Origin of the sequence: Natronosalvus amylolyticus, from assembly GCF_024298845.1 — an archaeon.
GTDB classification, from domain to species: domain Archaea; phylum Halobacteriota; class Halobacteria; order Halobacteriales; family Natrialbaceae; genus Natronosalvus; species Natronosalvus amylolyticus.
This window is the reverse complement of record NZ_CP101156.1, coordinates 57,027-113,842: the sequence shown is the minus strand read 5'-3', so window position 1 is coordinate 113,842 and position 56,816 is coordinate 57,027. Positions and strand designations below refer to the sequence as shown.

Below are 56,816 nucleotides of genomic sequence, written 5' to 3'. Positions count from 1 at the left end.
CGAGGTAATCGTGGGCCTGTTCGAGGATTTCGCGTGGCCCATCCTGTGTGACGGTGTTGACCGCCTGTTCGTAATCGCGCCACTGCAGGTCGCGATGTTCCTTCGAGAGCTCCGCACTCGCTTCGTAGGATTTCGCGACGAACAGGTGGACGGTTTTGTGGATCGTCGTGCCGTTCGCTTCGAAGACGTAACTGTAGTCCTCGCGAAAGCCGTCGAGTAGTCTAAACTGGTCGATACCTGCCTCTTCCTTGATTTCGCGGATAGCCGTCTGCTGTAGTTCTTCATCTCCTTCGACACCGCCCTTCGGAAACTCCCAGTCGCCCGGGCGGCTCTTGAGTAGAAGATACTCGCGCCGGCCCCGCGTGTCGCGAAAGAGGATTGCGCCTGCGCTCGTAGCTTCGACTGCCATTACCGCAAATAGCAGACCGGACGTTAAGAGAATATCGGACCGTCTCGACGACAGCCATCTCAGCAGCTTTTTCTGTCGCGGTCGCACACAGATAGACCAACAATGACCTTCGTCACCCGCCTCACACTCCAGAGTGGCGACCGAAAAGCCCTCGATAGCATCGTGAACGACATCAAAGAGACTGCAGAAAAGAAGGGCGCAGCGCTGAAAGGCCCACATTCGCATCCACCAGAGGACCACACCGTCCCACAGCACCGACGGTTGCACGCCGACGACGACCGGAAGTTCGGTTCCTGGACCTACACCGTGTTCACCCGAGAACTCGAGATTCACGGCCACGACAACCTCGCACGGAACATCGCCTCCCAGAACTTCCCCGATTCCGTCCACATCGAGGCCGAGGTCGAACAGATACACAACATGGGGCGCGGACGGAACTGAGCCGGTTTGGTGTAGCTTGGGGGAGTCGTCAGCCCGATCCAGCTATCACCCCAACGAGTAGTCCAGTTCCTTTCTCTGCGCACACTCCCGAATCTGCTCTGCGTACTCTCACGAAATTCGACCCACTCGAGACGGAGAAAGCCGGACGAAACGGAGACAATGGGATTCTTTTAGGTCCACGGTAGTCGTTGTGATATGTACACGTTGCTGTGGCTTGCCGTTCTCGTCGGAGCAGCAACGGCGATTATCTGGTGGGGGAGTATTGCCCTCGAGACCGCCACGGACCGACTGGCACTGCACTATGGGCTTCCGGCTATCGTCCAGGGATCGATTCTCACTGCCGTTGGCTCGAGTTTTCCGGAAATTGCGAGCGTCGTCATCGCGACGCTTCGCTACGGCGAGTTCGAACTCGGCGTCGCCGCGATCGTCGGGTCAGCGCTGTTCAACGTGTTGGTAATCCCGGCAGTGGCCGCACTCGTCAATCGGGAGACGCTGGAATCGAATCGTGCGCTGGTCTATCGAGAGGCGCAGTTTTACATTATCTCCGTCGCGACCCTCCTCCTGACGTTCAGTCTGGCGGTCATTTATTTCCCCAGCGACGATGGGGCGCTGTTCGGTGAAATCACGCGGTTGCTCGCACTGTTTCCGTTAGCGTTGTACGGACTGTATATTTTTATTCAGTACCAGGAGGCGGCCGACTACCGGGCGGATCTATCCCCACCCGAGATCAACGTGGGCAAACAGTGGGCGGCGCTGGCGCTGTCTCTCCTTGCCATCCTCGTCGGGGTCGAGATACTCGTCGGTGCGGCCGTCGATCTCGGCATTTACTTCGACACACCGTCGTTTCTGTGGGGGATAACCATCATCGCGGCCGCGACCAGCCTCCCCGACGCAATCATTAGCATTCGTGCCTCGAGGTCAGGCGATTCCACGATCAGTCTGGCCAACGTCTTCGGAAGTAACATCTTCGACTTGCTCGTTGCCATCCCGGTCGGCGTCCTTCTGGCTGGTGCGACGCCGATCGATTTCGGCGTCGCGGCACCCCTCATGGGCTTTCTCGTGGTTGCCACGATAATCGTATTCGCGGCGGCCCGAACTGACTTTGAACTCACCAATCGGGAAGCGTGGCTGCTGATCAGCGTCTACGTGCTGTTTGTCGGCTGGATGCTCCTCGAAAGCACGGGCGTCACGAACATCCTTCTGTGAACGCGCAGTGGGTTTACCAGGTCGCTCGAGCGGACCCGATCACTGTACCATACCGAATCGTTCAGAGAATCACCACACAACTTTGCAGTCGGTTCCGTCTCCACTACTGCTTTGAGCCCTGCCACCAACACCCCCGTATGGACGACGACCAACTCGTTTCGTTACGCCGAGACCTGCACCGCAAACCCGAACCGGCCTGGCGGGAGTTCTACACGACCGCGCGCATCGTGGACGCCCTGAAGTCTCTCGAGGCCGATATCGACGAACTGTACGTCGGGCCGGATGCCATCGCCGGCGAGCACCGCCTGGCCGTTCCTGACGAGACCGAACTCGAGGCCTGGTACGAGCAGGCGAGCGAGTACGACATCGACGCCGACGTGCTCGAGTCCCTCGAGGGAGGGTACACCGGTGCGGTTGCCGTCCTCCGTCGGGGCGAAGGACCCACAGTCGGGCTTCGTGTGGACATCGATGGCCTCCCTCGAGCGGAAGCCGAGGAGACGAGTCACGAACCCGCAAAAATGGGCTTTCGTTCAGAACACGACGGAGCGATGCACGCCTGCGGGCACGACGCCCACGCGACCATCGGAATCGGCGTTATCGACGCGATCGCAGACAGCGACTTTTCGGGGACGCTGAAAGTCTTTTTCCAGCCAGCCGAGGAGGTTATCGGGGGCGCCAAGTCGATGGCCGAAAGCGAACACATCGAGGACGTCGAGTACTTGCTCGCGATGCACATCGGCCTCGACCACCCCACGGGCGAGATCGTCGCCGGTATCGACGGCTTCCTCGCTGTTTCCCACCTCGAGGCAACGTTTTCGGGCGAGCCTGCTCACGCGGGCGCTCGACCGGAGGAGGGACGTAACGCAAATCAGGCGCTCGCTACCGCGGTCCAGAACCTGTACGCGATTCCGCGCCACTCCGCGGGGGAGACGCGGGTCAACGCCGGCGTCATCGAGGGGGGCTCTGCAGCGAACATCATCGCGGAGGAAGCCCGTCTCGTCGCGGAAGTTCGAGGCGAGACGACCGAACTGATGGAGTACATGCGCGAGAAGAGTCAGCGTGTAATGGACTCGGCCGCCGAAATGCACGACTGTGAACTCGAGGTCGAACTCGGTGCCGAAGCTCCCAGCGCGACGAGCGACCAGGGACTCGTCTCGATAGTGGCCGATGTCGCCGGGGCGACGACAGGGGTCGAACGCGTGCTCGAGCGCGACAAACTGGGCGGCAGCGAAGATGCGACGTTCCTGATGCAACGGGTGCAGGAGAACGGCGGCCTGGCGTGTTACATTGGCGTCGGCACGGACCATCCCGGCGGCCATCACACCTCGACGTTCGACGTCGACGAGGCCAGTCTCCGCCACGGTATCGACGTCCTTGCCGGTGCAATCGAGCGCGTAAGTCTCGAGCAGTCGGGCCGGTAACTGTCTGCGCATCCGTGTCGATAACCGTTTCGCAGACGCCTCGTTTCGTTGGCCAAGCGTGCGTCTCGAGCGACAGCGAGAGAGGCACGCTTCGGGGGAGGGCAGGGACCCAAAGAGACGCTCACCGCGCGCGAACAGGGTGAGCCAGCGGCCTTTTTGATCGCTTGTCGAGCAAAGCGAGACAACGGTCAGCGAGCGCTTGCGCTCGTCGGACAGATTTTTGTCGCGAGCGGTCGGCAGGGCCGACTCGAGCGAGAAAAAGGTGCTTAGTACTTCGGATCGGCACCCGTCGTCTCGTAGACGGTCTCCATCAGTTCATCGCGCCGCGTTTGCCACCCTTCGAACTCCGCCGGACTCGAGGGATAGTTCTCGTAGTGGGCCATGATCTCGTCGGCGCGACGTTTGGTCTGATAGAGGTTCCAGATAGTCCCCCAGTGGCCGCGACTTTTGAGCAAGGCCTCGATTTTGAGTTTCATACCGATGTCCGTGCTGCCCGAGTAGAGCGCTTCGGCGAGTTTGTCGCCGGGCATAGCCGCGAGCAGGCCCATGAGGTCGTCGACGTCGACGGCCGTCGAGAGGATGTTGTAGACGTCGAGTGCGGCGTAGCGCGCGCCGTAGTGGTCCATGACGCGTTCGTTGTACCGCCAGAGAGTTGCCTCGTCGAGGGAGCCGTTCTCGAGACCTTCGATAGCCTGTTCGGCGGCGTACTTGCCGGCGTAAGCAGCTCCGGCAATGCCGCCGCCGGTGGTTGGGTTGACGTGGCCGGCGGCATCACCGACGGCAACGAAGCCGGGGTGAACGGCGGAGTCGTAGGGGCGACGCGTCGGCAGAGCCGCACCGAGTTTGTCTTCGACGCGCGCGCCAGCAAACTCCGGTCGATTTCGCAGGTCGCGTTTGAGGTCCTCGACGAGTTGCATCGGCTGTTCGGTCATCTGAAAGCCCAGCCCGGCGTTGATCTCGGTCTCGGTCCGGGGGAAATACCAGAGATAGCCTGCGGCACGCTCGGTGGGCTTGAAAACCAGCGCGTCGGACCACTCGACCGGTTCGTCGACGTGGACGATTTCCCGGTAGGCCGAACAGAACTGCGAGTAGTTGACGTTGGTGTCGAAAGTGGAGTTCGAGAAGTCGACTTTGTCCTGGAGCACGGACAGCGAGCCGGCACCGTCGATAACGAGGTCGGCTTCGTAGGATAGCGGTGTCCCACGGGACATGGCTTTGACACCCGTCACGCGGCCGTCGTCGGCTTGGACGACGTCCTGGACGACCGTGTTGTAATGAAAGTCCGCCCCAGCGTCGTCGGCACCCTCGATGATCTTGCGCCCGTACTCCCACCGGTCGATGACGGCGAGCTCGCCGGGAACCGGAATCTCGAGGACGGTATCCTCCTGTGGAATTTCGAAGCGTCCGTGGTCGACGTCGGTGTTCGTGAACGCCGACTGGATCCGTGATTTCGGGATGGCTTCGGGGAACGCATCAGCCCCCTTCAAGGCGTCTCCGCAGGCGATGTGTCCCGCTTCTTCCTCCGTTTTCCGCTCGAGTACGACCACGTCGTAGCCGGCATTGGCGACGGTGGCGGCCGCATAGCATCCTGCCGTACCGGCACCGACGACGACGACGTCAGGCGACAGATTTCGATTCGCCGTCGTCGACGCCGACTGCTCCATGCTGCTCATAACTCGTCTCTGGTCACCCCGTCAAGAAAACGTTTTTCCTGCGCGCCCGCCGACCCGTCCGTCGCGCCCGGAATGTGTCCTTTCGATCCGGACAGATAGGGAATAAAGAGTTTTACACCCCTCTGACGTAGCCGCGAGCATGACCGAGTACACCGTCGAATTCGTGGGGACCGGCGAGACGATCACCTGTTCGGACAAAGAGACGATTCTCAGCCGCTGTCTCGAGGAAGGAATCGCCCAGGAGTACTCCTGCCGTGTAGGAATGTGTCTGGCCTGTTCGGCGGAAATTCTCGAGGGAGAGGTCACCCAGCCCGCAGCCCGCGGATTGACCGAAGCCGAGGCAGAACAGTACGCACTGACGTGTATGGCTCGCCCCACGAGCGACCTGAAGCTCGAACGCGGTAAGTATCCCCCCAGTATCGAAGGCGATCTCGAGGCCGATTCGGGCTCTGGGACGGCAGCAGCCGACGACTGAATTGGTCTCCGACCCTGCACCGGCGAAATCGTCTGTTACCGTTTGTTTTCACCCATCAGTCGACGCGCGACGGAGTACTGCCTGACTCCCCGAACCTGAACCGGTGAGTGAAACCGGATGGCGTTGTTCGGTTTCACCGTTCGATCGACGGTTGGAAGGGTTCCGAGTGGCTCTGTTTCCAGTGACGACTCGGGGATGCCCAAAAGATCGCTGTCGATTGCCCTAACCGATCAGCAGGGAAACGGACACGGTCGTGCATCCCAGACCCATATCCGCGTCATCATCTCGTACAACAAAGACCTATCCCGTCGTATGTCACGCCCCTCGAGGCGGCACATCCTTGCGCTAGCCAGCGGAACGGTCCTCGGCGGGCTGGCGGGCTGTTTCGGTGACAGCGACGATGGGCTGTACGATAGCGACGAAACGACCGGCGATGCCGACACCGGAGGCGACGGGGCGTCGGCTACCCGGGAGACGGCGGTGGACGGTCCCGACGAATCGGCCCTCGAAGAAACCGACATTCCCCTCGCAGACGAGCAACTGCCGCTCGAGTACCCGCCAGAAACCCTTCGCGAGGAGACCATCAGCGGGGGCGTTCCCAAAGACGGCATTCCCTCGATAGACGACCCGACGTTCGAAGGCGTCGATGACGTCGGAAACCGGCTCGACGACGGCGACCCCGTCTTCGGCCTGGTTATCGATGGGGACGTTCGAGCGTATCCACAATCGGTGCTCGTCTACCACGAAATCGTCAACGACGACGTTGGTGATGAGTCAGTCGCCATCACCTACTGCCCGCTGACCGGAACCGCGATGGGGTTCGCCAGAAACGGCGTTGAGTTCGGCGTTTCCGGCACCCTCGTCAACAGCAATCTAGTCATGTACGATCGGGAAGGCGACAGCCGATGGCCACAGATACTCGCCACGGCTATCGACGGCCCGCTCGAGGGCGCGTCGCTCGAGGAAATTCCCGTCCACTGGTCGACCTGGGGGCGGTGGAAAGCGGCGTATCCGGAGACGCGGGTGTTGACGACCGATACGGGCTACGCGAGAGACTACAACAGTGACCCCTACGGCTCGTACAACCCGGCCGACGGCTACTACTGGGAGGACTCGCCGACGATGTTCACCCCGCTTTCGACCGACGAGCGCCTGCCGAACAAACGAATGGTTCTCGGTGCCCGCCCCGTGGATGGGCCGCTCGCGTTCGACCTCGAGAGGCTGGCAGACGAGGGGGTGCTCTCGTCAGCATCGGTCACCGACCGTGAGGAGACGTACCTCGCCATCTACGACGACCGAATCGGCGCTGGCCACCTGTATCGAAGCGATGGCGACACCTACGAGTACGATGGCGACACGGGTACCGTCGTCACTGCAGATGGAACGACGTACGAACCGGACGAGCTACCACTCGAGTCCGTCTACGCGTTCGACGCCATGTGGTTCGCCTGGGCCGGCTTCTATCCGAGTACGGCGCTGATAGACTAACGCGATGTCACCGCAACACCCTCATCGAAAACGGCTCCGACGCCGGGTCGTCCACCCGCTGCGACGAACGATGCGTGCCATCGGCTTTACCCTCCGTCGCTGGGACGGGTTTGTGGTCACGACGTTCGCCGCCGGGATTTACTTGCTCTCGTATCTGTGGGCCACCGACCACCTGCAGTTTCGAGCGACGGCTGGCTTCGACTGGCTGGTCGTGAACGACCCGGCCGCACGGATGCTCGAGCGACGTGGTCCCCTCTCGTTCGAACCGGTCGCGTTCCTCGAGTTCGGCATCGGAAGCCTGCTGTTCTCGCCGATCGACGCCGCAATTGGCACGTTGCTGGCCACCCTGGTCGGACTGAATCTCGCGCTGGCGTATCTGGCACTGGTCCAACCGAAAGCCTGCGGCATCGGAGCCGGTGCTGGGGTTGCCGCCTCCGTACCCGCCTTGCTTTCGGGCTCGGTCTGTTGTGCGCCGATGATTCTGCTCGTCCTCGGCATCCAGGCCAGTGGCACACTGTTGACCGTCATCCCCTGGCTGCTTCCCGTCGGGGTTGCGTTGCTCGCCGGAAGCTTGCTTTACGTGTCGGGACTCGTGGACCTCTCGAGTGGGAAGTCGGACCTGGTGACGTGAATAGCCGGTGCACAGCCGGACGTGACGACGTAACGAGTCGAGAGCGCTCTACGAGGAACTGCTCGGCGAAAAGTCAAACGAGGTCGAAACGATATGAGGCGGCTCTGGGTCGTTCAGGCCCGATTTTGGAATCATCGAGACCGAATTCCCGGGATAACGATCTTCTACCGACGACTGTACCCCGTCTCAGTCGATGAAGTCGATATCCTGGCCCTGTGGCTGGACGGCTTCACCCTCGGGTCGGCCGTAAATCTGTGGGGATTCGACGCCCGTGACGACGATCATCGTGCGCATGCGACCCTCGAGCGACTCGTCGATCGAAGTTCCCCAGATGATGCGGGCATCGGGGTCGATGCGGTCGTAGATCTCTTCGACGACGCCTTCGGCCTCCTCGATGGACATGTCGTTGCCACCGGTGACGTTGACCAGCGCGGAGCTGGCACCCGAGATGTCGACGTCGAGCAGCGGGCTTCGAAGGGCCGTCTTGACCGAGTCTTCGGCTTTGGCCTCCGAGTCGGACTCCCCGAGGCCGATCATCGCGACGCCACCGCGTTCCATAACGGTTCGAACGTCGGCGAAGTCCAGATTGACGAGGCCGGGTTTCGTGATGAGTTCGGTGATTCCTTTGACCGAGCGCATCAGCACTTCGTCGCTGACTTTGAACGCCTGGCGGACGGGCAGTTTCCCGACCGAATCGAGCAGTCGATCGTTGGGGACGACGATGACGGTATCCGAAACGTCACGAAGCCGCTCGAGACCGGCTTCGGCGTTCGTCCGGCGAACCTCGCCCTCGGCCGTAAACGGCGTCGTGACGATAGAGATCGTCAGTGCGCCGGATTCTCTGGCGGCTTTCGCGACGACGGGTGCCGAACCGGTTCCAGTTCCACCACCCAGACCTGCCGTGACGAACACCATATCCGAACCATCGATGGCGTCGTAGATGTCCTGTTGGCTCTCGAGGGCAGCCTCCTCACCGACCTGTGGCAGCGAGCCAGCGCCACGGCCGGAGGTCTTCTGTTCACCCATCAGGATTTTGGTGTCGGCCTCGATTTCGACCAGATGCTGGACGTCCGTGTTTGCGGCGACCAGTTTCGCCCCATGAATTCCCTCCTCGTTCATTCGGTCGACGGTGTTGCCGCCGGCACCACCACAGCCGACGACGGTAATATCGGTTTGGAGGTCATCGAGTACCTCGAGCAGTTCCTCGTCTGTCATCGTGCCAGTCCCGCCGCCTTGCTCGGCCGGGTTCGACTCGGCCGGCTCCTGGAACGACCCAGAATCACCCGATTCGGCCTCGTCGATGGCATCTTCGACAATGGAGTCCATTCTTGCCCGTTTCTTACAGATGGAGTATTATTATCTTTCCCCCACGAGTCTGACGGGCGTCAGACACAAGTTGGATGAGGAACATATACATCACCAGTACTACTAGAAGCAATATGCAGCATCGAGGTAACAACCGATTACCTCGGGATAAGAATGTGTTACCACAGTATCCGTTCGGCCCGTCCCGCGTCACCACGAAACGATTGTGGTTTCGGTTCGGTGCACGTCGCTCGCTTCGACCCGCGTCCCGTCAACGGTGACGGTTTCGCCGTTGGAAAGTCGGCCGAATGCCGGACCTTCGGGCACGCCGGCAGCTCGAGCCAGTTCCGGATCGAACACCCGTTGCTCGAGAGTGACGGTGTCCTCGGTCATCGTTACCCGTTCGTACTCGCGCTCGAGGACCGAACAGATGGTTCGAACGAGTCGCTCGAGGTGTGACCTGGGCGTCCCGCCGTCGGCAGTCGTCTCCGCTACCGGCAGTGCCACACGCTCGCCGATTCGGCTGCTCCCATTTCGGGTTTCGAAGGCGACGGCGTGTTCCCCAACAGCGTCCCACACTGCTTGCGAGTCGACGAGTTCGGCCGCCGAGAACAGTTCACTCGGCAGCGAGGCGACCGAAAACGCGTCCGCTTCGATTTCGCCGAATCGGACACCGTCGTCGATCGGTCCGAGTCGGGTTTCGATTGATTCGACGAGATCCAGCGGTCTGTCACCGACCGTTCGGAGCCAGGTTTCGCTCACGACCGAATAGCCCGTCTCCTCGAGGAGTGTCTCGAGTTTCGGCCACTCGTCGTCGATGACGGCGTAGTTCGTGTCGCTGGCCTCGAACAGTGCCTCGAGCACACCCGGATGGTCGGCCGGGTCGCCCATCGCCTCGAGTGCCCAGTCTGCTGCGACGTGACCGACGGCCCACGGCGTCTCCCGAACGATGCGCTCGAAACGAGGCACGTAGTGATTGCCCCCGAAACCGACGACCTGCCGGGGGCCGTGGGCCGGAACTCCACGCAATTCGAGGATTGCCTTCGCGACCGCTCGGGCACCCGCCGGGTCGTCCCACTGTTCGTCGTCGCTACCGAGTTCGGCGAACAGCGACGGACACCCGACAGCGGTGGGGCCGTGGTGCGTACACTCGAGTCCGGTGTCGTATCCCTCGGGCACATACCTGTCGAAGGCCTCGAGGAGGGCGCTGAGCGCGTTCGGTGCGGCCTCGGCCACGGCGTAATCTGCCCCGCCGAACTCGGCCGGGCCGACGTTGCCGGTGGAGTGGGCGGTCAACAGCGGCCCGGTGTTGCCCGAGTGCCGGGAGGCAAACACCAGCAGTTCGGGATCGGCCTCGAAGGCGTCAGCGGGCGACTCGAGGTGAAGATGGAGGTCGTCGAACGACCGGAGTTCGGCACCCGTCGTCACGTAGTAGGTACCGCCTCCATCCGCATCAGGGCGGGTATCGTCGACGCGTCGCTCCCACTCGGTCAGTTCGCGCAAGTGCCGACAGATGTGACTCGAGGCACGGTCTGCTCGACTCTCGACGATGGCTATCACGGTGGGTACTGTGCGGTGGGTCACTGAATAGGCACCGTTTTCGAGCAAAGGGGCCCTCGGACGTGACGTACCACTCAGGTGAACAGGAACCACATGAACACGCCGTAGGCGACCAGTAAAACCGCGCCATCGAGACGCGTGAGCCGGCGACCATAGCCCATCATCCCAACCAGCAGTACCGTGAATCCGACGACCAGGGGTAATTCGAAGCGGAGTACGGCCGGCGAGACCGAAATCGGCACGACGAGCGCAAGCAGACCGAGCACCGCCAGAATGTTGTAAATGTTCGAGCCGATCACGTTGCCGATGACGAACCCGGTTTCCCCACGGGCGGCGCCCACAGCCGAGGCAGCCAGTTCGGGCAGCGACGTCCCGATCGCCAGGATGGTTAGCCCGACGATGAACTCGGGGACGTCGAACGCGAGCAACACCGATGAGCCACCCGAAACCAGCCACCGGGAGCCGATCACGAGAGCAATCAGGCCACCGATAACGAGGCCGGCATCTCGCCACTCGAGGTCGCGGGGTGTTTGGACATCCGTTTCGAACGTTGCCGGGTCGGCGTTTACGGAGTAGAGAATGTACCCCGTGAATCCGGCGAGGACGACGAGCAAAAACGCCCCCTCGAGGCGACCGATCACCCCATCGATAGCGACGAGTGGCAACAAAACAGCAGCGAGTACCATGAACGGGACGTGTCGTCGCATGACTCGCTCGCTAATCGTCAGGGGATGAATCACTGCGGCAACGCCGAGCACCAGGCCGATGTTTGCGATGTTCGACCCAACGATGGTGCCGAGACCGACGTCGGCCGACACGTCCAGTGCACCGAGCATCGCAACGAACAGTTCCGGCGAAGTGGTGGCGAACGCCACGACTGTCACACCGACGGTCGCCGAACGTAATCCAAGCCCGAGCGCCAGTCGGCCAGCACCCTTGACCAGCAACTCCGCACCGATGAACAGGGCGACGATGCCCGCTGCCAAAAACAGTAGGTGCAGTGCGACGCCCTCGAGCATAGGATAGCCAGTCCTTGTTCTGTCTGGCGTATAAGAAAAGCGATTAACCGATTCATCCGTGCTGCTTGTCGATTCGCTCGAGTGTGGTGAGAGACGACAGCGCGAGCTGGCCCTCGTCGTTGCTGGTGACATGGTGGCCGTCGTTGCCGGCGACAAGGTGGCCGTCGTTGCCGGCGACAAGGTGGCCGTCGTTGCCGGCGACAAGGTGGCCGTCGTTGCCGGCGACAAGGTGGCCGTAGTCGCTGCTGGTGACATGGTGGCCGTAGTCGCTGCCGGAGACACATCCGTTATACGTTGGGACTGACTGGTTGCGAGTACTATGTACGTCTTCGGCCTCCTCGGCAATCCCGTCGGCCACTCGCTCTCACCACCGATGCACGAAGCGGCCTACGACGCCCTCGACCTCGAGGCTCGCTACGTCACGTTCGAACCCGAGAACGACCGGGCCACCCTCGAGCGAGCGCTCGACGGTGCCAACGCGCTCGGCATCGCCGGGCTCAACGTCACGATTCCGTTCAAACAGGACGTCTGTGCCATCGTCGACGCCGACCCCCTCGCAACCCGGATCGGGGCGGTAAACACCGTCGACTTTTCGGGCGAGCAGCCGACCGGACACAACACGGACGCTATCGGAGCAATTCGTGCCTTGTGCGACCACGACGTGACACTCGAGGGAGCCACGGCCGTGGTCGTCGGTGCAGGCGGTGCCGGCCGAGCCATCGCGTTCGGACTCGCCGACGAAGGCGCACGGGTCAGAATCCGTAACCGAACTGCCTCGAAGGCGACAGCCCTCGCCGACGCCATCCCCGGTGCGACCGGCGGCGGTCTCGAGTCTCTCCCCGAGGTTCTCGAGGAAGCGGACGTCCTCGTCAACGCGACGAGCGTCGGGATGGAATCGGACGAGACGCCCGTTCCCGCCGAGGCGTTACACGGCGACCTCGCGGTGATGGACGCCGTCTATCGTCCACTCGAGACCCGATTGCTTCGAGATGCCGCCGCCGCTGGTGCCACGACCGTCGACGGCGCCTGGATGTTGCTGTATCAAGGTATCGAAGCCCTCGAGCGATGGACGGGACGGGACGCTCCGGTCGACGTGATGAACGACGCCTTACGCTCTCGACTGTAGCGCCCCAGCCACGCTCTTTTGTTGCACCTCGAGTGTGTAATATATCACGCAGGATGGTGACTCCGGACCACTGATTGTATCAGACGGCTTTAAGTATTGCTGGCAACTACGACCGACCAATGGGACTCCTGCAGAAACTCAAATCACTGCTCGGGTTGGGCAGTCGCGACGCTGATTCTCGCCAACGCGATGGCCGCGACATCGGCGTGACTGTCGAACGTGAACGGGACGAAACTGACGTCGATCTCGATGACGCCGCTGCGGCCGGGACGGACGCCTCGAGTTCGACCGGCGCGATGACCGACATCCCGGACGAACCGGAGCAGGCTGCCGAACCCGCGGAGGCGGCGGGTCCGACCGATCCTGACGTTGACGAATCATCGACTGACTCGGCAGAAGCACAAACAGTCGGCGAAACCGCAGACGGAGGCGATGCGGATGACGGGGCTGACGATGCGGGAGGTCCAGTCGACGACGAAGATGTCGATGCAGATGCCGACGGCGACGACGAAGATACCGATGCAGATGCCGAAAGTGACGACGAGGAGGACGCGGACACAGAAACAACCTCGAGTGACGACGAATCGAACGAGCCTTCGGAGGCCTCGAGCGAGGAGCAAAGCGAACCCGTAAACGTCATCAAAGGAATTGGACCGGCCTACGCCGACCGCCTCGAGGGAGCGGGCGTAAAGACTGTCGCGGATCTGGCCGCCGCAGACGCAGACAGTCTCTCAGCAGAGACGGATATCTCTGCCAAACGGTTACAGGGCTGGATCGACCGCGCAAGCGTTCGCTGAAAACGTGGTGTCTGCGGCGTATCGTTATCGCCGATTCTGGGGAGCCTTATTGCCGACTTTGGCACTCCTCAGCCGTCAGTTTCGCTGTCTGATGCGCTATCGCTCGCCCAGCTATAGCCGTGTTCTTCGCCCCAGCCGTCGATGACTCGGTACGACCCCTGGTTGGGCCGTTCGCCATCGAAGACCACGCGGACGAGCAAGCCAAGGTTCGGGATATGGTCGGTGCAGGCCTCGTCATCGCTCGAAGTGTCGGTCGCTCGAGCAACCATATCGACGCCGCCCTCGTCGTCCGTTTCGATTGACTCGACCAGGAGTTTATAGCAGCCGTTGGTCCCTTCGGTCTCGAGGGCGACGAGCAGGTCGGCGTCGAAGTCGGTGTCTTCAACGAGTGCATCGACCTGCTCGTTCTCGACGCCTTCGAAGTACTCCGTTGCCCCGTCGCGTCGTCGGAACTGTTCTATCGAGGTCCCGCCGTTCGTCGCGTTGTATGAGGCTGTGTGGTGATCAACAACGGAGCCAGCGGTCTGGGTCTCGGCCTCTTGATCCTCGGAGTCTGCTTCTTCGTCACTCTCGTCATCTGTAGATTCCTCAACAGTGTCATCGCCGTCGTCAGACTGGTCGTCGCCAGTATCGTCCCCCGATTCGTTGGTGTCATCGGAATCGTCATCGTCGTCAGAACCTGCTGCAGGGTCCGGACTATCACCGAGACAGCCCGCGAGTACTGCTGCAGTGCCGGTTCCAACGCCGAGCAACACACGCCGTCGTGTTTGCTTCATACACCCTCTTTGTGATGCCGAACGGGTATAAATCACGGTAGCTAAAAGAAGTATTTTAGTGAATCAGGTGGGGCGGGGGTCCCACCTGATCGAGAGACATGAGCGTACTCGAAACGGGGGCGAGTCCGATCCGAGACATCCGGGCACGAACGCACAGCACTCGACAGGGTCGTGGAACCGAGCGCACACCCGACGGGGGTTCAACGCCCCGCACGTCAACCGATGGTCGCCGTGAGTTTTGTTATGGACTCCCTCGTGGAAGGATAACCAATACCAAACGTTGGCAGGGTGGAAATACGCACGAGGTAGCACCCACCTACCCAGGGGTTCGAGCGCTTGGTTGGTCGGGAGACGATGACTCTGTCACTCCTCGGGGAAACGAAGACCCTGCCACTGACCGGACGCCCGGGTCGAGTTAGGCCAGCGTGCGTTGGACGTACTCGAGGATGTTGTCCGATTCTGCCATCGTGACGCCACGCTCGTTGTCGACGAGGACGGGGACCCCACGCTGTCCGGAGACGCGTTTGACTTCGTCACGGTCGGAATGCAGGGCGTCCGTCCAAACCGATTCGTACTCCACATCGGCTTCCTGAAGCGCCTCGGCGACTTTGATACAAAACGGACAGTCCTCGAGTTCGTACAACGTGATGGACATAGAACGCCGTTAGCACGCCAGTACAAAAGTAACAGCGGTGTCGGCGGACCCCGCTGGTTTTCTCCGTCCGTGGTCGACGCATCCAGACAGCGGCAGGTACGACTGGCGTACGGGCCGGATAACGGGCCAAACGGGTTATACAGGGTCATCGTAATCGAGGGTATGGCAAAACAGACACACGAATCCACTCGAGTCGGCATCGTTGGCCTCGGCTACATCGGCACCGTCGTCGGCGAGGGATTCGTCCAGCACCCGGATGGCGACGTCGTCGCGGTCTGTGACGTCGATGGAGGTCGGCTCGAACTCGTTGGTGATCGGTTTTCGATACCGCCCACTCAGCGCTATCGCGAGTACGAATCAATGCTCGAGGACGCCCCACTCGACGCCGTTCTCGTCGGGACGCCCCACACCGTTCACTACGAACAGGTGGTGGCTGCCATGGACCACGGGTTGGCTGTATACTGCGACAAGCCACTGGCCGTCGACCCTGAGCACGCGAAAGCCCTCGCCGCTCGGACTGCACACGAGGAGGAACCGACGCTGATGGTGGGCTACCAGCGTCACCTGCAGACGGCGTTTCGACACGCCAGGAAACGCTATCGCGACCGGGAGCCGACGTGGGTGACTGCCTCGATCACCCAGGACTGGATCGCTGACTCCGCAGGGACCTGGCGACTCGAGCCCTCGCTATCTGGCGGCGGCTTTCTCGCCGATACGGGCAGTCACGTCCTCGATGGCGTCTGCTGGACGACCGGCCTGGAGCCAGAATCCGTCCGCGCCACGATGGATTTTCACGACGACGAACAACGAATCGACAGACGGGCCCATCTCGACGTTCGCTTTTCCAACGGTGCGACCGGGACGTTTTCATTTCTCGGCGACGCGCCAGCCGTCAGAGAACACGTTCACATCTGGGACGACGAAGGTGCGGTCTACCTCGAGGGCAAAGAGTGGGGTTCGAGACGGGTGTTCGAAATCGAACGCGACAGCAGCGAACACCATCCTTACATCGACCCACGACACGAGCAAACGCGAGCCGATGCGTTCCTCGAGAGCGTTCGAGAGGGGACCGAGCCACCGGCGACTGCCCGGGATGCCCTCACCGTAACGGCGCTCACCCAGGCGGCCTACGAGTCCGCTCGAACGGGTGAACGGATCGATGTCGACCTCGAAGTGTAACCACCCGGGAACAAAGCGTTTCCAACAAAAGACGCTGCTGATCGTTTCGTCGAACCCACCGGGAAATGGGACCTTTCACTCGAGTTATTGCCGTCTGACCGACCCCTCGAGGCCGCTGTCGAATGCTGGAGTTTTGAACACACGACCGCTGACAGTCACTCACTACTCGCGATACCGAGACATTGTCTCGAGAGTACCCGCTGGATAACTACTTGGGGGAGCGGTGTGTCGGCCGATATGATCGAGTGTGCCAACTGTGAAACGGCGCAGTTCCTGCAGATCACCCAGAGCCGTGTGTACTTCGCCGACGGCGAACTGATCAACGAGATTATGGAAACCTACCAGTGTACCCTATGTGATAGCACCGGGAAGTACATCTACTCGAACGGATCCGAAAAACCCCGGGTCGACGGAGACGTCGAAGTGACCACCGAACGACCGAAATTCGCGTGACAGGCGACACAAACCAGCCACACAACCACCGAAGAACCGCTACCGTCACAGCTACCAGCGAACCGCTACCGTCACAGATACTACCGAACCGGCACCCAAACACTCACCACACCTCCGGGCTATCACTCGAGCGTGCCCCCCAGTTCGAACGTCACGGTTCGTGGCCTCGAAGTCGACGACGAAACCCGCTGTGCCCACTATGCGAGCGAACGGGACGTCGTAGCACTTCGATTTGGCTGTTGTGAAGCCTTCTATCCCTGTTTTCAGTGTCACGACGCCGTTGCCGATCACGATCCGGAGCCGTGGCCACTCGAGCGATTCGACGAACCGGCCGTCTATTGCGGGGCCTGTGACTCGACGGTGACGGCCAGCGCATATCTCGAGGCCGAGAACGTCTGTCCGGAGTGTGACGCCGAATTCAATCCCGGCTGTCGTGACCACTACGACCGATACTTCGAGCGGCCGCCGGGTGGCTTCGACGCCCTGACTGGGCCGGATGCCGACATCGACTGCTAGTTCTTTGTCGTCTCGCACGTCAGCGACGGACCGAGCTGATCGCTGACCGGATACAGTGACACCAATCCCGCTGAGTCGGTCAGCCAGTGCTCGAGTCGGTGGGGCAATCAGCAGGTATTTTTGCGTGCAGGCGTCGGTATGGTGTATGGATGCGGCGCTCGGTCCACCACCGGCGATGGCTGAGAAACGGGACGAACTCACGCCGATGATGGCCCAGTATCACGACCTCTGTGCGACCTACGACGACGCCATCGTGCTCTTTCAGGTGGGTGATTTCTACGAGACCTTCTGTGGCGCAGCCGAAACGACCGCCCGATTACTCGAGTTGACGCTCACCAGCCGCGAGGATTCTACCGGCGAGTACCCGATGACGGGAATTCCTGTCGACAGCGCCGCCTCCTACATCGAATCGTTGCTCGAGGCCGGCTTCCGCGTGGCGATCGCCGACCAGATAGAAGAGCCGGGGGAATCGGCCGGCGTCGTCGAACGCGCGGTTACTCGCGTGATTACCCCTGGGACCATCACCGAGGACGAACTGCTTTCGGCCGACGACAACAATTTCGTGGCCGCGCTCACGGCGGGAGATGGCCAAATCGGACTCGCATTGCTCGACGTTTCGACGGGCGATTTTTTCGTGACGAGTGCGTCCAACCGCGACCGAATCGCCGACGAAATCAGCCGGTTTCGACCGACCGAAGCCATCCTCGGCCCCGACGCACCGTCGTCACTGCCGCCGGATTCCTGCATGGTGACGCCGTTCGATGAGAGTGCCTTCGCTCTCGAGACAGCGACTGATGTGCTCACGTCGTACTTTGGGTCACCGGAATCGCTGGTCAGCAGCGACGTAGAAATTCGAGCCTGCGGCGCGTTGTTGACCTATGCCGAGTACGTTCGGGGCGGCGTCGACGTGACAGAGAGCGACTCCGACACCGAAACCGAGAACGACACCGGTAGCGAGCGAACGCGCCTCGAGTACCTGACCCGATTGCGTCGCTACGACCCGCGGGAGTATCTGCTGCTCGACGCCGTCGCGGTTCGAAGCCTCGAGTTGTTCGAATCGCGAACCGTCCGCGGGCAGGGCGGAGCAACACTGATTGGCGTTCTCGACGAAACCGCGAGCGCACTCGGTGGCCGTCGCCTTCGAGACTGGCTCCGCAGACCGTTGCTCGACGCCGACCGTATCGAGGCACGACTCGACGCCGTCGACGAACTCACCCACGATCCGCGCCGCCGCGATAGCATACAGGAGTCGATGCGTGCCGTCTACGACCTCGAGCGGCTAATCGGGCGTATCTCGCGAGAGCGAGCGAACGCCCGTGATCTGCGTTCGCTACACGACACCCTCGCGGTCGTTCCCGACGTTCGAGACGCACTCGAGGGTGTCGAAGCCGAGGCACTCCAGACGATTCTCGAGGCACTGGACCCGCTGGAAGACGTTCGGGAGTGCATCGAGCGATCGATCGTGGCCGACCCGTCCCACGAGATCACCGAAGGTGGTATCATCGCCGACGGCTACGACGACAGACTCGACGAACTGCGAGCGACCAAACGGGACGGCAAACAGTGGATCGACGCCCTCGAGGCCCGAGAGCGGGAGCGAACCGGGGTTAGCTCGCTCAAAGTCGGCCACAACTCGGTACATGGCTACTACATCGAGGTGACGAACCCGAACCTCGATGCCGTGCCCGAGGAGTACCAGCGCCGACAGACGCTCAAACGAGCCGAGCGCTTCGTCACACCGGAACTCAAATCGCGAGAGGACGAAATCGTCGGTGCGACTCACCGGGCGGACGAACGGGAGTACGATCTGTTCTGTACCGTGCGCAAAACCGTCGCAGGCGAGGTCGAACGCGTGCAGGACCTGGCGGACGCGCTCGCCGCCCTCGACGCGCTGTGCTCGCTGGCAACCGTCGCCGCCGAGCGTGAGTACTGCAAGCCGGCGATACTCGAGCGCGATAGATCTGACGACGGAAGCCACCTCGAGATCGAGGCCGGACGCCATCCGGTCGTCGAACGAACCCAGTCGTCGTTCGTTCCCAACGATGCGGCGTTCGATTCGGAGACGCGGCTCTCGATCATCACGGGGCCTAACATGTCCGGGAAATCGACCTACATGCGCCAGGTGGCCCAGATAGCCTTGCTGGCCCAGATGGGGAGTTTCGTCCCCGCCGAACGCGTTCGGCTGACGCCGTTCGACCGAATTTTCACCCGCGTCGGTGCCAGCGACGACATCGCTGGCGGTCGCTCGACGTTCATGATCGAGATGGAAGAGCTCTCGACGGTGTTACGCGAAGCCGACGAGGGGTCACTCGTGCTCCTCGACGAAGTCGGACGTGGGACCTCGACGACGGATGGCCTCGCTATCGCCCAGGCGATCACCGAGTACATCCACGACGAGATCGGGGCGATTGCGCTCTTTGCAACCCACCATCACCCGCTGACAGAACTGGCAGGCGATCTCGAGGCTGCCGAAGCGTTCCAGTTCGAGGCGACGGACGTCGACGGCGAGATAGACTTCAACCACACCCTCAAACGAGGAACGGCTGATGGCTCTTACGGCGTCGAGGTAGCGACGGCTGCGGGCGTCCCCGAACCGGTACTCGAGCGCTCGCGGGAACTGGCTGAAATCGCGGTAGACGACGAGCAGACTGAAGGGGGAAACGATGGGGATCGAATCAACAACGCCCAGTCCGCACGGGCACGGATGAGTTCGGACGGTGGCGACGACCCGACTGACGTGGCCGCCGAACTCCGAGCGCTCGACCTGGCACACCTGACGCCCGTGGAAGCGTTGACCGAACTCGACCGACTCAAACGGTTGCTCGAGGAGTGACGACGGACAGAAAGGAAATCGTGAGCTTTGTTAAAATTTCAATCCCAGTGATGGGTTTCGGCAGTCGTGATGAACACACAGTGCGAATCGGTCACCGATTGCCTCCCGAGTAACCCGTGCAAATTCGTCGCCAGTTGCCGCTATGTAACTGAGCCATGTAGGGATACGAGTGATGTACCGATGTCACGTCACGCCACCGGTAGCCAGAGAGAACCGACCGATCACCGCAGAGAGACGGCGATCACCCCTGAGTACAAGGAACTGGTCGCGGAGGCTGAAGCCGTCGTCGAGGCGTACTCACCCGAGGAGGCGGTCGAGCTGACCGACGAAGACGGCGTCCACTTCGTCGACGTTCGTGAGAGATACGAGTTGGCCGCCGGCATGGTTCGCGGGGGGATTCACGCGCCGATAGGGAGGCTGGAGACTCATCTGGATCCCAACAGTCCCCATTACAAGGATGAATTCGACGATGCAGCGGGACTCGTGTTCTACTGTGCCAGCGGGTCACGGTCGGCGCTCGCCGCGCGGCGAGCACAGCAATTGGGCCTCGAACGCGTCGCGCACCTGGAGGGTGGCTTCTCGGCATGGGTGGTCGCAGGAGGACCAACACAGGTGTTCGACGCCCCGGAACGCACCTAAGCCATGGATCAAAAGGTACCATCGTGCTGAACCCATCCTCTTATACGTGCTCGATGGCACAAGATTCCGCGTCTTATCACGGGCTCGGACCATTCTCTAGTAACGTGCTTATCGCACCGGATGAGTTGCGGTCTCAGCCAGTCCCTAGTGCCTCGTTCACGGTCTAGACCCTTAGCTGCGAGATTTTCATGGATTCTCTATAGTCAGCAGCCAATGCTTGTCGTCTACCGAACATATCAACAGAGTCAATTGGGATTCATTTCGAGAGCTCGAGGCGAAAACGGGTGTCTCACCCTGGTTCGTTTCCCACCTGATGAGTTCGTCATGCCCCCTTGGAGGCTGGTAGGCCCGACCACCGAAGTCGAACGCAAGGTGTACTGTCGACACGAATCCGCCTTCGACTCGAGTCTCCTGCTTACGTTTCGTCGGGGGTACCGTTCTCGCCACTCGATTCGTCAGGTTCCGTGTCCGGACTCGGTGGTGGGCCGTTGATTCGATTGTATCGTTGGTTCTCTCCCCCACCGTGCGCGCCGTCGGCATCGGCGAGCGTTGGCCGGGCCTCGAGGTTGCCGTAGGCTTCACCGAAGACGTTGAGCCCGGCTTTGAATACAGCCAGGAGGACGGGCCCGAGGAACAACCCCATGATGCCGAGCAGGTAGATACCGCCGATGACGCCGATCAGGACGACAGCCGGGTGGAGGCCGGAGCTCCGGTCGACGAAAATCGCCCGCAGGTAGTTGTCGACGACCGAAAGGACGGCGATGCCGTACAACAGCAAGACGAGGGCGAGCGTTGGTTCGCCAGTCGCAGCGAGATAGCCCACTGCCGGACCCCAGACGAACCAGACGCCGATGGCCGGGAGGAACGAGACGATGATCATCACCATCGTCCAGAACGCGACGTTGGAGATGCCGACCAGCCAGAGGCCGAACCCACCAAGTATTCCTTCGACGACGGCGACCAGCACGTGGCTCTTGATGACGGCCCAGGTGACGGTGTTGACCTCGTCGAACAGTTCGTCTCTGATGGTCGGCTCGAGTGGGGCGATCTCGCCGAGCCAGGCAACGAACGTGTCGCCGTCGACCAGCAAGTAATACAGCAAGAAGACCAGAACCAGCAGGCCAATCCCCATTTCGATACCCAGATTCAACAGCCGCAAGGACTCTCCGACGATGATATCGATCACATCGGTGAGGACTTCGGTCTCGATTTCCGAGAGTATCTGTTCTTCGATGGAAGCGATCGTGTCGTCGTCGAGCCCGATTTCACGAGCGAACGCCTGCAGCTCTTCGACCGCTTCCGGCCCGTCGAACGAACCGAGATACGCGACGACGGTTTGTAACACTACGATAGAAAACACGGCGAGCGGAACGACAGCGGCTACCAGCGCAAATGCCGTCAGGCCGAGCGCGACGATTTTCGATCTGAGTCTCCCCGAGACGGGGGCCGACTCGAGGCGTCGTTCGAGGCGTTGCTGTGCCGGAAAGAGGACGAACGCGAGCAACCCCGCAGCCATGACGTACGGAAACAGCGGTAACACCATCAGCGCCGCAATGTACCCGAAAACCGCCAGCATAAACACGAAAAACGCGGTTCGTACGTCCATGCACAGACCTGTTTGGAAACCACAATAAATGTTGACGTTCCGATTAGCAGCTGATCTGACAACACTGTCACTCGCTCGAGTGATTGAGTTCGGTGTCGTGGTGGCGACAAACCGGGATGGTCGCTGGCCGAAAAACAGTTACACAATCCTGAGGGGTGCTCGAGTTCCCGCACCGTCGAACACTCGCGCCTGCCGGTGGTGGACGGTCCAGTGTGACGACCGTCTCCCGCAATCGCCCAGCGACGGTGTCCAACCCAAAGTGGCTCACTTTTGTGACCCGGTCCCCAATCGCCACCCATGGAGATGACGCTGGATGCGTACTTCGGGCGCGAGTCGCGAACCGACCGGCCGGCACTCGAGGACGCGACTGGACGACAGTTCGACGCCCATTGGCTGCGGACGACGGCGTGGAAGGCGGGGAACTTCCTGCGCCATACCGGCGTACGAGAGGGCGTCACCGTTGGCATCGCTGGGGACGGGCCACTCCCCACGGTTGCGTTTTTTGGGACGGCACTACTCGAGGGAACGACCTGTTTCGACCCGCCCCGGGGCGAGGCGGTCGAGTCACTTCGAACGCTCGTGGCCCCAACTGCGAACCTCGAGACGTATGCGACGTATCCGGGGCTCCAGCGTATCGGCTACGGGGACAATCCGGATGAGCCGGCAGCCAGACACCTCGAGAGCGGCCTGTGGAGTGAGAACCCCTCGTTCCCGCCGGTCGATATCGCACCCGACACGCCGCTCCTGGTCGACCCACCCAGCCTGACTGCAAGTGAGCCCACGGTGTACAGCCACCAGCGCGTGCTCGAGGCGGCGAACTCGCTCGTCGAGCAGTGGGCGGTCGGATCTGGCGACCGAATCGGCGTCGGAACGTCTCTTGGTGACCCACGGGCGGTGACTGCTGGGCTCATCGTCTCCCTCCTGGCCGACGCAGTCACGGTCTTTCCCGGAGCGGAAACCGAGTCGGTCGACTTGCTCGTCGTCGATGGAGACGCCGAACCTGGTGGGGACACGACCGAGGCGTCCACCGCCGACAATTACCGAACGAATGCGGTCGGTTCGCTCGAGGCTGGCCGACGAGTATCGGTCGATTCGGTCCACCTTGAACCGCAAAAGCGTTAGGCGGCCGTCGCCTTGTGGCAGGCATGAACGACCCGCGCGTCATCACCGACGAACAGGCGTTCGTCGACCTCGTCGACTCGGCCGATCCCGCAGGTGCCGCCGATCCCCAATCCGAACGAGGGATGGGAGAGATCGACGAGACACCGATGATGGCCGCGATTCGAATTCCCGTCGAAGTCCGGGTATCCGTCGAGGATCCGTTCGTGGCCTACAAACGGGTTCGGGACGGGGCGAACGGCGTCTTTCTCGAGACGACCGGCGGACAATCCGGCTGGGGCTATTTCGGCGTGGACCCGGTCGAGACACTGACCGTTAATCAGGCAGCCCGTTGTCGCAACCCGGATTCGGAGATGGCACCCACACTGGCCGCCCTCGAGGGACTGCTCGAGACGGCGACGCTCGTCCGGGGCGACTGTGACGTTCCCTATCCGTGTGGCGTCGCCGGGTGGCTGTCGTACGACATCGCCCGCGAACTCGAAGACCTGTCCGAATCCGCCGTCGACGACCGTGAGCTGCCTCGCCTCGAGATGGGTTTGTTCGACCGGTTTGCCGCCTGGGAGTGTCCAACACAGGCAGGCGAAGCGACGACGCTTCGGGTCACCGCGTGTCCGCGAGTGGTTGTGCCGGTTGCCCCGTCCGACACCACAGACAGTCACACCGCCGAATCCCGTCGTGAAATCGCTCGAGCGGCCTACGAACGCGGCCGGGAACGAGCTCTCGAGTTGGCTCGCACTGCCGTCTCTGGAGACCCTTCGGTCGGCGAACCCCCCGTATCGGATCCGGAGGCGACGTTCGAAAGCGACTGCGGCCGGGACGCCTTCGCTGACCGCGTTCGACGGGTGAAAGCTTACATCCGCGACGGCGACACCTTTCAGGCCAACATCTCCCAGCGACTGGTCGCCCCAGCGGCCGTCCACCCGGTCGACGCGTACGACGCCCTTCGTCGCGTGAACCCGGCACCGTACTCGTGTCTGCTCGAGTGTCGCGCGGTCGACCTCGTCAGTGCCAGCCCTGAGCTTTTACTCGAGCGGGACGGGTCGTTCGTTCGAACCGAACCCATCGCCGGCACCCGGCCACGAGGAGAGACGACGACCGAAGACGACGCCCTCGAGGCCGATTTACTCGGTGACGAAAAGGAGCGAGCCGAACACGCTATGTTGGTCGACCTCGAGCGAAACGACCTTGGAGCTGTCTGTGCATACGGCAGCGTCGACGTCGAGGAGTACCGACGCATCGACCGCTACTCAGAGGTCATGCATCTGGTTTCGAACGTCACCGGCAGCCTTCGCCCGGACGCGACGCTCGCCGACGCCATCGCCGCAACGTTCCCCGGCGGGACGATCACCGGGGCACCGAAACCGCGGACGATGGAGATTATCGACGAACTCGAGGCCACCCAGCGTGGCCCCTACACTGGCGGCGTCGCCATCGCCGGCTTCGACGGCCGGGCGACCATCAACATCGTGATTCGGACGCTGGTGCGCTACGGCGAGGCGTACCACCTCCGGGTCGGTGCGGGCATCGTCCACGACTCGGACCCGGCCAGCGAATACGACGAAACGCTCGCGAAGGCCAGAGCGCTGTTGAACGCAATCGACACCGCGCTGGGTGAGCGAGCGGGCATGGCACTCGAGGGTGGCCTCGAGACCGATGGAGGTGAACCACGTGCGTGACCGATCCGACTCGAGGGATGCAGACGGTGCACACGAGAAGTCGGAGACGTCCACGTCCGAGAAGTCGGAGACACCCAGCTCCAAGGAACCGGTGGCAAACCGGACGCGTATCCTGGTCATCGACAACTACGACTCGTTCGTCTACAACCTCGTTCAGTACGTCGGGGAGGTCGCCGGCGAGGTAATCGTCGAACGAAATGACGCCATTTCGATCGCGGACGTACACGACCTCGAGCCGACCGGCATCATCATCTCGCCGGGGCCCGGAACCCCAGCCGAGGCCGGCGTTTCGATACCGCTATTCGAAGAAACGAACTATCCCATTCTCGGTGTGTGTCTGGGACACCAGGCACTGTGTGCCGCAAACGGCGCACCAGTCGGCCACGCACCGGCCGTCGTCCACGGCAAACCCTCACGGATCGACCACACCGGCGAGGGACTGTTCACGGACGTCCCCTCGCCAGTACAGGTCGGGCGCTACCACTCGCTGTCGGTCGACCGCGCCGATCTCCCTGACACGCTGTGTGAGACGGCGAGTACGGCAGACGAGCGAGACGTGTTGATGGCCGTCCGCCATCGCGACAAACCGCATCTCGGCGTCCAGTTCCACCCCGAGAGCATCCTGACTCGGGAGGTCTCGAACGGCGACGAAGACGATACCGGGACGCACCTCTCGCTCGAGATCGGCAAGCGAATGATTCGCAATTTCTGTGCGTATGCCGCCGAGCACGGTCGGGCCGACGCGTTGTCACACTCGAGTGCCTCTTCCACCGAGGGTCGCGATGAGTGAGGCTGATGGAGGCGCTCGAGAGCGACTGTATCACGTCAACGGCTCGCTCGTGCCCGCTGACGAGGCCACGGTGAGCGTCGACGACCGGGGCTTTCGCTACGGTGACGGCGCGTTCGAAACCCTGCGCGCATACGGCGGATCGATTTTCGAGGCTGAAGCCCACTTCGACCGCCTCGAGCGAACCTGTTCAGCACTCGGACTCGATCACGGGCTTACTCGCGAGGACCTCTCATCGCGAATATCGGAGACGCTTGCGGCAAACGACCTCGAGGACGCCTACATTCGGCTCTCGATCACCCGCGGCGTTCAGCCGGGGAAGCTGACACCACAGCCGACCGTCGAGCCGACCGTAGTGATCTGGGCCAAACCGCTGCCCAGAGGCGGCCTCGAGGGAACGCCCGTCTGGGAGGGGCCGGCGACGCTGCAGACGGTGAAAACGCGGCGTATCCCCGATGCCGCACTGCCCGCGGGGGCGAAGACACACAACTATCTCAACGGAGTCCTGGCGAGAGAAGAGCTTTACGACGCCGACGAAGCAATCGTTCGCGACCTCGAGGGCTACGTCGCCGAGGGGGCGACGAGCAACGTCTTTTTCGTAGACGACGCCGGGTTACACACGCCGACGCTCGAGGGCTCGGTCCTTCCGGGCATCACTCGAGCGATCGTGCTGGAACTGGCCGAAGAGGCGTCGGTCCCGGTCAACGAAGGCTGGTACGAACTCGAGGAGGTTCGGGGGGCTGACGAGGTGTTTCTGACGAACACCACGTGGGAACTTCGACCCGTCGAACGCGTCGATGGCCTCGCGTGTGAGGCCCCAGGTCCCGTTACCGCCTTGCTCTCGCGGCTGTTCGCCGAGCGTGTCGAACGGCAGTGTTACCGGGAGTGAACGGTTGCCAGTTACGGTGTTGAAAGGCTTCGAGCGGGTGGACGGCTCGCTCCTCCAATATTCTGACCGGTTGTAACAGCTCCCTGCTCACGAGGGCACGGCCATCGGCTCGTCGATCCACCGATCGACCGCCGAACACTCGAGGATGAACTCGGGGCCAAAGGCCGTTGCCGGCGTCTGAAAGCCCGCAGGAACGTCGTCATCGAGCGTCCGTTCGATGGCACTGGTAGCGGTTTCGACGGTCAGTGCATACGGATTTGGCGTCTCGAGACGCCCTCGAAGACGCGTTTTACCGTCGGTGACCTCACCCCAGACGACGGCACGGTCCTGGGTGAGTTCTCGCCCGTCCGGCCCGTCGACGGTCGCGTCGATCAGGCGCTCGAGTGTGGATTTGACCGGAGCAGTTCCGGCGATTGACTCGAGTGAGCCGCCGGCTCTGAGCGCGCGGATCGCCCGCTTCGAAACACCGGCATAGACCGAAATCGTTTCGATACCGGTACTGTGAGCGGCCGTAACGATGTCGCCCCAGGGAACCGTAACGGCCGGGGTTACGCCGACGCGCTCGCCGAAATCGATCTCCCGGACGTCGTAGGCTGTCGGCACCTGAACGAGTCGACCGCGTCGGCGAACCACGCCACCAGACCCAAGTGACTCGACCATCGTTTTCGCCGTCCCGCGTGACACCGAACTCGTGCTCGCAATAGCGAGCGTTAATTCGGTCGCCCCGGGTACCCGGTCGGCGAGCATGACGGCGAGACAATCCGTCGGGACGACGTCAAAGCCGACGCCGGGGAGGACGGTAACGCCGGCGGCTATCGCCCGTTCGTCCTCGTCGGCCAGTCGGTCGAACACCTGAAACTCACCGGTGATATCCAGATAGTCCGTCCCGGTCTCGAGGCAGGCCTCGACCAGTGGGGCTGCGGTCTCGACGAACGGACCCGCACAGTTGCACACGACGTCGATACCGTCGAGTGCGCGTTCGATAGCGCGACCACGTTCGAGGTCAAACACGCGACTCTCGAGTTCGTGCTCGGTTGCAACGTCTCGAAGTCGCTCTCCGTCCCGCCCGGCTACCACCGGAGAGCCACCACGAGCGACGGCCTCGTCGACGATCAACGAACCCGTATAACCGTAGGCACCGTAGATGAGCGCGGTGTCCATACAGCCACGTTCGCCCGGACCGTCCTAAAGGTCACGTTGCCAGTGCCGGGGACAAATCCCAAAACGTTCACCTTCCACCCACCGAAAGTCCGAGTCGATGGAGGAGCGTTCGCCCATGCTGTCACTGGAGGCGGTGCCGACCGAGACGACGACCATCGTGCAGGTCGAAACGGCCGACAACGAGGAAAAAGAGATCATACTCCACCGCCAGAACGGCGACGTCACTGCCTGGGTCAATGCCTGCCAGCACTACCGCCACATCCCGATCGACAAAGGCGAAGGCGCGGCCATGCGAAACGGTGAGTTCGTCTGCCAGAACCACGGTGCATACTTCGAAGCCGACAGCGGATACTGCACGTTCGGACCGTGTGAGGGAGCGTATCTCGATAGCGTCGACGTCGCTGTCGAAGACGGTGACGTGTATCTCACCGACGAAAACTACGACTTCGTCGGGACGGGACCGCTCGAGACCGACGATACCGATCTCGCTTCGACGTCGAACGTGGAGTTTTGAGCGCGGTTTCTACCCCCGAGAGACGGAGAATTCGCATTCGCCCGGGCCAATCACGCCGTTGCCAGGGCAACCAGGTCGTTTTCCTGTTCGTACTCGAGCAAGCCTGCTGAAACCAGTCGAGGGAGATGATCGTGATAGAGCGAGATGTAGATGTCTGAGACCTGCTGGGCGGACAGGTCGGTGATAGAGCGGCCCGTTTCTCGCTGGGCGACCTCTTCTGCAGCGTCAGGCAACGTCATCTCGCGTTCGTACTCGACCAGCACCTCGAGCAACAGCCGTCGGCGCTGAGCGGCGAGAACCGAGAACACTTCGTCGATGTGCTCGTTCGGCTCCGATCTGTTTTCGAGCCACTCCATCGCATCGTGTGCCAGATTCGGATGGTCGTTCGATGCAGCAGGGTCCGTCATCGAACGCGACCACCTGCAATTGAAGCACGGAAATCCGGCTGTAACACCGACCGGTGACAGCGAGCGGAGCGGGCCGCCCGCTGATCTCCTTCTCGGCGATTCATACCCGGACTCTCGCTTTCGCGACTGATATTCGTGTCGACTTGAGATCACTCGATCGTAAACGCCGGTTCCTCGACTGACTCACCCTTACAGGAGGGACATCTCGAGGGGATGTTCAACAGGTCGTCGAACCCATCGAAGCCACAGGCACGACAGGTCGGTGGCGCAACCAGAAACTGTTCGTCCTCGCTTCCGTCGACCGACCGAGAGACGTGCTCGAGGTGGCGCATGATCGCGCCAACGGACAGAGCGAACTCCTCCGCCAGTGCACTCGGCGTCGATGGCTGTCGGCGGAGGTGATCGGCGAGACGCTGTCTCGTGGTCTCGTCGGCTTCTCGCATACGGACCTGTACTCACTCGAGTGGCTTACGTGTAGGTGGTGGCGGCAGCGTTTCCGGTGGCCGAAACCTGACTGGGATCGGAACGCTGACGGCCCGCGTCTTCGAGAAGACGCAGTATGACCGAAGAATACGACAAACTCGTCCGAGACGATATTCCACGGATTATCGAAGAAAGCGGCGAGCGACCTATCGTCCACGTCGCCGAAGGAGAAGCCTACGAACGACATCTGTTCGAGAAATTCGAAGAAGAACTCGGTGAGTTTCGGACCGATCGCAGTCTTGAGGAGTTGGCAGACGTACTCGAGGTCGTCCACGCAATCTGTGTATACGAGGGGTGGTCCGTCGCGGAGCTCGAGCGTCGTCGCCAGGAAAAGGCCGATGAACGGGGAAGATTCGAGGACGGCATCGTACTCGAACGGGTGGTTTCGAACGGCGAAGCTATCGAGTCGGATGACAATAGCCCCGCGAAACCTGACAAGAAATGAAAGGTAAGTGACTTACATGCCGCCAGTGAAAGCCGAGGTATGAAGGCCGTCGTCCTGGCTGGCGGGTATGCGACGCGACTGTGGCCAATCACCAAACATCGGCCCAAGATGTTTCTCCCTATCGGTGAATCGACCGTTATCGACCGGATTTTTCGTGAACTCGAGGCTGATGAGCGAATCGAGACGGTGTACGTCAGCACGAACGAACGGTTCGAAGCCGAGTTCGAGGCCCACCTTGCCGAGTCCTCGTTCGAAAAACCGCAGCTCTCGGTCGAGGACACGTCCGCGGAGGACGAAAAGTTCGGCGTGGTCGGGGCACTGGCCCAGCTGGTCGAGCGCGAACGTATCCACGACGATCTGGTAGTGGTCGCCGGCGACAACCTGATCAGTTTCAACGTCTCATCGTTCATCGATTACTTCGAGCAACGGGACGCACCGACGCTCGCAGCGTACGACGTTGGCTCCCGCGAAAAGGCCAAATCGTACGGTCTCGTCGAACTCGACGGCGAGCAGGTCGTCGACTTTCAGGAGAAACCCGACCAACCCAACAGCACGTTAGTGTCGATTGCCTGTTATGCGTTTCCGCGGTCGAGCCTCTCGCTTTTGTCGACGTATCTCGAGAAAGGGAACAATCCGGACGAACCCGGCTGGTTCATCCAGTGGCTGCAAGCGCGCGAGACGACCTACGCCTACACGTTCGAAGATGCCTGGTTCGACATCGGAACGCCCGAGAGCTACCTCGATGCGGTCGCCTGGCACCTGAATGGCAGTTCACTCGTCGCCGAGTCCGCCACGCTCGAGAGCGCGGAAATCGGCGAAAACGTCCACGTGATGGACGGGGCAACGCTCGAGAATACGTCGGTCGATCACGCGGTTATCTTCCCCGACGCCGTCGTCCGTCACGCCGATATTCGACAGTCGATTATCGACGAGGGCACGCATCTGGAGAACATGGACCTCGCCGGGGCGCTCATCGGTGCCCATACGACGATTACGAACGGCACCGCCGAATAAAGACGATATTCAAAAATCGGCCGGATTCGAGCCATCGAGAACCGCTTCGGAGAGTACAACCAAGACAGTCACCGCTTCCAGAAAGTCGTCCAAAAACGTGTAAAGCGGTCGATACACCTATCACCCCCGGCTGTGTTAGGTGCCGACAAGAGCCATGCCAACGCCGCAGGAGGTTCTCGACGGCTACGCCGAAGGGACACCGTATGCCGAGCTCGCCGAGGCATATCTCACCTTCGATCACCCCACTGGAGACGACCCACTCGGCTTGCTCGTGGAAGCCGCAGCGTCGACGACGGGCCAGCGATACGCATCAGGAGTCCGACCGACAGTCGAGCGGTTCGAAACGTCATTTCTGGCCGACGATTCGCTCACCTCGTTTGCCGACCTGGCGGCCCTCGATATCGAAGATGAGACGCTGGTAGAAGTCATCGGTGCCGAGCGCAAACGTCACGTCCTCCTCGAGGCTGCACAGGTGCTAGCAGACCGCCCGGAAGCCGACGATTTCGACGCACTCCAGGGATGGGCGAGTGAAGCCGACGTGTACCGCTATCAGCGAGATCCGATCGGGAAAATTTCCGGCATTGGCCCGTCCTCGTTTCAGTATCTTCGACAACTGGCCGGTATCGACACCGCGAAACCGGACCCGAGTCTCGAGCAACTCGTCGACGCGATTCGAACGGAAGCCGTCGTAGCACTGCTTGACACCAACGAACCGCTCCGGACACTCGCCTCGGCAGAATGGCTGTCGCTCACCACCGAGTATCGCCTGCTCGAGATCGATCGACTCGCCTGGTGGACGTACACTGACAGCGATGAACGAGACGCGGTGATGGAGCTGTTCGAACTGACCACGACCTCGTAGGAGACGCCGGAAGGAGATTACTCGAGAAACGCGTCTCGAACGCGAATACGGCCGCGAGTCCCCTCCCACTCGGTGTCGTACTCGAGCGAGATTCGACGGTCCATGTGTGGCCCATCGACGACCAGCGTTTCGAACTCGCCACCCTCGCCAAGTAAGTGAACACCGTACTCCTCGCCCAGTGTCTCGAGTTCGTCGAGCGCGTTCTCGTCGATGGTTCGTCCCAGCCACGAATCGTCCAGGCCAGCCGCAGCAACCTGCACGATGATTATTTCGAAGCCCGCCTCGAGCATCGCGTCGGCCAGTTCGCGCGGGTCTGCCTGCCACAGCGGAGCGTACAGGTCACACTCGAGTCGGTCACACATGGCTTCGATCCGACTCGTCTGGAACTCGCTTTCGACGGCACCGGCCGTCACGCCAGCGATGCCGCCGTCGAGTGCTGCATCGAGTTCGGTCAGCGCCGCTTCCATCGGCTCGAGTTCCCGGTCTCCCTGCCGACCGGAGTCGCTCGCCGATTCGGCGTCGAACGCGTCCGGTTCGACCTCGAGCAGCGGGATACCCATGCTTTCTGCCGCCAGTGTCGCCAGTCTGGTCTCCGGTACGTGATACATATAGGAGTCACCCGACGGGTGGACAGTGACCAGTCGGTCGACGGACAGCCCACGCTCGAGAGCCTGGTAGACGGCCCACGACGAATCTTTACCCCCAGAAAAGAGCCCAATCCAGGAGCCAGTCGCTTCGCTCATGGCAGTCGTTTCGGGCCCTGAGTGAAAGGGCTACCGAGTCGTCGTCACTGGTGCCGACACCAAGCGGCTGTTACCCGTCGGATTCGCCCTCACCGTCGTTCGCTTTCGACCCACCATCAGTCATTTCGGCGTCACCAGACGGCTTCGATGGCGAGCCATCTCGAGGAGAGTCCGACTCGAGTGCGTCCGCAGCGCTCGTTTCGGAGTTGTTAGCGGATTTACTCCCAGCCTCGTCGGCGTTTCCGTCCGATTCCCCATTGGCAAGACGATTGCCAGCCATCGACGAAACCGTCCGGACCCCGATCAGGCTCAAGAGTACCCCTCCGGCGACGAAAACCGCGAGCCGTTGTCCTGGCGTCAGCGCGACGGTGGCGATTCCCGGTTGGTCGATGACGAGTGGATCGAGTTGTCCCTGTTGCTCGAGGAAGAAAGCGGCAAACCCTCGCACGACCAGGCCGACGGCAACTGCGAGAAACGGGAGATGGAGAAACGAACTTCGGATGGGCTCTTCGCGGATGATCTCGTCGAGGAGACGGCCGGTACTGGCAGTCAGTGCCGCGGCAGTGAGCCACGGAATGCTGTCGAAGACGAACTGCATGGTTGGGACGATGGCGCCCTCCGTTTCTCCGAGGTTCGATACACCGAGGGCACCCACGAAGAGGCCAACGAGCGTCAATCCGATAGCGACGACGTAGGTGACGACCGACACCTGTCCGGAGTAAAGTGACTCCCGGGCCTGTTTGGCGAAGGTCGTGAGTAGTTCGTCGATGCTGAACCCTTTGTACAGCAAGAACAGTCCGATGACGGCGGTAATCGTTGCCGCCCCGATAGCCGGGCTGAAGACCGTCGCCAGAATCGGGAATACGAGCAACGTGATTCCAAGTGGGACGAGAATCGTCTGTCGAAGTTCCTCATCAGCCAGGAACTGCTTGAGCAGGTAGTACGTCGACTCGATATCCCTGGCCTGGCGGACGACGACCCGGTCGACAGCGTCGACCTGTACGCGACTTTCGACGATGGGGACGAGCCGTTCGTCCTCGGCGCTATCGATGACGACGATGGCCGACTCCGGTTCGTACTCGGCCATCAGGTCGTCGATCTGGCGAGCAACCGCTCGGTCGGCGGACACCATCGACTCTCGGTCACCCGAAACGACGGCAACGACGGTTTCTTCGTTTTCGTCTCGCAGACTCTGGGCTACCCGCAGTGACTCGAGCAACGTATTGACGCCCGAATCCTCCGGATCGGCGAGGCCGACGTCGGTCACCAGCGCGCGGACAGCTTCCCACCCGACGATGGGCGTCCGCAAGCCGGTCCGACGACCGACGTCATCAGTCCGGTCGAGACAGACCACCAGCGTTGTCACGGTTGCCGATGCATTCTCTGCGACGATAAAACCACTTACTCGTTCGGCCACAGTTTGGCGCAATCGTAACGAAACATCTCGAGGCGTTGCCATCTCACCTCAAAGATTTACTTCGGTTTGCGTTCGTAACCTGGCGATCAGCTTCGCAATCGGAATTCGTGTTCTGCAACCACACTCGAGACACCAGCCCCGAAGGCGAACGCTACCGAGCGGGCACCCGCCCCGAGTCGACCAAGCAGCGGCCGCTCCGGTTCGAACGATTCGATGACGAGTTCGTCGGGAGCGAGGTTGAGTTGCTCGGCAAGTGCTTCCTCGAGATCTGCTCGCGTGCCGAGAGTGTCGACCAATCCGTTTTCGTGAGCGTCAGTGCCGAGGTACACCCGCGCCTCGGTTTCTTTGACGAACTCGGGATCGAGCCCGCGCCCTTCACTCACCCGTTCGACGAACGAGTCGTAGTAGCCGTCGACGATGCCCTGCAGGTACTCGCGTTCGTCCTCCTCGAGGTCTCGAAGCGGCACGCCGGCGTCTTTGTACTCGCCGGCGGTGAACTGCTCGTAGGACAGTCCGACTTTCTCGGCCAGTTCCGACGCGTTGACTCGCGAGCCGATAACGCCGATCGAGCCGACGATGCTGGCGTCTCGCGCCCAGAGTTCGTCACAGCCGCTGGCGATCCAGTAGCCACCGCTGGCACAGAGGTCCGTCGCGTAGGCGATCGTCGGGCCCTCGAACCGCTCGGCAGCGAGTTTGATGTCGTCGCTCGGGACGACCTCACCGCCCGGCGTGTTGAGTTTGACGACCAGGGCGTCGACGTTGCTGTCGTCGTTGGCCCGGTCGATCTGTTCGACGATATCGTCGGCCGGCGTCGACCGCGGACTTGCAGGCATCGGTCCACCACCCCCATCTCGCGTGATCGGCCCGTCGACGGCCACTTCCGCAACGTTGTAATCGGCAAACACATCCCTCGCGATAGAACTGGCCACCCGGACGCCGAACACAGCGAGTCCGAGTGCGAGGACGACCCCGAGCACGTCGGCGATCGTCGTCGGATAGACGACGAACAGGCCCACACCCACGGCTGCAATCACGAGCGTTCCCACCACGACGAACAGTAGACGCAAGATGGAACGGCTACGCCCCATCGAAATCACCTCGTTTCATACTCTCGAGTGTGCTCGCCTGGATGTTAAGGGTTGAGCCAGCCCACGGGGTTTGGCCGGATACGGCTGGGGAGTCCGACCGGGTTGGTACTGTGGAAATAAGATGTCCGACCGGGTTGGCACTGGCGAAGAACGATTCGCTGTCGGCGACGGACACAGTTACCGAAGCGTAGCGTTGGCACTCGAGGCGGATCAGTGCTGGACTCGAGAGCGCTCTGCAGCTACTCGAGAGCCAGAGCCTACGCTCGATACTGACGCAGAAACGCGAAGACATCGCTCAGCGGCCGAAGAACGGCAAAATCGAGAACAAAAAGATGGGAACCGCGTACCGGGTTTAGAGCAGGCCGGTCTTCTGGAGTTTCATCAGGTCCTCGGTGTCGAGCGTTTCGCCCTCCTTGAACTTCTGGTAAATCTCCTCGGCTTCCTCTTTGGCCGCCTCTTTCTTCTTGTCGCGGGCGGACTGGCGCTGTTTCTCCTCTTTCTTGTCCATCTCGCGCAGACGCTTCTGGACGCGGACGAAGTCCTCGTGGTGGCGGTCGGCGGCTTCCTGGGCCTCGACGAACGACTCGTGCATCTCGTCGGCTTCGTCACGGATGTCGTCGGCCTCGCGGTAGGCCTCGATCATCTGGTTGTGGTGTTCCTGGGCCTTGTCCGCCAGCTCGGTCACTTTCTGGTGGTGCTGGGAGGCTTCGGAACGAACTTCTTCGGCTTCCTCGACGAGGTCCTCGAGTCCGTCAGTGTCCTCGAGTTTGCTTTTTCGCTCGGCGTACTCTTCGCGTTTGGACTCGATTTTCTCGATGAGTTCGCGCTCCTCTTCCGTCGAGAGCACTTCGGTCTGCTGTTTGAACTCGAGTTGTTCGATCTCGGACTCGAGCTCCTCGAGGTCTTTACCCTCGCCGATTTCCATGTCGGATTTGGCGGATTCGACCTTGTCGAAGAGCTTGTTGGCTTTGGCGTTGAGCTCGTTGCGACTCTCTTTGTGCTCTTGAACTTGCTCGTTGAGCTCGTCGCGTTTTTCGCGGTGTTCCTGGGCTTCGTCGACTTTCTCACGCGTCTTTGCGTTGAGTTCGTCGCGTTTGCCGGCCCGCTCGGAGGCCATCTGGTTCAGCTCGTTTCGCCGGTCTCGAAGTTGGCCGGCCTTTTTGATAAGCTGTCCTTTGGAGTTGTTCTCGAGATGCTCGTCTGTAAGTTCGATGTTGTTTGATTCGTCTACCATGTGTAGTTACCCTCTGTGCCATACCCGCACCGGCCAGCACGGCCGCTCACGACTGGCGAAAACCCGGTGATAAGATTTCCTGTCATCGGTCGTCGAGCGATACGCGCCCCGGTGGCGTTCTGGTAACGAGTACTACCGTTGCCCTACATTTAAATGTACCGGTGTTCGTAGCTGTGAAAATCGTTAGCAGGGGCCCCGAAACAGTGTGTAATAGGTTCACACAGAACGTCGGTTTGCTTATAAATAGATCTTCCGTTCGAGGGGGGCATCCGGCGTCTCCAATGTGACCGACATCGCCTCCGCGTCGGCAGGTATTGCCGCATCTCCCGCCGTCGCTCGACCGTGGGAATCGACCGCAACCGTCACCTCGCCGGTAGCGGTGCCAGCCTCCCAGCGGACGGGTATCTCGAGTGGATTATCGGTATCGTTAGCCACGACGAGCGAGACCGTCGTGCCCGCTGTCGGTTCCGATTCGAAAAGAACGGTGACGGGTTCGTAAACCGTTCTGAGCGCCTCGAAGGCCGGTTTCGGCTCGCCATCCTTGGCGACGATACCCGGGCCACCCCCCGGTTCGACGTCTCGGAGGCTCGAGGCGACGAGAACGCCGGCCGAGCGGCGTCGAAGCCCATCGGCAACCGTCTCGAGTATCCGTGCTTGCAGTGCCTGTGAGGAGTCTCCTTCGGAGATGCGGTGATTGAACACGGTCGAATCGATACCGGAAACCGACGCAGGGTCGACGTCGTCGCTAATCGAGGCGGCACCGAACCCACCGACGAGCGTTCCGAGGTGCGGATATCGCTCGAGTAACCAGTCGATGTCGGCCGCCTCCAGGTACTGCCACCCCGGAGACAGTGTGCTCGCCATGGCACCGAGACCGGGAGCCCCCGTGACCGGAATTGCGACGAGGTCCGCAGGCACATTTGCACTGACCGTCTGTGCGTCGTGGTCGTCACACCTCGCTCGCCACGCACGCCAGCGGAAACCTGCTCGAGCCAGTCGACCGCTTCCCAGCGGTTTTTCGAACGGGTCGCTGGGTTCGGTCTGGACGCCGATTAATCCCAGGCTCGGATGGCTCCCGTAGTGTGTGAGTATCGACTCGAGGAGCGGGCGCGCTCGATCGGCTTCGAACGTGACCCCCGATATCGGGAGTTCCTGCCAGAGCAGGATGCCCGCTTCGTCACACGCGCGGTACAGATCCGGACGGGGGACGTGTCCTCGAACGCGCAGGAGGTTGGCATTCGCCTCGAGCGCCAGGTCGACGTCGGCAGCCGGGGCAGCGCCGGGAAGGCGAGTGAGTCCCCGCGCACGAACCTGCTCGCCGTTCACGCGGAGTTCGTCGTCGACCCAATCGACCTGGCGGAGTCCGACCGTTTGCTCGGTCGAATCGGCGCCAAGTTTCACACGCACCGTGTAACGATGTTGAGGGCCGTAGCCGTGTGGCCACCACAGCTTCGGGTCCCGTACCTCGAGGGTCGTCGACATGGTCTGTGTCGTGCCGGGGGCGCCACTGACGGCCACGCGGTCCATCGACCCACCGCCGCGGAATCCCTCCGGTCGCAGCGAAAGCGTTATCGAATCGTCGAGCGGGTCATCGGATCCGATATCGATCTCGAGTTCGACGTCGATTTCGGCGGTTCCAGCGTCCAGGTCGACTCGCGGGTTCGCCCGCACCCGGCGAACGAACGTTGCCGGACGAACCTCGAGGTCAGCGCCCCACCAGAGGCCGGGCAGCGAGTGCGACGCTGGAACCTGTTCGCGCCCGAACAGACCGCCGGGAGAACGGGTCGGATCGAATGCAAGCAGGAGTTCGATTTCGCCGTCACCGTGTTCGAGCGCATCATCAGCGTCGAACTCGAGACGTGTCGGGTCGAAATAGGTAGATTCCTCGAGGTCGTGTTCCGTGCCGTTGATCCACGCTCGAGTGAGTCCGTGTGCCCCGTGGAACGCAAACTGCGTTCGGTCAGTCGCGTTGACGCGAGGAGCGCCGATAGTGGTTCGATAGCATATCGGATTCTCGAGGAGGTTGTCGATGTCGTACCCCTCTTCGAGAAGCTCGAGAGGTCGTCCCGGAACTGATACGGGCACCCACCGCTCGGCGCTCGGCGGTTCCGACCCGGAACTCGAATCCGCAACTCCAGCCATCCACTTGCCAGCCATTATCACACACCACTGAACGGGGACCAAATAGGTGTTGTGCCACTACACGGGATGCTCCTCTGGCGGTGACCCGATAGCATGATCTGGTCGGAACGAAACGCCGAAGGCGAAGGCTGCCAACTCGAGACCGACCACTTTCACTTTCACTCTCCTGTTGGCGTACCTTAAGGGTGGGTCGCGGTGAGTGACAAACGAACCGATGCTCGAGAACGTATCCTGTGCCTGTGACCGATGTGAACGGCCACTGGCCGACGATCAAGCCCAGTTGACGATGACGACCGCAGGCGGTACCCGTCGCGTGTACGAGTGTTCCTGCGGCGCAATCACGGTCACCGTGACGGACGAAACCCGACTCCGATAGACGGGTACAGCAGACTGTATCAGCCGACTTAAGAGGGATGCCATCATCCGTTCGACCAGGAGACCATATCATGTCCGAGTTGCCGGACGATTTCAACTGCACGATCACGAACTGGGAGTACATCTACAGCCTGTGCCGGGACGTCAGCGACGACGTCCGGAGCGACGAGTTCGAACCCGACGTCATCGTCGCACTCGCTCGAGGTGGCTGGTTCGCGGGCCGATGTATCTGTGACTTCCTCGGACTCGACGACCTGACGAGTCTGAAGATGGAACACTACGTCGGTACTGCCGAGAAATCGGGCGAGCCAACCATCAGGTACCCGATGCCCGAAGGTAGCGTCGAGGGCAAAGACGTCCTGATCATCGACGATATCGCCGACACTGGCGGCTCGATCAAACGCGCACAGGAGTACGTCGAACAGCGCAATGCCGGTACCGTTCGAACCGCGACCCTTCAGTTACTCCAGACCAGCGAGTTCGAACCCGATTACGTCGGCGAACAGCTCGAGGAGTGGGCCTGGGTCGTCTATCCCTGGAACTTCATCGAGGATATGATCGACCTCATTTCAGGCGTGATGGAGACGGCGGACGAGGATTCGTTCGCCAAAGCCGATATCCGACACTATCTGAACGAGTATCACGACGTCGACCGCATCGAGATGGAAATCGCCCAGCCAAACCGGCTGACCGAGGTGCTGACCGAGATGGAACGCCGAGACGTCGTCGAGATGACCGCACCCGGCGAGTGGGCGCTACAGGAGTGAGCCCGGTAATCACCCAGCAAGTGTCGACTCTCGAGTGGTCAACAACCCCGACCTCAAGGGTCGGGGGTTCTCGTCCTGCACCGCCTATAGAAGACGAACCGGGCCACGCTGACTGACTCGAGTATCAGACGACTGTGCACCCGATGGAACTGCCGGATGGAGTCGTTTTTCGGCCGTGGCGCTACTGTCTAGCTGGCTGGGCACACTACTTTTCGGCTGCAGCGGCGGCCGGTGTTTCTCCGTCGCTCGAGTCAGCCGTCGCCTGTTCCGGTCGGCTCACTGCGCCCCCTTCCGTCTCCGAGTCGTCCTCGTCGATGATCGCCTCCTTCCACGTCCCTCGAGTGAAGTAGGCGATGGCGGCGATGGCACCGACGACGTCACCTGCGACGACACCGATCCAGATGCCAGTGGTGCCCCAATCGGCGACGAAGATGAGATAGTAGCTGACCGGAACGCGGGCGATCCAGAGTGTCACGACCGAGAACACGAGTGCCGTTTTCGTGTTCCCGGCCCCGCGAAAAGCCCCGAGGACGACCTGCAAAACGCCCATAAAGACGAACATCGCCGCCGCAATCTGAAGATAGATACTCCCGTAGTGGATCGTTTCGGCCGTTCCCGCCTCCCCGGAGGTCATGAACACGCCGACGATGGGTTCCGGGAACGCAAAGGCGATCAACCCGGCACCGAGCATGATAACGGCGACGACGCCGGAGGCGACCCAAGTGGCTTTTTCCGCCCGTTCGGGCTTTCCGGCCCCCAGATTCTGGCCGACGATGGTGTCCGTCGCCTGTCCCATCCCCATCGCCGGCAGGAAGGCAAGCGAAATGAGTCGATTCCCGAGCCCATAGGCAGCGACGACAGCCGGTGGGAACGTCGCGACCATCGCCGTCATCGCGATCATCGCGAGCGAACTCATCGACTGCTCGAGCGCTGTCGGGACGCCCAATCGTGTAATCTCCGAGACGTACTCGAAGCGTGGTCGCAAGTGCTCGAGGCGGATGTCCGGCCCGACGTCGGTGTAAAACAGGATATAGAAGCCGATAGCCGTTGCGACCCCGCGTGAGATCACCGTCGCGACTGCAGCGCCCTGGATCTCGAGTCGGGGGAACGGGCCGACGCCGAAGATGAGCAACGGATCGATCACGAGGTTGATGACGACGCTGATGAACATGACACGCATCGGGGCCCGGGTGTTGCCGTAGCCGCGCATCAGCGAGACGAAGATGAAAAAGCCGAACAGGAACGGCGATCCGAGGAAGAAAATGCGCATGTAGTCGGCAGCCAGCGGAATCACCGTCGCCTGCGTTTCAGCATCGGCTGGTAACAGGGCGAGCATCGGGTCGGTGACGTAGTAGCCGAGAAGGCCGACGGCGATCGCAACCAGCGTAATAAACGAAAGCGTCTGACCGGCGATCAGGCCGCCCTTGTCGCTCCCGGCACCCGTGTGCTGGGCGATGAGAATTGCGCCGGCCGCCGTAAACCCGCCACCGATAGAAATCAGGAAGAAGATCAGCGGAAACGCCAGACTCAGCGCACCCACGGATTCGGGGGAAAGCGCTCCCAGCCAGAAGGTATCGCCCACGTTGTAGGTGACCTGCAAGAGCTGGATAACGACCAGCGGCCAGGCCAGCCGAAACATCGGCCGGAGCAGCGTCCCGTCTGTGAGGTCGTCGTCACCATCGCCGTAGGTCACGTCGTCAGCCCCATCGGGCTCGTCGCTCGAGGCAGGAGCCGGTCCCCCGTCTACCGATGCCTCCCCGCCCGCGCTCGAGCGAGTAGTCATCGTATCAATCTCTGATGGTTCGGCCGAATCCTCGTCCTCGAGGCCCATACCATCCGATTTCTCCGGATTCGACCCGCTCGACACCGCCTGCTCATCACGGGCTGGCGGCTGTCGGTCGTCCTCCGGAGGCATTACGAACCGAAATAGAACCCGTCCTACTTGAACACTCGTAGGAGGTGTTAACAAATCTCATCGCCGACGCTCGAATGTCGACAGGTTGGGACCCACACCGTTTACGTTCTTGCCAGACACACGTAGCGGTATGACAATCGGTGTTATTGGGGGCAGCGGGATTTACGACGCATTGCCACTCGAGAACGTCACGAAAGAGACGGTGACGACCCCGTACGGCGACCCAAGCGACGACCTGACGAAAGGGACCCTCGCCGGGAACGAGGTCGTCTTTCTCCCACGTCACGGCGAAGACCACCGCCACACGCCGACCGACGCCCCGTATCACGCGAACATCTACGCGTTGAAACAGGCCGGCGTCGACCGCGTTATCGCGACCAACGCCGTGGGCAGTCTTCGGGAGGAGTTGCCGCCACAGACGCTCGTCATTCCCGACCAGATTTTCGACCGGACGAAACACCGCACGCCGACGTTTTTCGGCGACGGTATGGTCGTTCACATGGGCTTTGCCCAGCCGTACTGTCCGGCGATGGTCGACCACCTCGCGACAGCAGCCACGGAAGCGACGGATGCGACGGTCTCGAAAGACGGAACCTACGTCTGCATCGAAGGGCCACAGTACTCCACGAAAGCCGAAAGCGAGTTCTACCGCGCACAGGGGTACGACATCGTCGGCATGACCGCGATACCCGAAGCCAAACTCGCTCGAGAAGCCGAACTCAGTTACGCCACCGTTGCCGGCGTCACCGATTACGACGTCTGGAAAGCCGACAGCGAGGTCACCCTCGAAGAAGTGCTCGAGAACGCCGCGGCCAACCAGGAATCGATCAATCAGGTGATCGAACACGCCATCGAAACGATGCCCGAGGACTTCGAGAGCCACGCCTGGTCGGCACTCGAGGGCACGATCAACACGCCAACGGAGTCGATTCCGGACGACACGCTCGAACGCGTCGAGTTGCTGGCTGGGGAGTATCTGTAGTGACCGAATAGTAAATACGATCTCTGAAGAAATTTAGTATAGATTTAATAGTTAAGGTAAGTCGGATGTCACGGGGCTCGACCTCGAGGCGGGTGACGCGCAGTTACCACCGCTCGGATGCCGCCAGACAATCCGTTCTCGTCTGGTGAGTGGTGCGTGTGGACTTTTTCATCGAAGGCGGGGAACCGCTAGCCATGTCAGTCGAAGAACTACAGGAGTTCGGGTTGGCCGAGATGACCGACGACGAAATTCGACGGTTCCTGTCTACACAGAAGGTGGGAGTGCTCGGGTTGCCAGGACAGGATACACCATACCTCATCCCGCTTTCGTACGGCTACGATGGAGGCCAGCGGCTGTATTTTACCTATCTTCGCGGCTCCAGTAGTCGGAAGGCGAGACTGAGCGACATAGCAGATGCCGCGAGCTTTCTCGTCTATACGGTCGATACCATGTACAGTTGGGAAAGCGTCCTCCTGACCGGCACGCTCAGCACAGTCCCCGAATCCAGATGGGACGAACTCGAGGAAACGTTGGCTGACGCGTGGCGGCCAGACCTCTTTCGCAGAGCATCCCTCGAAGCGACGGTTACGGTCTATGCGTACCACATCGACGAACGAACCGGCATCAAACACCAGGGGCTTCCACCAGGGTTCAAATTTGCAAGCGAGTGATCGACCACCAGTTCCTCGCTGACCGGTACACAGTGACAACGATTCTGCCCAGAGTCAGAGCGGCGGGGCTTCAATTCACGTCGACGGTGACTCGAGCGGCGTTTTGACGACCGTCACCGGCCGCTCGCTCATTCTGACGACGCGTTCGGCGACGCTTCCGAGCAGACGCCGGTACTCCCCGGATCGGTTTTTCGAACCCAGCACGAGCAGCCCGATGTCGGCCTCATCGGCGTACTCGAGGATCGCTTCGTGGGGAACGCCGTGTCGAATCTCGGTTACCGTCGATACCCCGGCGTCGCCAGCCTGCTCGGCAACCGCTTCGACTTCCTCAGTGCCCGCCTGCTCGAGCGCGCGCTCGAGGCCTTCGAACTCGTGAACGTACTCGTCGCCGGGGTAGGAGCTGTAGGCATCGGCGTCGACCACGTACAGAACGTGCAACGACGCGTCATACCGCGTGGCGGCGTCGATAGCGTGCTCGGTGGCGTGGTCGACACCGGGACTCATATCCGTGGGAAGGAGGATTCGATCGTACATCGCCAGCCCCTACGGCGAATGCGATGATAAAACAGGGGTGTCGTTGTACCAGTTGGTTCTGCTTTCGAGTTGCTCGAGACACTGCTACTGCGAGCCACAGACCGAATCGGTCCCGCCCCACGGTTCCACCCTTGACCACCACAGACGTGAGATCACAACTTCGGTCAGGTGACCGTCAGTACGGGAATGTCCGACCGTCGAACGACGCGAGCCGTCGTACTTCCGAGCAACCGGCCTTCTCCAACCGTCTGCCCCCGAGTGCCCATCGCGAGCAAGTCGCCGTCAACGGACTGGGCGTACTCGAGGAGGACTTCCGCTGGGACACCACGGCGAACGCTCGTCTTGACCTCGAGGTCCCGCTCTCGAGCCATTCCTGCCACCGCCTCGGTGGCCTGTTGCCCACCCTCATCGAGCAATCCAATGATCGAGCGCGGTGCGTCTTCGAGGTCGTAAGTCGTCGAATCGATGACGTAGACCGTATGGACCGTCGCGTCGTGGAGGGCTGCGAAATCAAGTGCCGTCTCCGCCGCCCGTTCGGCCGCGTCGCTTCCATCGGTGGGGACGACGATCCGTTCGTACCCGCCGTCGCCGCTATCTGGCTTCGCTTCTGCCTCGAGGCGAACCGATAGGACGGGTATCTCGGCCCGCGTAATGACTCGCTCGGTCGTACTCCCCAATCGAACGCGGTCGGCACCCGTTCGCCCGTGTGTCCCCATCACGATCAGATCGACGTCGTGTTCGTCGACGTACGCGAGGATTTCGCGATACGGAACCCCCTCCCAGACGGCTCGAGCGGCCGAAACGCCAGCGGCTTCAGCCTGGTCAGTTATCCGAATCGTCGCCTGCCGACCCCGACTCTCGGACGGGCCAGCCACCGCTTCCCGATCGGCCGCCTCGAGGCGAACCGGTTCGTGACTCGGCTCGAGGACGTACAGCGCATGGACGTTGCCATCAGCTGCCTCGGCAAGTGAGAGTGCGTGACCGATTGTCGCTTCGGCACCGGCGCTGCCATCGGTTGGAACGAGAACCGTGCTGAACATACTGGATCTTCGTCGCGGAGCCCTATCAACTCCGTTCACACCATCACGAAATCTGACAGAGATTGTCGGTCTGTGAACCGCCTCGGAGTCAAGTGGTTTGAAAGGACCGAGGCCTTTCGTCATCGAGCGAAACCACCGGTTTCGCGGACATGGCGAAGCTTTGTTTCGCTCAGTCACGGAAGATCTTCCGAACGATCCCAAGGCACTCGGTCTGCTTTTTCTGTAGAAACCTTCAATCAGTGATAGGTTTCAGCAACCGTGCTGTATACACAGCGCGAACTTTTTCCACCTCGGGTTCGCCACAGGCGAACCACTCGGTGCAAAAACTTCGATGAAAAAGGCGGACAGCTCGGCCTTCGGCCTCGCTGCCCGGGAACCGCGCTCGCTTCGCTCGCGCGGAGACCAGTGATACATACATGCTCTGTATGCAGCAGGCTCCTCTTATCAGGTAGTGGGGGGGTTCAACAGAGCCGATACGTCTGGTCATAGGTGTGCACTGTCTTGCAGTGGGGAGATAACGAAGTTCGCCGGCGGAACACCGAACGGTCTATCGGAACGATAGAATGGGAAACGAAGGCCGGTCGTAGCTACACACTTGATACCGTCACTCTCAGAGGCAGAACTGTAACCAAATTGTCGGAAATGGAGGCAGTCGGTCTGTATCCCGAGTCAGTCCATTGGGTTGCGGATTAGCTGGCCGTGCTCGACCTTCATACAGCGGCCCTGAACGACATCGAGGCCACCGGATTCGGCCGCTCGTGCTGCTTCGTCGTTCCCAGTCCCGGGTTGCATCCATATCACCTCAACATCATCACGATCCAGCGCTTCCTCCACGATTTCCGGAACCTCCCCGCTCGGCCGAAAGATTTCGACGATGTCAATGGGTGTCTCGACGTCAGTGAGTGATTCGAAAGCTCGTTCGCCGAATATCTCACTCGCAGTCGGATTGACTGGCCGTATCTCGTAGCCATGGCGCTGGAGGTAGGCCGGTACGATATGTGCAGCCTTTTCGTAGGCTGTCGATGCCCCCACCACCGCAACTCGATCGTATTTGAGAATCCGACGGAGTTCTTCGGGTTCTTCTATCGGCATACACGGAATACAGGGACGAGAGAAATCAGTATTCCGCTGAAACAGTGTTACCTGGTTCGATACTCGTCACTCTCACGTATTAATGGCGCCGGGACAAAGGAGGAGTCACGATGTTATACGAACGGCTCTCCGATCTCGAACTCGAGATAGAAGACTACGACCTCACACAGCGCGAGCGGGACACATCGAGTGGCTTCACTCGAGCGACGACCATCGTCTCGTTACACGGCGACGGCGAAACCGGGCGCGGTGAGGACGTAACATACGACAACGACGCACACGAAACCCTCCGCGGTACCACAGTAGAGTTTCCCGTCACAGGCCGGTACACGCTCGAGACGTTGTCGGACCAACTCTCTGAGATCGACTTCTTTCTCGGCAACGAACCGAATCAATCGATCTTTCGTAACTATCGACAGTGGGCCTTCGAGAGCGCGGCGCTCGACCTCGCGTTGAAACAGGCCGACACGAACCTCGCCGACCGCCTCGAGCGGACCTACGAGCGCGTCCGGTTCGTCGTGAGCACCCGCCTGGAAGAGCCACCGACCGGCGATCGGGTGCTCGACTGGCTCGACCGCGACCCCGACCTGGAGTTCAAACTCGACCCGACATCCGAGTGGTCCGACGATGTCGTCCAGTGGCTGGCGGCGACGGACGCGGTACAGATACTCGACCTCAAGGGCCAGTATCACGGCACAACGGTCGATCAACCCGCCGACCCGGAGCTGTACGAGCGGGTTATCGAAGGGTTTCCCGAAGCACTCATCGAAGATCCGGAACTGAACGACGAGACGCGGCCGCTGTTCGAGGGCCACGAAACGCGCGTGACCTGGGATTACCCGATCCGGAGCGTCGAAACAGTCGAAAACCTCCCCTGGGAACCGGCGTGGCTCAATATCAAGCCGTCCCGTTTCGGCTCGGTGCAGTCGCTCTTCGAGACGATCGATTACTGTAGGGAACACGAGATACAGCTATTCGGCGGCGGACAGTTCGAACTCGACGTCGGTCGCGAACACCTCCACGCGATCGCCTCGCTGTTCTACCCGAACGCCCCGAACGACATCGCGCCGAAGGCGTACAACGATCCCGAGCCCAGCGGCGACCTCCCCTCGACCCCACTCACACCCCCTGCCGACCCGCGCGGGTTATCCTGGAAGTAAGGTGTACTGACGAGGGGCTGTTGCAAGAGCGAGCCAGCACGCAGCCACCTGCTCGAGTTCGATGGTGTACTCGTGCGCTGTACGAAGTGGTTCGTCACGCCTGAATGTGTGGGCCGAACCGATACCGGTTGTCGGGTTCGGCTCACCGGTCGACGCGTGACGGAGTACTAAGCGACCACTGCGCCTCACTCGCTGGACGTTTCGCTCGTTCCTCCGTCGCCCCCTCTCCGCAGGCCGTCGCTTGTATCATCCTTTGAGAGATCAATCAGAGCCGGTTGGTGTCTTTGGCTATCGATACCGGGGTTCGATGCTGATCCGGAGGGGACAACACCGAATCCCAAACGGCGTGGCACTCGAGTCCCCGACGGGCGAGCAACCGAATGCGTCTGTCGAAACCCAGAGCAATTGGAACGAAAGACCACCTGACCACTATCGGTCTGTGTGTTTGGGCTTTGGCCGTGGAAGCAGTGGACAGCATCACCGATGACTCGAGACGAGTGTCGTCAGTTCATCGGACGGTGGCCCCCAACAGATACCTACACCGTCGTGGTAGCGAAGGCCATCGACGATGCACGCTCCATCGCTACCAGGTCAAACGATCGAAGCCTACGAGTCCGTAACGGACGACGATCGGATTCGACGCCTGCACTCGCTCGCGGACACGCTCGAGGATGTCAGCATCCTCCACGTCAACTCGACTGCGACTGGTGGCGGCGTCGCGGAATTGCTCCGGTCTATCGTCCCAGTTTGTCGCGACCTTGGGATCGACGACAACTGGCTCGTCATGGACGCCACCGACGACTTTTTCGAGGTGACCAAGGCCATGCACAACGGTCTGCAGGGAGAGGAGTCACCACTGACGGCGGAGATGCAGGCGATCTACCGCGAAGTGAACCAGCGAAACGCGGCCGATATCGACGCCACTTACGATATCGTCGTCTTGCACGACCCGCAACCCATGGGTATGCTCGAGTCGATTCGGGAGGCGATGCCGGATGCCCCCATCATCTGGCGCTGTCACATCGACCTGACCGATCCTGTCGAGGAGTACCTGTCGTTCGTGGCCGACTACGCCGAACGGACCGATCACGCGATTTTCAGCCGAGGAGTGTACGGAGAGGCGATCGACGTCCCGACCAAGCGAATTATTCATCCTTCGATCGATCCAGTGACCGCGAAAAATCGATCCCTCGACGAGGAGACCGCGGCCGCCGAGTGTGACCACCTGGATCCGCTCTCGTTCGACGCGCCGATCGTGACGCAGGTGTCTCGCTTCGACCCGTGGAAAGACCAGTTCGGCACCCTGGACGCCTACCGCCGTGCCCGCGAAACGATATCGGACCTCCAGCTCGCGCTCGTCGGCGGTATGGCCGGAGACGATCCCGAGGGGCTGGAACTGTACGAGCGCGTCGCCGCGGAAGCGGCCGACGATCCCGACGTACACGTGTTGACGGATCTCCCTGATCTGACGGTAAACCTGCTGCAACGTCGATCGGACGTCGTCGTCCAGAAGTCCCTCCGCGAGGGGTTCGGCCTGGTCGTCTCGGAAGCGCTCTGGAAGCGCACGCCGGTCGTCGGGTCGAACGTCGGAGGGATCCCATTACAGATCGAGGATGGGTACAACGGGTATCTCGTCGAACCGGACGATACGAAACGCGCCGCCGACCGGCTCGTGACGTTGTTCGAGGATGACGAACGCCGAGCAACGTTCGGTTCGAACGGGCGAGAGCACGTTCGCGAACACTTTTTACTTCCCAGACAACTCGAGGATCTCCTTTCGGTCTTCGTTGACGCACTGGATCTCGAGACTTGATATCGATTTTGGAAGTCCGAGGACGGGCACGCCGGCCCAGTCCACTCGAGTGTCACGAGGGCCCCGGATCACTCTCACAACCCAACCACAATCTGGTACACTGACCCCACACCATTATCGGGTGAGACGGTGACATCCCACCCAAATGAGTGAACTTATCGACTCGATTCTCATACCGACAGATGGGAGCGACGGGGCGATAGCCGGGGCGAAATACGGCATCGCACTTGCCTCCCGTACGAATGCCGATGTGTCCGTCATCTCTGTCGTCGAGGTAACGCCTGGACCCGAAGATTCCGAGGAACTGGTGTTTCCACGACTCGAAGAAAGGGCGGACCAGGCAGTCGAGACCGTCGCGGACATGGCCCACTCTTACGACGACGAACTCCAGGTTACGACAACGGTTAAACGCGGGACACCCTTCCAGACGATTCGGGAGTATGCCCACCGGCGAGAGATAGACGTCATCGCCATGGGGACGAAAGGACGAACGGGACTCGAGCGCGTTCTGCTCGGTAGCGTTACGGAGAACGTCCTCCGAACCGCCCGAATGCCGGTCCTCGCGGTACCCCCGGATGCCGCTCGGCCGACAATCGAGGAAATACCGTTCGAACAGTTTCTGTTGCCGACGGACGGCAGCGACGGCGCAGAAATTGCGGCCGAATGGGGTATCGCACTGGCCGTGACACTAACCGCGACGATTCACTCGCTGTTCTCCGTCGATACGAGCCTGTTCTCCAGGACCAGAAACCAGGAGGAGATGTTCGACATGCTCGAACGCCGCGGGGAGGAAGCGATCGACACCGTCCGAGATCGAGCGACAGACGCAGGTGTCAGCAGTTCAGGGACGATCGCCACCGGATCGCCATCGAACGTTATTCTCACGTACGTCTCCGATAGTGACGTCGACATGATCGTCATGGGGACCCACGGTCAAACGGGAGTCGGCCAGTGGTTTCTCGGGAGCGTCACCGAGAACGTCGTTCGACAGGCAGACGTTCCAGTGTTTTGCGTACCCGTCAGCGCCGAATCCCCCCGCAGCAGTTAGAAACAACGTTTCGACAACGACCCACCCATCTGCCACGACAGTCGCCATATACACCCGGCCATCGATCACTCAACACAGGTGCCCGAGAGGGACACGGACACCCTCCAATACCCCGGTCTGTCCACAGTGATGACGAACGGGCCACGTCCAGGTGTACAGTTTCGATCCAATACTGCTCACTGCTCTCCGGTCAACGTCTCGATGGAAAATAGAGCTCTCACCTCGAGGAGCGGTCCGGAACTCGGGTATACGCGCCAACCATTGCATCTTCCAGAGAGATGCCGCCGACAGTGGCCCCTTCGTCGACGATCGAACCGTAAACGGTGACCGCCTCGAGGGTCACTTCTGGAAAGATGACCGCCCGCTCGACAACGGAGTCGACGACGGTCGCGTTGTCCATTACGTGTACGTTCGGGCCAATCGTGGACTCCACCACGGACGCGCCATCGGCAACCCGTGATTCGCCATCGAGGGACCAGGCGACGGCGTCGAGATAACTTTCCAGGGTGCCGATATCGAACCAGGAGCCGTCGAACGAGTACGCGTATGTCGGTTTCCGAGACTGGAGCCACTCGATGAACCACCCCGGTTCATCCGGATCGTTTCCCGCATCGAGATAGGTCGAAATCAGCGACAGCACCTCTCGAGGAAACGCGTAGCAACCGATCGAGACGAGGGTTCCCGGGGGGTCTTCTGGCTTTTCCTGGAAACCGGCGACGCGATCGCCGTCGAGATCGACCACCCCGTAAGCGGTGGCCCGGTCTGTCGACTCGACGTCGTATGCAGCTATCGTCGGTGCGGCGTTCGCATCGAAGGACTCGAGAAAGGATCGTAGCTCGAAATCGAAGATGTTGTCGCCGGCGATAACCAGTAAATCATCGTCGATATTTTCCCGCTCGATCAGTTGTCCAAGCCCGCCAACGACGCCCAATTTCTCGTCTTCGCTCTCCGTTTGCTCGATCGACAGTTGTGGCTTCTCGTATTCGCTCTCGGCGAGGTGTGTGGCAAAGACATCGCCGAACCGTTCGTTCGTACTGACGTACACCTCGCCGATCCGATCGATCGACTCCAACTCAGCGTAGATGCGATCGATAACCGTGGTCTCTCCCAGCGGGAGAAACATCTTCGGTCGATGTCTGGTGATCGGCCACAGACGCGTGGCATACCCGCCGGCAAGGACGACTGCTTCCATAGACTCACGACCTCGTGGAGGAGTATAAAATTCGCACCCGCCGTCGAAACCGATGGTAGACGTTTTCCTCGAGCAGCCACCCGATCAGGATGGTACCACCAAGCGTCGCTCCTCAGGCGACGAAAACGCCGCCGGTGTCGCTGGGTGGCAACACAATCCATCAGTAGCGGTCGAAATACCGATCCTGAACGACCACGAACAGGGCCATCAGCGAGGCAAAGACGGTTGCAGCAACGCCGATCTGGAGCCAGTGAACGAGCGACAGCGGTTCGACGTCGAACAGCAGTTGTCCCGTCGGTGTATAAAGCACGAGTAGTTGGAGGACGCCAGCGAGTGCTACCGCACCGACCAGCCAAAGGTTAGAGAGGAGGCCGAGTCCGTATCGGAATCGAATCGCCTGAATACGAACGATTTCGAAGACGACGAACCCGGTAAAGACCATCGTCTGGGCAAGTTCGCGACTCGGTTCGTATCCGGGGCGCCAACCGAGCAGTGACCCAGTCACGTCGTACCCTGGAATGACGTCACCGTAGTAGTTGAGCGTAAATATCGGTAGCAGACAGATCGTCATGAACGCGGCAATGCCGATCACCGAGGTGACGATTCGTGTCGTGATGACGCCTTCGTCCGGGGGACGTGGTTCGCGTTCCATGATGTCTTCTGCAGGTGGGTCGACGCCCATCGACAGCGCTGGAATCCCATCAGTGACGACGTTGATCCAGAGCACCTGAATCGGCGTGATGACCAGTCCGAGACCGGCCAGCGTGCCAGTGAATATCATGGTAACCTCCCCGCCGTTGCCCGACAGGAGGTAGTTGACGAACTTACGGACGTTATCGAAGATTCGCCGACCACCTTTGACCGCGTCTCGAATCGTCGCAAAGTTATCATCGAGTAGGACGATGTCGGACGCCTGCTCGGTTACGTCGGTCCCTCGAATCCCCATCGCCACACCCACGTCCGCGTTCTTGACCGCCGGGGCGTCGTTGACGCCGTCGCCCGTCATCGCCACCGTGTGACCTTTGGCTTGCAGCATCTGGAGAATACGCGTCTTGTGATCCGGCGCTGTCCGAGCGAAGATATCGACGTCCTCGACAGCATCACTCAACGCGTCATCGGACATCTCCTCGAGTTCAGGGCCGGTGATGACGGTGCTCGAGCGCAAGCCGACTTCCTCCCCGATAGCCCGAGCGGTGACGGCGTTATCACCGGTGATCATCACCACGTTGATACCTGCATCGAGACAGCCAGCAATGGCGCCGGGAACTTCCGGACGCGGCGGGTCGAGCATCCCCTGCAATCCGAGAAAGACCATCGAATCCTCGAGTGATTCGTCAGGGGAGTCGGCCAGGTCCTCGGGAATATCGGGTCGGTAGGCAAATCCCATTACTCGCAGTGCATCTTCGGCAAATGACTCCTGCTTGGCCTGAATTTCGTCGCGTCGATCATCGGATAGTTCGACGGCTTTGCCGTCGACGAGTTCCCTGTCACAGCGCTCGAGCACGGTCTCCGGGGCTCCCTTCATGTAGGCGATCGGTTCTCCGTCGGGCGTCTCGTGAACCGTCGTCATCCGCTTTCGAGCGGAGGTAAAGTCGACTTCGCCAATTCGGGGATACTCAGCGTCGAGTTCATCGTGTTCGAATCCGGCTTTCTGAGCGGCGACGAACAGGGCAATTTCCGTCGGATCACCCAGATACGTTCGTTCGGTGTCACCGTGTTCGTCAGAACCGTCACGCTCTCGGGTGCCGATGTCGACGTTGTTACAAAGCAGTCCACACCGCAAAACCTCGGCAACTCGGTCGGTCTCGACGGAGTCACCATCCTGGAGAAAGTCCCCATCAGTATCGTAGCCGCTGCCGGTCACCTCGTAGGTTTCGCGGTTGGCAGCGATCCGTGTGACCGTCATCTCCTCTTCGGTGAGCGTCCCGGTCTTATCCGTACAGATAACATCGACCGAACCAAGCGCCTCGACGATCGGAAGTCGGCGGACGAGCGCGTTTTGCTCGGCCATCCGACGTGCTCCGAGGGCGAGAGAGAGGGTCACGACCGCGGGTAATCCCTCGGGAACCGCCGACACCGCGATACCGACTGCCGTCAGGAACACCTGTAACGGCGGTGTATCACCAACCACCAGTTCAGTTATCGCGATGATCGAAACGATGGCGACGACCCCTCCCGCAATCAGCTTTCCGAGACGATCCATTTCTGCCTGAAACGGCGTGTCCCGATCCTCGGCCTCCTCGAGCGCGGTCGCAATCTGTCCGATCTCCGATTGGGGGCCAGTTTCGACAACGAGAGCGATCCCCGACCCACGCTGGACGACCGTGTCTTTGTACAGCATATTTTCGCGTTCCGCGAGCGCGATGTCGGTGTCGACTTCGCCAACCGATTTCGAGACGCCGGCACTCTCGCCAGTCAGTGCGGCCTCGTCGACGCTGAGATTCGACTCCTCGATGAGCCGTGCGTCAGCCGGGACGATGTCGCCGGACTCGACGAACACGACGTCCCCTGGAACGACCTTTCGAGCGTCGATTTCCTTTTTTTCGCCCCCACGTCGAACCACCGCATACCGCGTCGACATATCCTCGAGCGCCTGAATGCTTTGTTCGGCCCGGTAATCCTGCAGAAATCCAAAGATCGTGATGAAAACGACAACGCCGGCGATGACGCCGGCATCGATCCAGTGGCCGACGAAGGCCATCACTGTGGCAGCAACGAGCAATACCCAGATCAGCGCCGGTTTGTACTGGTCGATGAGAATTTGCAACGGCGAAATCCCCGACTCCGCTTTCACTTCGTTCGGCCCCGATCGCTCGAGGCGAGTACTGGCTTCCTCGTCTGAAACACCTGCAGGTGATGAATCGAGCGCCTCGTAGAGGTGTTCGAGTGGCTGGGCGTGCCAGTCGGCGTCGGACTCGCTTGCAATCCGTTCGGCGTATTCGGTACGTGACACGGCGTATCGGTTCGTATATCGCTGTCAGTCTCGTCCCAGTCCCACTATTCGTCCATGCGGCCCATCGTCGACAGCCGACGGGTGGAGACACCATAGTGATTCCGGGACGGTCCGAGAGACTCGAGGAGAGGCGGTTCCACCGAGTTTCTCGACAGTCCCACGAATACGACGAATCAACTCAGGCGGTCAGTACCGGCCGGTCGGCCGACCTCACGATCCGCTCGGCGACGCTGCCGATCTTTTTCGTCCGCGTGTGACTCTGTCCCTGGTAGCCAATAACGACGAGATCGGCATCGAGCGATTCGGATTCCTCGAGGACGACCTCCCAGGGACGGCCGTGATAGATCTCGTACGTGTACTCGATGCCAGCGTCTGCAGCACGGTCACCGAGCGCCTCGAGTAGTTCCTGTCCGTGCTCCTCGAGTTGGTTGCAGACGAGTTCGGTGCTACTCAGTGCCGGTTCACCGTAGCGATTCGTCTCCACGCAGTACATCGCATGAATACGCGCATCGTACCGATCTGCCAGGACCAGCGCGTGATCGACAGCGCGGTTTGCGGCGTCACTTCCATCCGTCGGCACGAGAATCGTGTCGTACATCGAACCACCATGATACACACCGAAGCCCATTAAATAACTTGTACCGCAACGGATGGAATCTCCTACGCGCTGCGGTCCACTAAGCACGGCGAAACCGCTTGGTCGTGAACCCGCTTCTCCGTCCCATCGAGAACACGTTGGAGAGGACGTGAGACGGGTACGCCAACGGAACTCAGTACCCCGTCAAGCGTCGGTGAGCGACCCGAATCTGACAACCGCTATCGATTTGGCCCACACGTTCAGGCGTAACGGGCTACGCATAGGGATTATCGTAGCCAGCCGGCGGTTTTGAACGACGGCTGTCGACGCTGTGGCAGGGTTCTTCGTCGGTACCGAGGAACGCCGACGATACTCCCTATCAGCACGTGATGACCGGCCGATCCGTCGTTCTGACAATCCGTTCGGCAACGCTCCCGATCTGTCCGGCCGCTCCGGCCCCCAGACCGCGGTTCCCGATCACGATCAAATCGCTGTCGATTTCCTCGGCGTAGGCATCGATTTCCGTATCCGGTTGTCCGCTCGATAGTTTCGTCGTTACGGCGACATCAGTACGCTCGCTCACCGTTTCGAGGACGTCTCTACCCTGTTTTTCGAGCGCCTCGAGCACGTCGTCCGAACCCGACAGAACCGATTTTCCGTACCGCGCCGTATCGACGACGTGAATCGCGTGTAAGTCTGCGCCAAACGTCGATGCCAGAGTCCCTGCGTGATCGGCTGCTCGGTCGGCAGCATCGCTCCCGTCGGTGGCGACGAGAATCGTATCGTACATGGATCTGATAGCACCACGGACGGCCTCAAATACCTTACCGGGATACTGTAGTGGCTTCCCAAACCTGCAGTTGTGAGTGAAATCACGCAGCGCTGTTCGATTTCACTCACCGGTCGACGTTTGGGAGGGGACTAGATGCTTAAATCCCGTTCAATTCTCTCATCCCAGCATAAACGGGGTGCATCATTAACACGGTGGCCGGTGGCGTATCCCTCGTATGTCCGAATCACTCACCCAGGAACGACTCGAGCCGCTCGAGCGGAAGCCGCTTGCCGGCCAGACCTGCCTCGTCACGGGATCGTCGCGCGGAATCGGACGGGAAATCGCCCTCGAGTTCGCTCGATGTGGTGGGAACGTCGTCGTGAACTATGCCAGTTCGGCCGAGAAAGCGCGTGAGGTGCGCGACCACATCGAAGCGAACGAGGAGCAGGCAATAGCTGTGGGAGCCGACGTTTCGGACCCCGATGCGGTCGCGGCCATGGCTGAAGAAGTCCACGAGGCGTTCGGTCCGATCGACGTCCTCGTCAACAACGCCGGAATCACGATCGACCGTACGTTCGAGAACATGACCTACGAGGACTGGAATCGAGTCATGGAAGTGAACCTCAACGGGACGTTCAACTGTACGAAGGCGTTCTACGACGACATCAAGAACGCTGGTAGTGGCCGACTCATCAACATTTCGAGCGTCGTCGGTCAGCAGGGTAACTACGGCCAGGCGAACTACGCGACGTCGAAAGGCGGCCTCATCGCGTTCACGCGAACCATCGCGCTGGAACTCGCTCGAGAGGGGTCGACGGCAAACTGTGTCGCACCGGGTTTTACGGAGACCGATATGCTCGAGAAGGTCCCAGATCGCGTCCGCGGGCAGATTCGAGAGAAGATTCCGCTGGATCGGTTCGCCGATACCGAGGACATCGTCGGGATGGTTCGGTTCCTCGCGAGCGACCACGCCGACTACATGACCGGACAGGTGATCGGCATCAACGGGGGGATGGAGTGGTGACTCCGGAGACGAGACAATATCACCGAATTACACTGCGTGTATCAACCAGGTCCAGAGTCGATCTGTGTGAGCCCCTCGTGATTCAAATAATTCGAGGGTGAAAATAGACCCATGAAGTCCCTTGTGGCTGCCGACGGATCCGAAGCGTCGAAAAACGCCCTGGAATACGCCGCCGATATCGCAGACGCGATGGATGGGTCGATCACCGTGGTTCACGCCGTCGATCCCACCGCATACGACGAGGGTGGGGACGAGCCGGCCCTCTCACTCTGGGAGAGCGAGCCGCGTCTTGTCATCGAGAGTGTCGAAGACGCCGAAGCGCGGGGGCAACAACACCTCGAGGACGCCGCAGATCTCGCTGCAGAATGTGGGCAGATTGTTGAGACCGAACTCCTGTACGGGAACCCGGTCGTGGCAATCACGGCGTACGCCGAAGAGGAGGGGTTCGACACGATTTTCGTCGGTCATCGCGGCCGATCCGGGCGGGCTGGCATGATGCTCGGCAGCGTCGCGAAGTCCCTCGTCGAACGGGCGACGGTTCCCGTAAGTGTCGTGCGATAACCGACTCCTGACGAGGTATTGCAGGCGGGATTAGTCCGCTTCCAAACGTCGACTGGTGGGATAAATCGACCGACGACAAATGATCTTCCCCACCAGTTCATAGGGATTATCGTAGCCAGCCGGCGGTTTCGAAGTACGGCTGTCGACGCTG

General features: G+C 61.0%; 56 protein-coding genes (1 of these 56 only partly in view). 32 read left to right on the top strand and 24 right to left on the bottom strand.

The genetic code is table 11. The annotated features are described in order from the left end of the window. Nucleotides 1-409 carry the 5' portion of a bis(5'-nucleosyl)-tetraphosphatase gene (locus tag NLK60_RS00560; protein ID WP_254808959.1) on the bottom strand. 29 nt of this gene lie to the left of the window's left edge, so the window shows 409 of its 438 coding nt (coding positions 1-409); the start codon lies at nt 407-409; its stop codon lies off the left edge, out of view. A 102-nt stretch (nt 410-511) separates the two neighbouring features. Here NLK60_RS00560 and NLK60_RS00555 point away from each other — a divergent pair, with 102 nt between their 5' ends. The 4 genes from NLK60_RS00555 (at nt 512) to NLK60_RS00540 (ending at nt 3,747) form a co-directional block, all read left to right on the top strand. Continuing rightward, nucleotides 512-850: an uS10/mL48 family ribosomal protein gene (locus NLK60_RS00555; RefSeq protein WP_254808958.1), complete on the top strand. Its 339-nt coding sequence runs from the start codon at nt 512-514 to the stop codon at nt 848-850. 195 nt (nt 851-1,045) lie between these two features. Then, complete coding sequence (locus NLK60_RS00550; protein WP_254808957.1) at nt 1,046-2,056, top strand: sodium:calcium antiporter; 1,011 nt, start codon at nt 1,046-1,048, stop codon at nt 2,054-2,056. A 137-nt stretch (nt 2,057-2,193) separates the two neighbouring features. Beyond that, nucleotides 2,194-3,477, top strand: a complete 1,284-nt coding sequence (locus tag NLK60_RS00545; RefSeq protein ID WP_254808956.1) for an amidohydrolase — start codon at nt 2,194-2,196, stop codon at nt 3,475-3,477. 48 nt (nt 3,478-3,525) lie between these two features. After that, nucleotides 3,526-3,747, top strand: a complete 222-nt coding sequence (locus tag NLK60_RS00540) for a hypothetical protein (protein ID WP_254808955.1) — start codon at nt 3,526-3,528, stop codon at nt 3,745-3,747. Here NLK60_RS00540 and NLK60_RS00535 read toward each other — a convergent pair. Next, nucleotides 3,744-5,150: a geranylgeranyl reductase family protein gene (locus NLK60_RS00535; protein WP_254808954.1), complete on the bottom strand. Its 1,407-nt coding sequence runs from the start codon at nt 5,148-5,150 to the stop codon at nt 3,744-3,746. The two genes, NLK60_RS00540 and NLK60_RS00535, sit on opposite strands and share 4 nt — an antisense overlap. A gap of 139 nt (nt 5,151-5,289) precedes the next feature. On the opposite strand from NLK60_RS00535, the gene NLK60_RS00530 reads away from it, so the two are divergent. From NLK60_RS00530 to NLK60_RS00520, 3 genes are all read left to right on the top strand, one after another. Continuing rightward, nucleotides 5,290-5,625 carry a 2Fe-2S iron-sulfur cluster-binding protein gene (locus NLK60_RS00530; protein ID WP_254808953.1) on the top strand — a complete coding sequence of 112 codons (336 nt, stop codon included), beginning with the start codon at nt 5,290-5,292 and terminating at the stop codon, nt 5,623-5,625. A 312-nt stretch (nt 5,626-5,937) separates the two neighbouring features. Beyond that, nucleotides 5,938-7,113 (top strand): DUF3179 domain-containing protein, encoded by a 1,176-nt coding sequence (locus NLK60_RS00525; RefSeq protein ID WP_254808952.1) that lies wholly within the window; start codon nt 5,938-5,940, stop codon nt 7,111-7,113. A 4-nt stretch (nt 7,114-7,117) separates the two neighbouring features. After that, nucleotides 7,118-7,744, top strand: a complete 627-nt coding sequence (locus tag NLK60_RS00520) for a hypothetical protein (RefSeq protein WP_254808951.1) — start codon at nt 7,118-7,120, stop codon at nt 7,742-7,744. Between the two features lie 186 nt (nt 7,745-7,930). On the opposite strand, the gene ftsZ is transcribed toward NLK60_RS00520, so the two are convergent. The 3 genes from ftsZ to NLK60_RS00505 all read right to left on the bottom strand — a co-directional run bounded on the left by ftsZ (nt 7,931) and on the right by NLK60_RS00505 (nt 11,628). Next, nucleotides 7,931-9,070 carry a cell division protein FtsZ gene (ftsZ, locus tag NLK60_RS00515; RefSeq protein ID WP_254808950.1) on the bottom strand — a complete coding sequence of 380 codons (1,140 nt, stop codon included), beginning with the start codon at nt 9,068-9,070 and terminating at the stop codon, nt 7,931-7,933. A gap of 189 nt (nt 9,071-9,259) precedes the next feature. Further along, nucleotides 9,260-10,609, bottom strand: a complete 1,350-nt coding sequence (locus NLK60_RS00510) for a D-aminoacyl-tRNA deacylase (protein ID WP_254808949.1) — start codon at nt 10,607-10,609, stop codon at nt 9,260-9,262. Nucleotides 10,610-10,683: 74 nt separating this feature from the next. Beyond that, a complete protein-coding gene (locus NLK60_RS00505; RefSeq protein WP_254808948.1) occupies nt 10,684-11,628 on the bottom strand; it encodes a calcium/sodium antiporter in 945 nt (314 codons plus the stop codon). Nucleotides 11,629-11,686: 58 nt separating this feature from the next. Here NLK60_RS00505 and NLK60_RS00500 point away from each other — a divergent pair, with 58 nt between their 5' ends. From NLK60_RS00500 to NLK60_RS00490, 3 genes are all read left to right on the top strand, one after another. Beyond that, a complete protein-coding gene (locus NLK60_RS00500) occupies nt 11,687-11,932 on the top strand; it encodes a hypothetical protein (protein ID WP_254808947.1) in 246 nt (81 codons plus the stop codon). Nucleotides 11,933-11,947: 15 nt separating this feature from the next. Then, the gene (locus NLK60_RS00495) at nt 11,948-12,754 is read left to right on the top strand and encodes a shikimate dehydrogenase (protein ID WP_254808946.1); all 807 of its coding nucleotides are present in this window, start codon (nt 11,948-11,950) and stop codon (nt 12,752-12,754) included. 119 nt (nt 12,755-12,873) lie between these two features. Then, nucleotides 12,874-13,551: a helix-hairpin-helix domain-containing protein gene (locus NLK60_RS00490; RefSeq protein WP_254808945.1), complete on the top strand. Its 678-nt coding sequence runs from the start codon at nt 12,874-12,876 to the stop codon at nt 13,549-13,551. Nucleotides 13,552-13,619: 68 nt separating this feature from the next. Here the strand turns inward: NLK60_RS00490 and NLK60_RS00485 are convergent, their stop codons facing one another. After that, nucleotides 13,620-14,327, bottom strand: a complete 708-nt coding sequence (locus tag NLK60_RS00485; RefSeq protein WP_254808944.1) for a hypothetical protein — start codon at nt 14,325-14,327, stop codon at nt 13,620-13,622. A gap of 415 nt (nt 14,328-14,742) precedes the next feature. Then, complete coding sequence (locus NLK60_RS00480; RefSeq protein ID WP_254808943.1) at nt 14,743-14,982, bottom strand: glutaredoxin family protein; 240 nt, start codon at nt 14,980-14,982, stop codon at nt 14,743-14,745. 162 nt (nt 14,983-15,144) lie between these two features. Between NLK60_RS00480 and NLK60_RS00475 the strand changes: the two genes are divergently transcribed. From NLK60_RS00475 to NLK60_RS00455, 5 genes are all read left to right on the top strand, one after another. Continuing rightward, nucleotides 15,145-16,161, top strand: coding sequence for a Gfo/Idh/MocA family protein (locus tag NLK60_RS00475; protein ID WP_254808942.1), 1,017 nt, complete (start codon nt 15,145-15,147; stop codon nt 16,159-16,161). 237 nt (nt 16,162-16,398) lie between these two features. Continuing rightward, nucleotides 16,399-16,614 (top strand): hypothetical protein, encoded by a 216-nt coding sequence (locus NLK60_RS00470; protein ID WP_254808941.1) that lies wholly within the window; start codon nt 16,399-16,401, stop codon nt 16,612-16,614. A 132-nt stretch (nt 16,615-16,746) separates the two neighbouring features. Then, the gene (locus NLK60_RS00465; RefSeq protein WP_254808940.1) at nt 16,747-17,130 is read left to right on the top strand and encodes a CHY zinc finger protein; all 384 of its coding nucleotides are present in this window, start codon (nt 16,747-16,749) and stop codon (nt 17,128-17,130) included. A 145-nt stretch (nt 17,131-17,275) separates the two neighbouring features. Then, nucleotides 17,276-19,963 (top strand): DNA mismatch repair protein MutS, encoded by a 2,688-nt coding sequence (mutS, locus tag NLK60_RS00460; protein ID WP_254808939.1) that lies wholly within the window; start codon nt 17,276-17,278, stop codon nt 19,961-19,963. Between the two features lie 180 nt (nt 19,964-20,143). Beyond that, complete coding sequence (locus NLK60_RS00455) at nt 20,144-20,602, top strand: rhodanese-like domain-containing protein (RefSeq protein ID WP_254808938.1); 459 nt, start codon at nt 20,144-20,146, stop codon at nt 20,600-20,602. A gap of 415 nt (nt 20,603-21,017) precedes the next feature. Here the strand turns inward: NLK60_RS00455 and NLK60_RS00450 are convergent, their stop codons facing one another. Next, nucleotides 21,018-22,208, bottom strand: a complete 1,191-nt coding sequence (locus NLK60_RS00450) for an AI-2E family transporter (protein WP_254808937.1) — start codon at nt 22,206-22,208, stop codon at nt 21,018-21,020. Nucleotides 22,209-22,505: 297 nt separating this feature from the next. On the opposite strand from NLK60_RS00450, the gene NLK60_RS00445 reads away from it, so the two are divergent. The 4 genes from NLK60_RS00445 (at nt 22,506) to NLK60_RS00430 (ending at nt 26,679) form a co-directional block, all read left to right on the top strand. Beyond that, nucleotides 22,506-23,330, top strand: a complete 825-nt coding sequence (locus NLK60_RS00445) for a hypothetical protein (RefSeq protein WP_254808936.1) — start codon at nt 22,506-22,508, stop codon at nt 23,328-23,330. A 122-nt stretch (nt 23,331-23,452) separates the two neighbouring features. Further along, nucleotides 23,453-25,003 (top strand): aminodeoxychorismate synthase, component I, encoded by a 1,551-nt coding sequence (gene pabB / locus NLK60_RS00440; protein WP_254810514.1) that lies wholly within the window; start codon nt 23,453-23,455, stop codon nt 25,001-25,003. A 91-nt stretch (nt 25,004-25,094) separates the two neighbouring features. Next, the gene (locus NLK60_RS00435; RefSeq protein WP_254810513.1) at nt 25,095-25,793 is read left to right on the top strand and encodes an anthranilate synthase component II; all 699 of its coding nucleotides are present in this window, start codon (nt 25,095-25,097) and stop codon (nt 25,791-25,793) included. Continuing rightward, complete coding sequence (locus NLK60_RS00430) at nt 25,786-26,679, top strand: aminotransferase class IV (protein WP_254808935.1); 894 nt, start codon at nt 25,786-25,788, stop codon at nt 26,677-26,679. The genes NLK60_RS00435 and NLK60_RS00430 overlap by 8 nt, the downstream gene beginning before the upstream one ends. A gap of 87 nt (nt 26,680-26,766) precedes the next feature. Here the strand turns inward: NLK60_RS00430 and NLK60_RS00425 are convergent, their stop codons facing one another. After that, nucleotides 26,767-27,840: a saccharopine dehydrogenase family protein gene (locus tag NLK60_RS00425; protein WP_254808934.1), complete on the bottom strand. Its 1,074-nt coding sequence runs from the start codon at nt 27,838-27,840 to the stop codon at nt 26,767-26,769. 97 nt (nt 27,841-27,937) lie between these two features. Between NLK60_RS00425 and NLK60_RS00420 the strand changes: the two genes are divergently transcribed. Further along, entirely contained in the window at nt 27,938-28,354 is a 417-nt protein-coding gene (locus tag NLK60_RS00420; protein WP_254808933.1) for a Rieske (2Fe-2S) protein, read from the top strand. A 50-nt stretch (nt 28,355-28,404) separates the two neighbouring features. Here NLK60_RS00420 and NLK60_RS00415 read toward each other — a convergent pair whose 3' ends face one another. Further along, nucleotides 28,405-28,761 carry a DUF7344 domain-containing protein gene (locus NLK60_RS00415; RefSeq protein ID WP_311136936.1) on the bottom strand — a complete coding sequence of 119 codons (357 nt, stop codon included), beginning with the start codon at nt 28,759-28,761 and terminating at the stop codon, nt 28,405-28,407. Between the two features lie 149 nt (nt 28,762-28,910). Further along, complete coding sequence (locus NLK60_RS00410; protein ID WP_254808932.1) at nt 28,911-29,204, bottom strand: transcriptional regulator; 294 nt, start codon at nt 29,202-29,204, stop codon at nt 28,911-28,913. 116 nt (nt 29,205-29,320) lie between these two features. Here NLK60_RS00410 and NLK60_RS00405 point away from each other — a divergent pair, with 116 nt between their 5' ends. The 3 genes from NLK60_RS00405 to NLK60_RS00395 all read left to right on the top strand — a co-directional run bounded on the left by NLK60_RS00405 (nt 29,321) and on the right by NLK60_RS00395 (nt 31,565). Next, on the top strand, nt 29,321-29,689 hold the full coding sequence (locus NLK60_RS00405; protein WP_254808931.1) for a nucleoside triphosphate pyrophosphohydrolase: 369 nt from the start codon (nt 29,321-29,323) through the stop codon (nt 29,687-29,689). Between the two features lie 39 nt (nt 29,690-29,728). After that, complete coding sequence (locus NLK60_RS00400; RefSeq protein ID WP_254808930.1) at nt 29,729-30,703, top strand: nucleotidyltransferase family protein; 975 nt, start codon at nt 29,729-29,731, stop codon at nt 30,701-30,703. A gap of 154 nt (nt 30,704-30,857) precedes the next feature. After that, the gene (locus NLK60_RS00395; protein ID WP_254808929.1) at nt 30,858-31,565 is read left to right on the top strand and encodes a hypothetical protein; all 708 of its coding nucleotides are present in this window, start codon (nt 30,858-30,860) and stop codon (nt 31,563-31,565) included. A 17-nt stretch (nt 31,566-31,582) separates the two neighbouring features. On the opposite strand, the gene NLK60_RS00390 is transcribed toward NLK60_RS00395, so the two are convergent. From NLK60_RS00390 to NLK60_RS00370, 5 genes are all read right to left on the bottom strand, one after another. Beyond that, the gene (locus NLK60_RS00390) at nt 31,583-32,308 is read right to left on the bottom strand and encodes a diphthine--ammonia ligase (protein WP_254808928.1); all 726 of its coding nucleotides are present in this window, start codon (nt 32,306-32,308) and stop codon (nt 31,583-31,585) included. A gap of 70 nt (nt 32,309-32,378) precedes the next feature. Next, nucleotides 32,379-33,674 (bottom strand): DUF373 family protein, encoded by a 1,296-nt coding sequence (locus tag NLK60_RS00385; protein WP_254808927.1) that lies wholly within the window; start codon nt 33,672-33,674, stop codon nt 32,379-32,381. Between the two features lie 137 nt (nt 33,675-33,811). Beyond that, on the bottom strand, nt 33,812-34,813 hold the full coding sequence (gene sppA, locus NLK60_RS00380; RefSeq protein ID WP_254808926.1) for a signal peptide peptidase SppA: 1,002 nt from the start codon (nt 34,811-34,813) through the stop codon (nt 33,812-33,814). A 352-nt stretch (nt 34,814-35,165) separates the two neighbouring features. Beyond that, a complete protein-coding gene (locus NLK60_RS00375) occupies nt 35,166-36,047 on the bottom strand; it encodes a coiled-coil protein (protein WP_254808925.1) in 882 nt (293 codons plus the stop codon). Between the two features lie 237 nt (nt 36,048-36,284). Next, nucleotides 36,285-38,204, bottom strand: coding sequence for a glycoside hydrolase family 2 protein (locus NLK60_RS00370; RefSeq protein WP_254808924.1), 1,920 nt, complete (start codon nt 38,202-38,204; stop codon nt 36,285-36,287). Nucleotides 38,205-38,388: 184 nt separating this feature from the next. Here NLK60_RS00370 and NLK60_RS00365 point away from each other — a divergent pair, with 184 nt between their 5' ends. Both NLK60_RS00365 and NLK60_RS00360 read left to right on the top strand, forming a co-directional pair. Further along, complete coding sequence (locus NLK60_RS00365) at nt 38,389-38,565, top strand: hypothetical protein (protein WP_254808923.1); 177 nt, start codon at nt 38,389-38,391, stop codon at nt 38,563-38,565. 70 nt (nt 38,566-38,635) lie between these two features. Next, a complete protein-coding gene (locus NLK60_RS00360) occupies nt 38,636-39,331 on the top strand; it encodes a phosphoribosyltransferase (protein ID WP_254808922.1) in 696 nt (231 codons plus the stop codon). A 205-nt stretch (nt 39,332-39,536) separates the two neighbouring features. Here NLK60_RS00360 and NLK60_RS00355 read toward each other — a convergent pair whose 3' ends face one another. Next, nucleotides 39,537-40,970 carry an MATE family efflux transporter gene (locus NLK60_RS00355; protein WP_254810511.1) on the bottom strand — a complete coding sequence of 478 codons (1,434 nt, stop codon included), beginning with the start codon at nt 40,968-40,970 and terminating at the stop codon, nt 39,537-39,539. Nucleotides 40,971-41,376: 406 nt separating this feature from the next. On the opposite strand from NLK60_RS00355, the gene mtnP reads away from it, so the two are divergent. Beyond that, nucleotides 41,377-42,228 (top strand): S-methyl-5'-thioadenosine phosphorylase, encoded by an 852-nt coding sequence (gene mtnP, locus NLK60_RS00350; RefSeq protein WP_254808921.1) that lies wholly within the window; start codon nt 41,377-41,379, stop codon nt 42,226-42,228. Between the two features lie 194 nt (nt 42,229-42,422). Further along, entirely contained in the window at nt 42,423-42,899 is a 477-nt protein-coding gene (locus NLK60_RS00345) for a pyridoxamine 5'-phosphate oxidase family protein (protein WP_254808920.1), read from the top strand. 75 nt (nt 42,900-42,974) lie between these two features. On the opposite strand, the gene NLK60_RS00340 is transcribed toward NLK60_RS00345, so the two are convergent. The 3 genes from NLK60_RS00340 to NLK60_RS00330 all read right to left on the bottom strand — a co-directional run bounded on the left by NLK60_RS00340 (nt 42,975) and on the right by NLK60_RS00330 (nt 45,565). Next, on the bottom strand, nt 42,975-43,433 hold the full coding sequence (locus NLK60_RS00340) for a universal stress protein (protein WP_254808919.1): 459 nt from the start codon (nt 43,431-43,433) through the stop codon (nt 42,975-42,977). Between the two features lie 164 nt (nt 43,434-43,597). Further along, on the bottom strand, nt 43,598-44,473 hold the full coding sequence (locus NLK60_RS00335) for a universal stress protein (protein WP_254808918.1): 876 nt from the start codon (nt 44,471-44,473) through the stop codon (nt 43,598-43,600). Between the two features lie 669 nt (nt 44,474-45,142). Next, nucleotides 45,143-45,565, bottom strand: a complete 423-nt coding sequence (locus NLK60_RS00330) for a CoA-binding protein (protein ID WP_254808917.1) — start codon at nt 45,563-45,565, stop codon at nt 45,143-45,145. A gap of 110 nt (nt 45,566-45,675) precedes the next feature. On the opposite strand from NLK60_RS00330, the gene NLK60_RS00325 reads away from it, so the two are divergent. From NLK60_RS00325 to NLK60_RS00315, 3 genes are all read left to right on the top strand, one after another. Then, on the top strand, nt 45,676-46,725 hold the full coding sequence (locus NLK60_RS00325; protein ID WP_254808916.1) for a hypothetical protein: 1,050 nt from the start codon (nt 45,676-45,678) through the stop codon (nt 46,723-46,725). 568 nt (nt 46,726-47,293) lie between these two features. Then, entirely contained in the window at nt 47,294-48,538 is a 1,245-nt protein-coding gene (locus tag NLK60_RS00320) for a glycosyltransferase (RefSeq protein ID WP_254808915.1), read from the top strand. Nucleotides 48,539-48,683: 145 nt separating this feature from the next. Beyond that, entirely contained in the window at nt 48,684-49,586 is a 903-nt protein-coding gene (locus NLK60_RS00315; RefSeq protein WP_254808914.1) for a universal stress protein, read from the top strand. Nucleotides 49,587-49,803: 217 nt separating this feature from the next. Here the strand turns inward: NLK60_RS00315 and NLK60_RS00310 are convergent, their stop codons facing one another. The 4 genes from NLK60_RS00310 to NLK60_RS00295 form a co-directional block, all read right to left on the bottom strand. Further along, nucleotides 49,804-50,778, bottom strand: coding sequence for a nucleotidyltransferase family protein (locus tag NLK60_RS00310; protein WP_254808913.1), 975 nt, complete (start codon nt 50,776-50,778; stop codon nt 49,804-49,806). A 160-nt stretch (nt 50,779-50,938) separates the two neighbouring features. After that, entirely contained in the window at nt 50,939-53,731 is a 2,793-nt protein-coding gene (locus NLK60_RS00305; RefSeq protein WP_254808912.1) for a cation-translocating P-type ATPase, read from the bottom strand. 178 nt (nt 53,732-53,909) lie between these two features. After that, a complete protein-coding gene (locus NLK60_RS00300; RefSeq protein WP_254808911.1) occupies nt 53,910-54,329 on the bottom strand; it encodes a universal stress protein in 420 nt (139 codons plus the stop codon). Between the two features lie 358 nt (nt 54,330-54,687). Then, nucleotides 54,688-55,098, bottom strand: a complete 411-nt coding sequence (locus tag NLK60_RS00295) for a universal stress protein (protein ID WP_254808910.1) — start codon at nt 55,096-55,098, stop codon at nt 54,688-54,690. A gap of 217 nt (nt 55,099-55,315) precedes the next feature. Between NLK60_RS00295 and NLK60_RS00290 the strand changes: the two genes are divergently transcribed. Beyond that, nucleotides 55,316-56,104 (top strand): beta-ketoacyl-ACP reductase, encoded by a 789-nt coding sequence (locus tag NLK60_RS00290; RefSeq protein ID WP_254808909.1) that lies wholly within the window; start codon nt 55,316-55,318, stop codon nt 56,102-56,104. A 111-nt stretch (nt 56,105-56,215) separates the two neighbouring features. After that, on the top strand, nt 56,216-56,665 hold the full coding sequence (locus NLK60_RS00285; protein WP_254808908.1) for a universal stress protein: 450 nt from the start codon (nt 56,216-56,218) through the stop codon (nt 56,663-56,665). Nucleotides 56,666-56,816: the final 151 nt, after the last annotated feature.

What these genes read in the sequence shown, in the direction of transcription:
- NLK60_RS00360 (WP_254808922.1), top strand. Translation starts at nt 38,636, where the DNA reads ATGTCCGAGTTGCCGGACGATTTCAACTGCACGATCACGAACTGGGAG.
- NLK60_RS00430 (WP_254808935.1), top strand. Translation starts at nt 25,786, where the DNA reads ATGAGTGAGGCTGATGGAGGCGCTCGAGAGCGACTGTATCACGTCAAC.
- NLK60_RS00285 (WP_254808908.1), top strand. Translation starts at nt 56,216, where the DNA reads ATGAAGTCCCTTGTGGCTGCCGACGGATCCGAAGCGTCGAAAAACGCC.
- ftsZ (WP_254808950.1), bottom strand. Translation starts at nt 9,070, where the DNA reads ATGGACTCCATTGTCGAAGATGCCATCGACGAGGCCGAATCGGGTGAT.
- NLK60_RS00295 (WP_254808910.1), bottom strand. Translation starts at nt 55,098, where the DNA reads ATGTACGATACGATTCTCGTCGCCACCGACGGGAGCGATGCTGCCGAC.
- mtnP (WP_254808921.1), top strand. Translation starts at nt 41,377, where the DNA reads ATGACAATCGGTGTTATTGGGGGCAGCGGGATTTACGACGCATTGCCA.
- NLK60_RS00390 (WP_254808928.1), bottom strand. Translation starts at nt 32,308, where the DNA reads ATGAGCGAAGCGACTGGCTCCTGGATTGGGCTCTTTTCTGGGGGTAAA.
- NLK60_RS00425 (WP_254808934.1), bottom strand. Translation starts at nt 27,840, where the DNA reads ATGGACACCGCGCTCATCTACGGTGCCTACGGTTATACGGGTTCGTTG.
- NLK60_RS00525 (WP_254808952.1), top strand. Translation starts at nt 5,938, where the DNA reads ATGTCACGCCCCTCGAGGCGGCACATCCTTGCGCTAGCCAGCGGAACG.
- NLK60_RS00320 (WP_254808915.1), top strand. Translation starts at nt 47,294, where the DNA reads ATGCACGCTCCATCGCTACCAGGTCAAACGATCGAAGCCTACGAGTCC.
- NLK60_RS00520 (WP_254808951.1), top strand. Translation starts at nt 7,118, where the DNA reads ATGTCACCGCAACACCCTCATCGAAAACGGCTCCGACGCCGGGTCGTC.
- NLK60_RS00290 (WP_254808909.1), top strand. Translation starts at nt 55,316, where the DNA reads ATGTCCGAATCACTCACCCAGGAACGACTCGAGCCGCTCGAGCGGAAG.
- NLK60_RS00535 (WP_254808954.1), bottom strand. Translation starts at nt 5,150, where the DNA reads ATGAGCAGCATGGAGCAGTCGGCGTCGACGACGGCGAATCGAAATCTG.
- NLK60_RS00555 (WP_254808958.1), top strand. Translation starts at nt 512, where the DNA reads ATGACCTTCGTCACCCGCCTCACACTCCAGAGTGGCGACCGAAAAGCC.
- NLK60_RS00455 (WP_254808938.1), top strand. Translation starts at nt 20,144, where the DNA reads ATGTCACGTCACGCCACCGGTAGCCAGAGAGAACCGACCGATCACCGC.
- NLK60_RS00395 (WP_254808929.1), top strand. Translation starts at nt 30,858, where the DNA reads ATGCCAACGCCGCAGGAGGTTCTCGACGGCTACGCCGAAGGGACACCG.
- NLK60_RS00325 (WP_254808916.1), top strand. Translation starts at nt 45,676, where the DNA reads ATGTTATACGAACGGCTCTCCGATCTCGAACTCGAGATAGAAGACTAC.
- NLK60_RS00340 (WP_254808919.1), bottom strand. Translation starts at nt 43,433, where the DNA reads ATGTACGATCGAATCCTCCTTCCCACGGATATGAGTCCCGGTGTCGAC.
- NLK60_RS00445 (WP_254808936.1), top strand. Translation starts at nt 22,506, where the DNA reads ATGGAGATGACGCTGGATGCGTACTTCGGGCGCGAGTCGCGAACCGAC.
- NLK60_RS00475 (WP_254808942.1), top strand. Translation starts at nt 15,145, where the DNA reads ATGGCAAAACAGACACACGAATCCACTCGAGTCGGCATCGTTGGCCTC.
- sppA (WP_254808926.1), bottom strand. Translation starts at nt 34,813, where the DNA reads ATGGGGCGTAGCCGTTCCATCTTGCGTCTACTGTTCGTCGTGGTGGGA.
- mutS (WP_254808939.1), top strand. Translation starts at nt 17,276, where the DNA reads ATGGATGCGGCGCTCGGTCCACCACCGGCGATGGCTGAGAAACGGGAC.
- NLK60_RS00420 (WP_254808933.1), top strand. Translation starts at nt 27,938, where the DNA reads ATGGAGGAGCGTTCGCCCATGCTGTCACTGGAGGCGGTGCCGACCGAG.
- NLK60_RS00550 (WP_254808957.1), top strand. Translation starts at nt 1,046, where the DNA reads ATGTACACGTTGCTGTGGCTTGCCGTTCTCGTCGGAGCAGCAACGGCG.
- NLK60_RS00545 (WP_254808956.1), top strand. Translation starts at nt 2,194, where the DNA reads ATGGACGACGACCAACTCGTTTCGTTACGCCGAGACCTGCACCGCAAA.
- NLK60_RS00405 (WP_254808931.1), top strand. Translation starts at nt 29,321, where the DNA reads ATGACCGAAGAATACGACAAACTCGTCCGAGACGATATTCCACGGATT.
- pabB (WP_254810514.1), top strand. Translation starts at nt 23,453, where the DNA reads ATGGGAGAGATCGACGAGACACCGATGATGGCCGCGATTCGAATTCCC.
- NLK60_RS00490 (WP_254808945.1), top strand. Translation starts at nt 12,874, where the DNA reads ATGGGACTCCTGCAGAAACTCAAATCACTGCTCGGGTTGGGCAGTCGC.
- NLK60_RS00370 (WP_254808924.1), bottom strand. Translation starts at nt 38,204, where the DNA reads ATGGCTGGCAAGTGGATGGCTGGAGTTGCGGATTCGAGTTCCGGGTCG.
- NLK60_RS00470 (WP_254808941.1), top strand. Translation starts at nt 16,399, where the DNA reads ATGATCGAGTGTGCCAACTGTGAAACGGCGCAGTTCCTGCAGATCACC.
- NLK60_RS00530 (WP_254808953.1), top strand. Translation starts at nt 5,290, where the DNA reads ATGACCGAGTACACCGTCGAATTCGTGGGGACCGGCGAGACGATCACC.
- NLK60_RS00335 (WP_254808918.1), bottom strand. Translation starts at nt 44,473, where the DNA reads ATGTTCAGCACGGTTCTCGTTCCAACCGATGGCAGCGCCGGTGCCGAA.
- NLK60_RS00400 (WP_254808930.1), top strand. Translation starts at nt 29,729, where the DNA reads ATGAAGGCCGTCGTCCTGGCTGGCGGGTATGCGACGCGACTGTGGCCA.
- NLK60_RS00480 (WP_254808943.1), bottom strand. Translation starts at nt 14,982, where the DNA reads ATGTCCATCACGTTGTACGAACTCGAGGACTGTCCGTTTTGTATCAAA.
- NLK60_RS00450 (WP_254808937.1), bottom strand. Translation starts at nt 22,208, where the DNA reads ATGGACGTACGAACCGCGTTTTTCGTGTTTATGCTGGCGGTTTTCGGG.
- NLK60_RS00310 (WP_254808913.1), bottom strand. Translation starts at nt 50,778, where the DNA reads ATGGAAGCAGTCGTCCTTGCCGGCGGGTATGCCACGCGTCTGTGGCCG.
- NLK60_RS00345 (WP_254808920.1), top strand. Translation starts at nt 42,423, where the DNA reads ATGTCAGTCGAAGAACTACAGGAGTTCGGGTTGGCCGAGATGACCGAC.
- NLK60_RS00315 (WP_254808914.1), top strand. Translation starts at nt 48,684, where the DNA reads ATGAGTGAACTTATCGACTCGATTCTCATACCGACAGATGGGAGCGAC.
- NLK60_RS00300 (WP_254808911.1), bottom strand. Translation starts at nt 54,329, where the DNA reads ATGTACGACACGATTCTCGTGCCGACGGATGGAAGTGACGCCGCAAAC.
- NLK60_RS00375 (WP_254808925.1), bottom strand. Translation starts at nt 36,047, where the DNA reads ATGGTAGACGAATCAAACAACATCGAACTTACAGACGAGCATCTCGAG.
- NLK60_RS00410 (WP_254808932.1), bottom strand. Translation starts at nt 29,204, where the DNA reads ATGCGAGAAGCCGACGAGACCACGAGACAGCGTCTCGCCGATCACCTC.
- NLK60_RS00505 (WP_254808948.1), bottom strand. Translation starts at nt 11,628, where the DNA reads ATGCTCGAGGGCGTCGCACTGCACCTACTGTTTTTGGCAGCGGGCATC.
- NLK60_RS00415 (WP_311136936.1), bottom strand. Translation starts at nt 28,761, where the DNA reads ATGACGGACCCTGCTGCATCGAACGACCATCCGAATCTGGCACACGAT.
- NLK60_RS00355 (WP_254810511.1), bottom strand. Translation starts at nt 40,970, where the DNA reads ATGTTTCGGCTGGCCTGGCCGCTGGTCGTTATCCAGCTCTTGCAGGTC.
- NLK60_RS00485 (WP_254808944.1), bottom strand. Translation starts at nt 14,327, where the DNA reads ATGAAGCAAACACGACGGCGTGTGTTGCTCGGCGTTGGAACCGGCACT.
- NLK60_RS00495 (WP_254808946.1), top strand. Translation starts at nt 11,948, where the DNA reads ATGTACGTCTTCGGCCTCCTCGGCAATCCCGTCGGCCACTCGCTCTCA.
- NLK60_RS00330 (WP_254808917.1), bottom strand. Translation starts at nt 45,565, where the DNA reads ATGCCGATAGAAGAACCCGAAGAACTCCGTCGGATTCTCAAATACGAT.